The following is a 57,671-nucleotide window of genomic DNA, read 5'->3' as shown; positions in this document are numbered from 1 at the left end:
TCCAGAATGCTGTCAGACACCAGGTTTGTGGCCGGCACTTCGGCGGTCGGGATCAGGTAAAGTGGATTTTCCCCTTCTGTCTTGAAAAGGTCTTCCTCGAATTTCGGCAGCTGGCCGGTTCCATACAGCGTATCGGCATTCACCAGATAGGGAACGTAGGTCTCCAGATAACCGTGCTCACGGGTGTGCAGATCCAGCATGAACTGGGCCAGAGCACGATGAAGACGGGCCACAGGGCCACGCATCACTGCAAACCGGGAATGGGCAAGGCGGGTTGCGGTCTCGAAGTCGAGGCCGTTCAGGCTGTCACCCAGGGCGACGTGGTCTTTGGGCTCGAAATCGAAGTGCTTCGGAGTGCCCCAGGTACGGACCTCAAGGTTATCCTCTTCGCTCTCGCCGGCGGGAACGTCTTCATCCGGAAGATTGGGAATGCCGGCCAGGAAAGCGTTCAGCTCTTCCTGAAGTGCGCGCAGCTCATCTTCCGCCCCGGATTTCTTCGTCTTCAGATTTTCCACTTCGTCCAGCAACGGCTGGATGTCCTCACCGGCGGCCTTGGCCTTGCCGATCGATCTGGACCGTTTGTTCTGCTCGCTCTGCAGAGTTTCCGTGCGCACCTGCAGGGCACGACGGCGCTCCTCAAGCTGCTCGAAGGTGGCGGTATCGAATTCGAAATTCTTGATGGCCAGCCGACGGGCGATCTCTTCTGTCTGGGTACGGACACGTTTGGGATCGAGCATGATTATCCTGAGTCTTCCGGTTAGCGATGTAATGATTGACTGGCCATTATACCCGCACTGGTGCTGGTGGCTACCGCAGTGAAAGGCTCAGCGGTAGCGTTTACGGGGACTTTCAGTGTTGCGGGAATCAAGCCGCTGGCGTTTCTCGGCCAGCTTGATTTCCAGACCACGATTGACGGGCTCATAATACCGGCGCTGGTGGATGGCTTCGGGAAGGTAGGACTCCCCGGCTGCAAACCCCTCGGGTTCGTCGTGGGCATACCGGTAGGTGTCCCCGTGGCCCATGCTTTTCATCAGTTTGGTTGGCGCATTTCGAAGGTGCACCGGTACTTCGTAGTCCGGGTCCTGGCGGATATCCGCCATGCACCGGTTAAAGGCCTTGTAGACGGCATTACTCTTGGGCGCCAGCGCCAGATAGGTAACGGCCTGGGCAAGAGCCAGTTCACCCTCCGGTGAGCCGAGCCTCTCCTGGGCATCCCAGGCTTCCATGCTCAATTGCAAGGCGCGGGGGTCGGCATTGCCGATGTCTTCACTGGCAATACGAACCAGTCGCCGGGCCACATACAGCGGATCACAGCCACCATCCAGCATCCGGCACAGCCAGTAAAGCGAACCATCCGGGTCGGAACCGCGAACCGACTTATGCAGGGCGGAAATCTGATCGTAGAACACATCACCGCCTTTATCGAAACGGCGCAGGCTGGTCTGCATGACCTGCTCAAGCTGATCCGCCGTTATCCGGTCGTTTCCTGCCGCGTCCGGCTCGGCAAGATCGGCAGCCACTTCCAGAATATTCAGCGCACGACGTGCATCTCCGCCGGAGGCCGAAGCCATCAGGGTTAACACGTCGTCTTCGACCATCAGGCGGCCGCCAAACCCCTCCCCGACTACCAGCGCACGTCGCAACAGCCGGAGAATGTCCTCTTCCCCGAGATTCCTGAGTACGTAGACACGTGTGCGCGACAGCAGTGCGCTGTTCAGCTCAAAGGAAGGGTTTTCGGTGGTGGCACCGACAAAAATGAAAGTGCCGTCTTCGATGTGCGGCAGGAAGGCATCCTGCTGGCTTTTGTTGAACCGGTGGACCTCGTCCACGAACAACAGAGTGTCCCGCCCCTGGGACTGCTTTCGGTTGCGGGCCCGCTCGACGACAGCGCGAATCTCTTTCACGCCGCTCAGAACGGCTGAAACCGTCTCGAAACTCAGGTCACCGACGTTGGCCAGCAATTGGGCAAAGGTGGTTTTACCAACACCGGGAGGCCCCCAGAGGATCATCGAGTGGAGTTGCCCCTGCTCCACCGCACGCCTGAGGGGCTTGCCCGGGCCGACCAGGTGGGCCTGCCCGACATAGTCGTCGAGGGTTGCCGGCCGCATTCTCGCAGCAAGAGGCCGGAAGCCTCCGGCTTCCGTGAACAGGCTGTCCTGCATCAGGCCCCGTCCTGGATAATATCGACGCCCTCCGGGTATTCGAGGGTAAAGGCGCTGGCTTCAACCGGCTCGTTCAGCCTGATCCGGTCAAAGCTCAGAATGCTGATCTGGGACAGGGAGTCCTGCATTCGCATTTCCTGCAACTCCCCCTTGAAAAAGGTCAGCCTCAGGGATATGAACAGGGAATCCGGGCTTCGTGGCTCCAGGGTAAACTCACGGGTATGGTCACCAATCTGGCGGCCGGACACCCGGTAGGTTTCTTCCAGGTTATCCACTTCACCGCTGAGCAGCAGTGCCGGTGTGGATTGCACCCGGTCGTCCAGATTATGAATCGTCACCTGCTCCAGGTCCGGATCGTAGACCTCAACGGTGTCACCGTTGCTCACGATAAACTGGGAAAGTGGCGCACTGGTTTCCCAGTAGAACAGGCCCGGACGCTTGGCTTTCAGGGAACCGCGGGTTTCCTGCACCTTGTTGCCGTTTCCGTTGACCACGATCTGGATAAAATCCGCCTGGTAGGATTCGTAGCTTTCCAGCAGGGAGGCCAGTTCACCGGCCCCGGCGCTGGAATTGGTTTCGCCAGCCACGGCAACACTGGTGAAGAAGCCAATAAACGCCAGCGTTAGCAGGCGGTTCAGGAATGACTGTCGCATTACAACTTACTCCTAATCTCTTGGTGGAGGCGGAGCCAGAACTTCGCGGGCGCCATTGTGGCCCGCGGCGCTCACCACGCCCGATGCTTCCATGGCATCAACCAGGTTTGCAGCCCGGTTGTACCCGATCTTGAACTTCCGTTGCACGGACGAAATCGAGACACGGCGACCTTCGGTGACGAAGGCAACTGCCTCGTCAAACAGGGCGTCTCCCTCGCTGTCGCCGCCTTCGGACAGGTTCGGCACGCCCGGCAGGCTCTCACCCTCGGCACCGCTCAGCACATCGTCCACGTACACTGGTTCGCCCCGGGCCTTCCAGGCACTGACCACACGATGAACCTCGTCATCATCCACAAACGCCCCGTGCACCCTGACCGGCAACCCAGAGCCCGGAGGCAGGTAAAGCATGTCACCGTGGCCCAGCAGCTGTTCAGCGCCGCCCTGATCCAGCACGGTCCGGGAATCGATCTTGGACGAGACCTGGAAGGACATCCGGGTTGGAATATTGGCCTTGATCAGACCTGTGATCACGTCAACGGACGGGCGCTGTGTCGCCAGAATAAGGTGAATACCGGCCGCCCTTGCCTTTTGCGCAATCCGGGCAATCAGCTCCTCAACCTTTTTGCCAACGATCATCATCATGTCGGCAAATTCGTCGATCACCACCACAATGAACGGCAGCGTTTCGAGTTCTGGCCGTTCCTGCTCGTCATTGGCAAGGTATTCGTCCGGCTTCCAGAACGGATCCAGCAGCGGCTCACCCGCCGCCACCGCATCCTTTACCTTGCGGTTGTAACCGGCGAGGTTACGAACCCCGAGGCTGGCCATCAGCCTGTACCGCCGCTCCATTTCGGCAACGCACCAGCGCAGGGCATTGGCCGCTTCCTTCATGTCGGTGACCACCGGCGCCAGCAAGTGGGGAATGCCATCGTAGATGCTCAGCTCGAGCATCTTCGGGTCAACCATGATAAAGCGGACATCTTCGGGGCCGGCCTTGAGCAGCATACTCAGCAGCATGGCGTTAACGCCAACGGATTTACCGGAACCGGTGGTGCCGGCTACCAGCAGGTGCGGCATCTTTGCCAGGTTGGCCACCATGGGATTGCCGCCGATGTCGTTACCCAGCGCCAGGGTCAGCGGTGAGCTGGACTCCTGGAATACCCGCGCGCCCAACACTTCACTGAGACGGACCATTTCCCGCTCTTCATTGGGAATCTCGATACCAACCACGGATTTGCCGGGAATAACCTCAACAACCCGAACGCTCAGTACCGCCAGTGACCGGGCCAGATCCTTGGCAAGATTAGAGATTTTGCTGACCTTTACCCCGGCCGCAGGCTTGATTTCAAATCGGGTGATAACGGGGCCGGGATTAACCTCGACCACTTCCACGGAAACCCCGAAGTCCGCCAGCTTCTCTTCCAGCAATCGGGACATATGCTCGAGGGATGCTTCCGAATAGCCCTTCTCCTGATGCTCCTCGGGGGGATCAAGCAGGGAAATGGGCGGGATCGGGCTTTCAATATCTTCCAGCAACGATGGCTGTTTGTTGCTCTTGTCGTTTGACCGGGACGGCTGTTCGTCCTTCTTGAACGGTGAAATTTTCAGAGAACGGCCTGCCGGCTGAGGGGCCGCTGCGTTTTGCGATTTTTCAGGCTTGATGGCACTGGCAGGCGCCTCGTCCCGCGAGCTGAAGCTCTCGAGCCGCGCCGGCTCCGGATCAACAGTCGCAAACAATCCGTCCAGACCCGGTTCGACACGATCCCCGGAGGGCTTCGTAGCTGCCTTGGGCTTTTTCGGTTTTTTCGGACCGAAGCCAGGGATGTGCTGCCACCATCGCCGGCCCGTCGCCTTGTCTCTAGTTCCGGGTTTTTCGGTCGGGGGTATTCGGTCCTTGATAACCGGCGGTTCCGCCTTCGGTGCAGACCCTGGTGCAGGCCCTTCCCGGGAATCCGGCCTGGCCGTGGCCGGTTTGCGGCCACCGCTGAACAAACCCTTGATCGCCAACCCGGTTTTCAGGGTCATGCTACCCACCTGATCCATCAGCCAGAACCAGGACAATCCCGTAGTGACGGTCAGGGCAAACAGAAAAATAGCAATCAGAAGCAGAGTGGTTGCCGGCAGGTTGAAGAAGCGCACCATGGCATCCGCCACCGTCGTTCCAAGCACTCCACCGGACGATACGCCAAGGCCGAACACCGAGTACAGCGACAAAAGGCTGGTTGCCGAGAGCAGAATCAGCAAAAATCCGCCAAAGCGCATCAGAAAGAGCGGCCAGTGCAGATCCAGGGAATCATTGCGGCGACGGATGAGCATCAGGGCGTAGCCTGCAATCATCAGGGGGAACAGGTAAGCCACATGGCCAAAGAAATCCATGAACAGACTGGCCAGCCAGGCGCCGGTGCGACCGGCGTAGTTCTGGACGCTGGTGTCGTGGCCGATACTGGCCCAGCCCGGGTCTGAAGGGCTGAAGGTCACCAGTGCCATGGACAGGTAGATGCAGAGAGAAATTAACGCAATCACAGCGCCTTCACGGGCGCCCTGTGCAACCAGTCGGCGAAAGCGCAACTGCTTCTCTGTCAGTTCCTGTGGTGCTCTTTTCGCTTTTGCGGATTCGGCCATGAATGCTCAGACGTTGTCGGTGCTTGCGTTCCGAAGCGCCTGAAAGCCCCTTGCAAGGTCGGTTTTCAGGTCTTCAACTGCTTCAATCCCAACGGAAATACGAATCAGGTTTTCCGTGATCCCGGCACGTTCCTTGTCCTCCGGCGACAATCGCCCGTGAGTCGTGGTAGCCGGGTGGGTAATGGTGGTTTTGACATCACCCAGGTTCGCGGTGATGGAAATCATCCGGGTAGCGTCAATGAATCCCCACGCCTCTTCACGGGCGCCTTTGAGCCGGAACGACAACACCCCCCCGAAACCCTTCTGCTGTTTTTTCGCCAGGTCGTGTTGGGGGTGACTCTCAAGCCCGGCATAGAACACACATTCCACCGCCGGTTGCTGTTCCAGCCACAGGGCCAACTCTAACGCATTGTCACAATGGGCGCGCATACGAATTGGTAAGGTTTCCAGGCCCTTCTGGAAAACCCAGGCATTGAAAGGGCTCATGGTCGGGCCCGCGGACCGCAGGAAGCCGTAGACCTCTTCCATCATCTTTTCAGAGCCCACCACCACGCCGCCGACGCACCGGCCCTGGCCGTCCAGATATTTGGTGGCGGAATGGATCACGATATCCGCCCCCTGCTCCAGTGGCCTCTGGAGGACCGGAGTGCAGAAACAGTTATCCACCACGAACAGCGCATCGCTGTCACGGGCCAGCTGAGCCAGCCCGGCCATATCCGCTACTTCGCACAACGGATTGGACGGAGTCTCAATGAACAGCATGCGGGTTTCCGGGCGCACCGATGCGCTCCATTCTTCCATGTCCGTCAGGCTGACAAACGAGGTTTCCACCCCAAACCTTGCCATGTACTTCTGGAACAGCACATTGGTGGTGCCGAATACGCCCCGCGAGCAGACAACATGATCGCCACTTTGCAGCAGCGCCATGCAGGTGCTCAGGATGGCGGCCATGCCGGAGGCGGTTGCCACCGCCCGCTCGCCACCTTCCATGGCCGCAATCCGGGCTTCGAAGGCCTGAACCGTCGGATTGGTGAAGCGGGAGTAGATGTTGCCCGGCTCATCTCCGCCAAAACGGGCAGCCGCCTGGGCGGCACTGCCGTAGACAAAGCTGGACGTGGGAAATATGGCGTCGCTGTGCTCAAGCTGGCCGGTGCGGATCTGCCCCGCCCTCACCGCCAGGGTATCAACGGACATACCCTCAAGATCCGATTCCGGAATCCAGACAGTTTCTTCGCGGCGTAAGGTCATCAACGTCTCCTGCCTGATACGGCTGCTTCAGTCTTCGTCGTTGTACAAATCAATAATACCGTTATCACTGGATGTGGCTCCGGTACTCTCGAAACGTTTGTCGTCGTTGCGCAGTTCTTCGAGCCGGTTAAGGTAGGCCGCATCGACATCTCCGGTCACATACTTACCGGTGAAGACCGAGCACTCCCAGCCCTCAATATCGTCATTCACGTCACTGACGCAGGTTACCAGATCATCCAGGTCCTGATAGAGCAGCCAGTCCGCGCCAATCAGCTCCCGGATCTCTTCAACGGTGCAGTCGTGAGCAATCAGCTCGCTGGCAGAGGGCATGTCGATCCCGTACACGTTCGGGTAGCGAACGGGGGGCGCTGCCGACGCAAAATAGACTTTGCGGGCACCCGCATCCCGCGCCATCTGGACAATCTCCTTACAGGTGGTGCCGCGCACAATCGAGTCGTCCACCAGCATCACATTCTTGCCCCGGAACTCCAAATCGATCGGGTTCAGCTTCTGGCGAACGGACTTCTTCCGCATTTTCTGGCCAGGCATGATGAACGTCCGGCCGATGTAGCGGTTCTTGATAAAGCCTTCCCGGAATTTGACCCCAAGGCGATGGGCCATCTGCATGGCGGAGGTCCGGCTGGTGTCCGGAATCGGTATCACCACATCGATATCATGGTCCGGGCACTCTCGCAGAACTTTCTCGGCCAGGGTCTCCCCCATCCGCAGGCGCGCCTTGTAGACCGACACCTTGTCAAGGATGGAGTCCGGACGGGCGAAATACACATGCTCGAAAATACACGGGAAAAGATGCGGATCTTCGGCGCACTGACGGGTGTAGAGGGTGCCGTCGGTTTCGATGTAGACGGCCTCGCCCGGCGCAATATCACGAACCAGGGTATAACCCGCGGCACTCAGAGCCACGCTTTCCGAGGCGATCATGTATTCCTTCCGGCCATCCTCAGCGGTTCGCTCGCCGTAGCAGGCCGGCCGGATTCCGTTCGGGTCCCGGAAGCCGACAATGCCGTAACCGGTAATCATCGCAATCACGGCATAGGCACCCCGGCAGCGTTTGTGCACGGCGCTTACCGCTGAAAAAATTTCGTCCTTGGTGGGATCGAGCTTACCCAGCTTCTGCAGTTCATGGGCGAACACGTTCAACAGCACTTCCGAATCCGAATTGGTGTTGATGTGGCGAAGATCGGTCCGGAACAGGTCCTTGCTGAGATCATCGGCATTGGTCAGGTTGCCGTTATGGGCCAGGGTAATGCCGTAGGGGCTGTTTACATAGAACGGCTGGGCTTCGGCGGAACTGGAACTGCCGGCTGTCGGGTAACGCACATGCCCGATACCCACGTTACCGACCAGACGGCGCATATGCCGGGTGTGAAACACGTCCCGCACCAGCCCGTTATCCTTGCGAAGGTAAAAACGATCATCCTGAAAAGTAACAATGCCCGCCGCATCCTGGCCCCGGTGCTGAAGTACAGTCAGCGCATCATAGAGCGACTGATTGACGTTGGAAGTACTGACGATGCCGACAATGCCACACATGGATAAGGTGTTCTCCGAGTGTTAAAACTGAATGTTAGCGGGACGCAGACGCGGGTTCCACGCCTTCCTGCAGTGTACCGGGTACCGGTTCTCGCGCACCCTCGGGCGCAGGCCCCAGAAAACGCGCAAATTCATCGCCCAGGGTCCGCCGGGACCAGTCTTCAACCACCGCAAGACGATCGATGATAATGGACGTTCGCCACCAGGTATCCTGTGCCAGTGGGGTATATCGGGTGAAGGCGATGGCGACAATCACGACCACAACACCTCGCAAGAGCCCGAACCCCATGCCAAGTACCCGATCCGTGGCTGAAAGCCCTGTGACCCTGATCAGGTGACCAATCATATTGTTAATGATGGCTCCGACAATGAGCGTTCCAAAGAAGAGTATGGCGAAGGCGGCAATGAGCCTGACCAGGGGCGTTTCTACCGTGCTTTCCAGCAGGCTTTGCATTTGTGGATGGAAGGTTCTGGCAAGGATGAACGCGCCAACCCAGGTCACCAGAGACAGGGCTTCTTTTACGAAACCCCGCTTCAGACTGATGAGCGTGGAAACTGTAATCAGGGCGATAATGACCCAGTCAATCCAGATCAGCGCTTCCATGGAAAACCCGGTGGAGAAAAGGAAGCGCGAATTCTATCAGGAAACCCCGGTTCGCCAAACCGCCTTACCCACATAAAACCGCTTGAGCGTGGCTATTTTTGGCCGGACGTGACCAGGCTGTTCACGCCAAACGCATCATCCACGGCTCGTTTTGCTGCTTCGGCTTCCGACCTGGTGGCAAACGGACCGCTGAAAACCCGGGTAAGCGTGGTATCTCCACGGACTACGGCCTGGAGGTGAGAGCCATAGCCCTTTTCCCGAACCTTGTCCCGCAACCGGCGGGCATTGTCTTCGTTGCCAAAACTTCCCAGCTGGACCACCCAGGCGCCCTCAAGGGAGCGCTCGTACTCGGCCGTTTCCGGCTCAGCGGGCTCCCTGACCTCGGGAACGGGCGCGGAGGCAACGGGCGCGGAATCGGAGCCTTCTTCCAGAATCCGGTACGCGGGCGAGTCCTTGCTCTCCCCTGCCCCAGGTTCAGGCACATCAGGTGCGTTCTCGCTGAGCTCATAGGAAGGCGCCGGTGCGACTTCGGTTTCAGGCGCCTCAACTTCAGGGAAAGGGGGTTCTTCCGGAATTTTGATGGTTGTGGAACTACGTTCCGAGTGCGGCTCGTCAAAAAGCATGGGAACAAAGATAACCGCTAGGGAAACGAGTACCAACGCCCCGATTATTCTCTGTTTCAATCCATCCACGTTACCAGGCTCCCATCTGTTGTGACTGCGCTGTTGTGACTGCGCCGCGAGAGACGCCTACCCGCAGATACTAACCGTCCGGCAGCCGGAACTCAAAGGCAGACCCGCTGCCATGGACAAAGTTTAAGGCAGTCAGATCAGCCCCGGGGCTCGCTTTTGTGACGCAGAGTGAAGCAGAATTTCCCGAGCCTGGGCGACGGTATGGAACGAACCGAAAACAACCACCAGATCATCCGCTGATGCATTCGACAATGCGGTATTCAGTGCCTGCAGGACGGTTTCGGAGGCGCTCACAGCCGTCAGCCCGGCGGCCCACAGCCTGTCTTTCAGGACTGCCCCGGAAAGCCCCCTGGGAGCATCAAGCCCCGCCAGGTACCAGTGATCCACTACTCCGGCCATGGCTCTGCCAATGCCTTCAACATCCTTGTCGGCCAGCGCCGCATAAACGGCGTGAACCTCTTTCCCCGGCGTTTTCAGGCTCTCCAACTGGCCAGACAACCAGCCCGCAGCATGAGGGTTGTGGCCCACATCAACCAAGATATCCGGACGCTTTCCAAGCAATTCGAATCGACCGGGGACACTCAGGATGGAAAGGGTCTGTTCGATCGCAGCACTATCCAGCTCCGGCTCAAGATTACGGATGGCCACGACTGCCGCAGCGACACTTTTCAGCGGCAACGGCCCGGCCGGCAAGCGAATCAACTGGCCCCCATATTCCAGAGCCGGACCGGAATTCGAATCTCTGCCGCCTTCACGCGGTGACAGGTGATAATCACGCTCCAGCAGTGCCAGATCAACCTTCTGCGCCGCAACCTGCTGAAGCACGGAACGGGGCGGATCATTGTCGGCATAGACCGCGGGGATACCCGGCCTCAGCACGCCGGCCTTTTCAAAGCCGATAACCTCCCGGTTATCGCCAAGAAAGGCAACGTGATCGATGTCCACCGATGTCAGTATGGCGAAATCGGCATCCAGAACATTCACTGCATCCAGCCGCCCGCCCAGACCAACCTCCAGAATCCAGTGATTGACGCCCGCATTGGCGAAGGCCACGAACGCCGCCAGTGTACCAAATTCGAAATAGGTCAAAGAGACCTTTCCCCGGGCTGCCTCAACCACCTCAAACGCCTTTACCAGTTCTGCATCCGAGATATCGGTACCGTCCAGGCGAACACGCTCGTTGTAGCTCTGGAGATGAGGTGAAGTGTAGGCTCCGGTGCGGCGCCCCGCAGCCCGCAACAGAGCCTCAACCGCTGCAACCGCACTACCCTTGCCGTTGGTACCGGCGACAGTGATGATGCGTGCTTCCGGTTTGCGACGGAAGAGCCGACGAAACACTATCAGGACCCGGTCAAGCCCCAGGTCAATCTCGGTTGGGTGTATCGCTTCAAGGTAGGCAAGCCACTGGTCAACTGTGGCACCAGCCCCCGGAGAAACCGGGGGCCGGACAGAGCGGCTACTCGGTGGGGGCATCGATTTCGGGCTTTTCTGACACATCAAACTCGATAGGCTCTTCCGTGCCCGGACGTTCCTGACCAGTGAACTTGGCCAGAACGTGGGCAATCCGCTCCCGCATCTGGTGGCGGTGAAGGATCATATCAATCGCCCCGTGCTCCAGCAGGAACTCACTGCGCTGGAACCCTTCAGGAAGCTTTTCACGAACCGTCTGCTCGATGACCCGAGGCCCGGCAAAACCGATCAGCGCATTTGGCTCGGCGATATTCAGGTCGCCCAGCATTGCCAGACTGGCCGAAACGCCGCCAAAGACCGGGTCCGTCATGACCGAAATATAGGGAATTCCTTCCTGTTTCATGCGCTCCAGAACAGCAGCGGTTTTGGACATCTGCATCAATGACAGAATCGCTTCCTGCATTCGCGCACCGCCACTGGCCGAGAAACAGACGAGGGGAATGCGGTGCTCCAGAGCGACGTTGGCGGCCTGAACGAATTTCTCGCCGACCACCTGGCCCATGGAACCGCCGAGGAAGTTGAACTCGAAGGAGCAGGCAACGAGTGGAACACCCAGAGTCGTCCCCCTCATTGCAATCAGGGCGTCCTTCTCTCCTGTCGCCTTCTGGGCTTGGGACAGACGGTCTTTGTAGCGCTTGGTATCCTTGAACTTCAGGCGATCCCATGGCTCAAGCTCAGCCGAAATCTCTTCCCGGCCGTCCTCGTCAAGGAATACATCCAGGCGCCGACGGGCATTAACCCTGAGATGGTGGTTGCATTTCGGGCAAACATCGAGATTTTTCTCAAGCTCCGGCTTGTAGAGAAAGGCGCCGCATTTGGGGCATTTCTTCCACAGCCCCTCCGGCACACCGGTTCTCTGCTTGGATTCCGAGCGAATCTTGCTCGGCATGATCTTGTCCAGCCAGTTACTCATGGTTTCATCCTGTCCTTTGATGCCTGTTTGCCCTCACCCCTGATCAATCAGGAGGCCAGGCTGTCCAGCGCTTCACGCATCGGGTGGAGCAGATCCGTCAATGCTCGTTTGAGCTGGCCGGTATCTGCCTGATTTCTGGCTATTGTATCGACCAGGACACTGCCAACAATTACACCATCGGATACCCGGCCGACTGCAGCAGCCGTTTCCGCATCCCGGATACCGAAGCCGACGCCCACGGGAAGCGCTGTCAGTTCGTGAATGTGGTTCACTTTGGCGGCAACCTCTTCCACGTTGATGGTGGCAGAGCCTGTCACACCCTTGATTGAAACATAGTACACATAACCGGAAGAGTGCTCACTGATTGCACGGATCCGGTCATCAGTCGTGGTCGGTGCCAGCAAAAAGATGGCATCCAGATTGCGCTCGGTAAACAGAGGAGCCACCTCGTCGGCCTCTTCCGGCGGCAGATCGACCGTCAGGATGCCATCCACACCCGCGTCTTTGGCCGCATCCGCGAATTTTTCATAGCCCATCGCCTCCATGGGGTTCAGATACCCCATCAGAACCACCGGCGTGCTGTCGTTGGTCTTGCGGAACTCCTTGACCATGCCGATAACCTGCCGGAGGGAGGTTCCATGGACCAGCGCCCGCTCGCAGGCCAGCTGAATGACGGGACCGTCCGCCATCGGATCCGAGAATGGCACCCCCAGTTCAATGATGTCAGCGCCGGCCGCCACCAGGGTATGCATCAGGTCTACCGTCACATCGGGATGCGGGTCTCCGGCGGTAATGTAGGGGATAAGTGCCTTGCGACCTTGTCCTTTAAGGGTATTGAGAACCCCTTCGATTCGGCTCATGCCTGCTCCTGTTGATTCTTCAGATCTCGATGCCTTCAAGCTTGGCAACGGTGTTTATGTCCTTGTCGCCGCGGCCGGAGACATTGATGACCACGGCCTGGTCTTTGTCCATGGTTGCCGCCAGTTTGATGGCGTAAGCCACCGCGTGCGCAGTTTCCAGGGCGGGCATGATGCCTTCAACGCGGGTCAATTTGCGGAAACCTTCCATAGCTTCATCGTCGGTGACCGATACATAGTGGGCCCGGCCAATGTCCTTTAGCCAGCTGTGCTCCGGCCCGACACCCGGGTAGTCCAGGCCGGCACTGACAGAATGAGTGTCGGCAATCTGGCCATTCTCATCTTCCATCAGGTAGGTCCGGTTACCGTGCAGCACGCCCGGCCGACCGGCGCAGAGAGGTGCCGCGTGTTTTCCGGTTTCAATGCCCAGGCCACCGGCTTCAACCCCATACAGCTCCACGGATTCGTCCGCGAGGAACGGATAGAACATACCTATCGCATTTGAACCGCCGCCGACACAGGCCACCAGTGCATCTGGCAATTTACCGGTCTTCTCAAGGCACTGACGACGGGTTTCACGACCGATTACCGACTGGAAATCCCGAACCAGCATCGGATACGGGTGTGGCCCCGCCACAGTGCCAATGATGTAAAAGGTGTTATCAACGTGCGCCACCCAGTCCCGCATGGCATCGTTCATGGCATCCTTCAGCGTTTTAGAGCCACTTTGCACGGCATGGACCTGAGCGCCCAGCAGCTTCATCCGGAAGACGTTCAGAGATTGGCGCTGAACGTCCTCGGCACCCATAAACACATGACACTCAAGCCCCAGACGGGCGCAGACCGTTGCCGTCGCAACACCGTGCTGGCCGGCACCGGTCTCTGCAATAATCCGTTTCTTCCCCAGGAAACTGGCGAGCAATGCCTGGCCAATCGTGTTGTTCACCTTGTGGGCGCCGGTGTGGCAAAGATCTTCACGCTTGAGCCAGATCTGCGCACCGCCGGTCTCCCGGGTCAGGCGCTCGGCAAAGTAAAGAGGCGTGGGCCGGCCCACGTAATCCGCCAGTTCCTTGTCGAACCGCGCCTGAAATTCCGGGTCTTTCCTGAGGCGGTTATATTCTTTCTCGAGTGTCATCAGGGAATCCATCAGAGTCTCGGAAACAAACCGCCCACCGAAGGCCCCGAAGTGACCCCGCGCGTCCGGCAGTGCGCTCAGCATTTCTTCAGTCAGTTTTACAGACACGGTGAACCTCTTTGATAAAATGAGAAATTTTCTGGATATCCTTGATGCCTTTGCCTTGTTCAACACCGCCGCTGACATCCACCGCCCACGGTTTCACCTGGTTTACCGCGGCAAATACGTTAGCAGATGACAACCCGCCGGCCAATATGAGCGGCAGTGGCCGGTCCTCCGGTATCAGCTCCCAGTTGAAGCCCTTCCCGGTACCGCCGTATTTTTCCGGATCCCAGGCATCTACCAGCAAACCGGCAGAGTCCCGGAACTCTTCAAACGCACGCTCGATCTGACCGGATTCCCGAACCCGGACGGCCTTGATCCAGCGGCGCCCGAAGCCTGAGCAGAAAGCGGCAGTTTCGTCGCCATGAAACTGCAGAAGATCCAGCGGGACCTTGTCGAGCACTGTCTCGAGTTCCTGCCGAGAGGGATTCACAAACAGGCCGACAACGGACACAAACGCAGGGATGCGGCGAACCAGAGCCGCGGCCTGATCCGCATTGACTGACCGCGGGCTTGGCCCATAGAAGACGAACCCCAGAGCGTCCGCGCCGCATTCAACCGCCGCATCAACGTCCTCAGGGCGAGTCAGGCCGCATATTTTTACGCGTGCGCTCATTGGCTCAGAACCCGTTGCTTGAGATGGATATGTGTGGGCGTCAGGGGGCGGTTTTCCGCCCGACTGTACCACGGCCTCACAAAGCCGGGGCCACACTCGGCAGCAGGCAAACCGAACTCACCGGGATAACCCACATCAACCAGATACAGACCATGGGGAGGCGCGGTAACACCGGCCACTGTCCGGTCTCTGGCAGCCAGTATCTCATGAATCCACTCTACTGGCTGCTTCCCTGAACCCACCGCCATCAACGCCCCGGCAATATTCCGCACCATGTGATGCAAAAATGCGTTGGCCTGCACATCAATTACGACAAAGTTACGTTTCCGGGTTACCGAGATCCTTTCCAGGAAACGGATCGGCGTTCGGGACTGGCAGCCGGCTGCGCGGAAGGACGAGAAATCGTGCTCACCTGTCAGCGCCTGTGCTGCCTCATGCATTCGCTCGGCATCGAGAGGGCGGAATGTCCAGCTCACCTGCCCCCGCTGGATACCGGGCCGCACCGGGTGGTTGCAGATGATGTAGCGGTAGCGGCGGTACGTGGCTGAAAAACGGGCATGGAAATCGCCCTCGCCATTCCCGGCCCAGTGCACGGAAATATCATCAGGCAATGCGGTATTGATGCCCATCACCCAGGATCGGAGGTTCCGCACCGAAGGGGTATCGAAATGGGCAACCTGGTAACTCGCGTGAACACCGGCGTCTGTGCGCCCTGCACAAACCAGATCCACGGGGTGATCGGCGACCTTTGCGACCGCTTTGGTAAGTTCGGCTTCGACCGACCGGACGCCGGATTTCTGGAGCTGCCAACCGTGGAAACTGCGGCCATCGTACTCAAACGCAAGCGCGACGCGCCCTGCACCGATGGCGTTATCCGTGGTGAGTTGCTGGGTTTCAAGAAACAAGTGCGAATCCGGAAAGTATGTTTCTGTAAAAACAAAGCGCCGGCTTGATGCCGGGAGTCAACCCGGCAGCCGGCGCTTGCTGCCTGTCAGACCCGATTATAACGGATCAGGACAGATTTTTAAGGAGATCTTGTGCCTCCGCTTTCTGATCTTCGCTGCCTTCCAGGGCGACTTCTTCGAGGATGTCCCTGGCGCCATCAGCGTCACCCATCTCGATGTAGGCCCGCGCAAGATCAAGCTTGGTGGCAGCCTCATCGGTACCGGCGAGGAAATCGAAGTCGTCGTCATCCCCAAGATCGTTCTCGTCAATATCAGCAACAGACGAACGGGAAAACTCCCCGGCCACCTCATCGGATGCAACGGGCAAGTCCAGATCTTCATCTGAAGCCTCATCGACGTCAGCCGGGAGGTCCTGGTCATCAAGGCCATCTGCAGCGCCCTGCTGCTCAAGCTCCTCGGCCCCCTCAACGGTCTCTTCAGGACCGGCTTCCTCGGCATCGCCCAGAACATCGCCTTCTGCGAGGGTGTCTTCAAGGCCCAGTTCCTCATCCAGTGAAGCGGGCTCTTCCTCATCGTGATTCGCCGAATCCGCGGAATCGGAGAACTCTTCCATCAGCGCCAGGTCTTCATCTGACACATCCAGCTCAAGATCATCCAGAGAGGATTCTTCCATCTCGCTACCGCCCAGCTCGTCCTCTTCTTCACCGGCTACCTTGTCGAGCTCGGCATCAAGTTCATCAAGAAAGGACTCGTCCAGAGAATCGATATCAGCTTCAGAGTCTTCTTCAGACAGACTGACCTCATCGGCAGCCTCACCCGACTCACCCGCTGGCGTCTCTTCCCCCAGATCACTCTCGTCGAGCTCCAGACCCAGATCTTCTTCGACCTCATCGGGCTTTGTTTCAGGGTCGGCAGATTCATCAAGATCCATCCCGAACTCTGAGGACATATCCCACTCACCGGACTCCCCAGGCTCAGGAGTTTTTTCTTCTCCGGACTCGAGTTCAATGCCCGAGAGGTCGTATTCGATCAGGTCATCCTTGCTTTCTTCTTTCTGGTCTTCCGATCCAGAAGCTTCCGGTTCTTCAAACTCATTCAGATCAAAGTCTGAAAGATCGGAATCGAAGTCACCAAATTCGTTCTCGGCCGGCTCTTCCTGCTCCGAATCGAACCGATCCGCCAAGAGCTCTTCAGATGCAGGTTTGTCTTCACCAGGAACCGAGTCTTCACCAGGAACCGAGTCGTCACCCGCCCCCTTTTCGGAATCGTAAGAGGCCGCGAAGGAGTCTGAGCGAAGCTGTGATTCAAGGTCATCGATGCTAGGCATGGACTCCGCTTCTTCCAGTCTCGCCCGCAACTCGTTCGCTGTCGTCAGGGCTTCCTCGTCATCCAGTGCCTGGATTTCACCAAACTGCCTTTCAAAGGATTCACGATCCTGGATATCGGCATATACACCCAACAGCTTCAGACGCAGATCAGTGCGGCTTGGTTCGCGGGAGATTGCTGTTTCCAGCGTTTGTGCTGCCTGATCGTGACGACCATAGGCTATGTACGTGTCTGCTTCTTCGAGGGCGTCACTGGCGACTGATTCCTGATCGCCCTCATCCAGATTCAGATCAAAGGAATCTGTACCTTCCTCCGTTTCGCTGTTCAGCTGTTCGTAAAACGCCTTTTCCCGGTTCGCATTGCGACGGGCAAGGAGCAGGAGCAGCAACAGAAGAATGATCAGGCCACCCCCAAGGGCAATCTGGTACATCGGGTTGTTGGTGATCGCATCAATAACATTAGCCGGAAAGCCCTTCTCTGCAGCAGGAGCCTGAGGTGCCGGCTTTGGTTCGGGCTCTGCAGCCTGCGAAGGCTGAGAGGCCGCAGGGGCTGGCCCGGTAACGTCTTCGCTCATGTCTTCAGAAGTCGCGTCGGTACCGGCACCAGCCTCCGCCATGACCTGTTCATCAGATGGCGAGGCAGCATCGGCGGCCGCGCCTTCCGGTGCATCTTCAGCCCCCGCCAGTTCAGCGGTTTCCGATCCGGGTTCGGCCTGCTCACCGGACACGGCGGGCTCAACCTCTCCGGTGGCCTTCTCATCCGCAACGGCGGTTTCTTCCTGAGGTGTCACGTCCTCAGCCGCCGCAGTACCGGCAGCCTCGCTCTCACCAGGGGCAGCCTGCTCTGGAGAGTCAGCCCCGGTTGCCTGTTGAATCTCGGCAAGCTGGGTATTTTTCAGTTCAAGCAGACGCTGGAGTGTCTGAACCTGATCCTGAAGATCTTCTACCCGACTGTTCAGCTCTGTATTTTCACGTCGTGCGCTTTCCAGCTCTTCCATCGCAACAGCAGTGCCGGCGTCAACGCCACCAGGCAGCTGGCCATCCCCGCCGGCCGAGCCGCCTTCGGACGTATCGCGACCGGATTCCCCGGAGACAACCAGCTTCAGCTCATCACCACCCGCCGCCGGCTCCTGGACCACAGGCTGCTGCCGCTGGCTCGCAGTTGCATCAACGGTACGCCGGGGCGACTGAAATTCCTGATTCTGCTGGCTGACGATGCGGATTGCCTGAGCACGCGTCCGGCTCTGTATCTGGTCAATGGAGGGTACACGGAGCACTTCGCCGCGCTTCAGGCGATTGATGTTATTGTTGATGAATGCATCCGGATTCAGGTCCTGTATTGCAAGCATGACCTGCTGCATGGAAACGTTGTCATTGGGGCGTACGCGGGAAGCAATAGTCCACAAGGTATCGGATGGCCCGGTTGGCCCGAAGGTATCCGCCTGATATCCCGCACCCAGTGACCGCTCGGCCTGCGACTGACGGCGCAAAGACTCCTGGCTGCGGGTTGCTGCTGGCTGGCGGGCCGTTTCCGTGGAAGCCGCCGCAGGTACATTAACCTGCTCCTGTATCCCCGAGTCCTCTGCGTATACAGGCGGATCAACGAGAACGGCGTATTCACGCATCAATCGACCGCTCGGCCAGGTCATTTCCAGCAGGAAATTGAGGTACGGTTCCCTCAGGGGCTCGCGCGAGGAAACGTTAACAGCGAGACTGCCATCGTTACGGGTAACCACCTGGAACCTGAGCTTGCTGAGAAACTGGTTGCGATCCAGCCCCACCCGTTCGTATGCCTGTTCCGAAGCAATGTTGACGAATACATCCCCTGGATCAACGCCACGGCTCTGGGGCAGAACAATCTCCGCATCCAGTGGCTCATTCAGATAGGACTGAAGTTCAATTTCACCCAGCCCAAGGGCCTGTGCGACGCCGGACCCAAGCCCTCCCGCCAGAGCCAGGGCAACCGCAAGCTTGCGTACCTTCATGCTTTTTCCTTTCCAGTCTCCGTTATTCGTTACTGCTTTTTTCAAACAGAATCGGACGAGGTTGGATGACTTCCGTCTGGATAATTCTCGTTATTATGTGTTCTTTTTAATATTCAGCCCGGCAAGTATTGTTGATAAAACCTCTTTTATCAATCAATCAGCCGCAATCCTTGCACCATTTTTTTATCAATCGCGCGGAACTGCCTAGCGCTCCTGAAAATAACAGGGGCGGAGGCTGAAATCAGCCTCCGCCCCCTTACCGGTTTACTGAAACCGGACACAGTTGGCATTTATTGCCTCTGCGTAACAATTCTTAACGCTCCTGAAGGATCCGGAGCATACGACGCAGCGGTTCGGCAGCACCCCAGAGCAACTGATCACCCACGGTGAACGCGGAAATATACTCCGGCCCCATGGCCAGCTTGCGGATGCGGCCAATCGGCACGCTCAGGGTACCGGTAACCTTCGCCGGAGTCAGTTCCTCAATAGTTGCATCGCGGTCATTGGGGATAACCTTTACCCAGTCATTGGCCTTCGCCAGGATCGACTCAATTTCTGAAACCGGCAGGTCCTTCTTCAGCTTGATGGTCAGTGCCTGACTGTGGGAGCGCATGGCGCCAATCCGCACGCAGATACCATCAATTGGAATCGGGTTGTCCGAACGACCAAGAATCTTGTTAGTCTCTACACCGGCTTTCCACTCTTCCTTGCTCATACCGTTATCGAGCTGCCTGTCGATAAACGGAATCAGGCTACCGGCCAGCGGTACCTGGAAGTGCTCGGTGGGAAACCCATCGGAGCGCATGGTTTCGGTCACCTTCCGGTCAATCTCGAGAATCGCGGAAGACGGGTTATCCAGCTCGGCTTTCACACTGCTGTTGAGCACACCCATCTGGTTCAGCAATTCACGCATGTTCTGCGCACCGGAGCCAGAGGCCGCCTGATAGGTCATGGGCGTTACCCACTCGATCAGGTCCCGCTCAAGCAGACCGCCAAGGGCCAGCATCATCAGGCTGACGGTGCAGTTACCCCCAATGTAATCCCTGACCCCCTTGGCCAGCGCGGCATCAATAACATCGCGGTTGACCGGATCCAGGACAATAACCGAGTGGTCAGCCATCCGGAGCGTGGATGCGGCATCAATCCAGTAGCCTTCCCAGCCCGCGTCGCGGAGCTTCTGGTAAACCGCACCGGTGTAATCGCCACCCTGGCAGGTCACGATCACATCCAGGGTTTTCAGAATCTCAACGTCGAACGCATCCTGGAGTGCAGGAACGCCCCCCTTGCCTACATCCGGTGCGGGCTTGCCCGCCTGGGATGTGGTGAAAAACACCGGTTCGATATCGGCGAAATCGTTTTCTTCACGCATGCGCTGCATGAGGACCGAGCCCACCATGCCACGCCAACCTACAAGTCCAACTCGCTTCATGTGCGATCTTCAGACCTCGTTTTATGCCCGCCCGAAGCCTTTATCGCTGGCAGGGACAGGATGGATGATCCCGCGGCAACTGCATCCCGCTACCGTCGGGTCTCAAAAAACTGGACAGAAACCGCTCTTTAAAGCGCAGCCAGAACAGCCTCACCCATTTCCCGGGTGGAGACCCTGGCCGCGCCTTCAGACATGATGTCTGCCGTTCGCAGCCCCTGATCCAGAACCTTGCTGACCGCCGCCTCAATGGCTTCAGCCGCTTTTTCCTCATTAAGACTGTACCGCAACATCATGGCAGCACTAAGGATAGTGGCCAGCGGATTGGCAATACCCTTGCCGGCAATATCCGGCGCAGAGCCATGACAGGGTTCGTACATACCCTGCTTTTCCGAATTCAGCGACGCCGATGGCAACATGCCAATGGAGCCGGTAAGCATAGCCGCTTCGTCCGAAAGAATATCACCAAACATGTTGCCAGTCACAATCACATCGAACTGCTTGGGTGCGCGCACCAGCTGCATGGCGGCGTTATCCACGTACATGTGGGACAACTCCACGTCCGGGTATTCCCGGCGCAGATCGTTCATGATTTCCCGCCACAAAACAGTCACTTCCAGCACATTCGCCTTGTCAACGGAACACAGCTTCCTGCCACGCTGCTGAGCCGCCTCAAAAGCAACCCGGCCTATACGACGAATTTCCGATTCTGTATAGGCGTAGGTGTTGTAGCCCTGACGCTCTCCGCTTTCCAGTTCGCGAACGCCGCGCGGCTGGCCAAAATAGATGCCTCCAGTCAGCTCCCGGACGATCAGGATGTCCAGGCCGGATACCACTTCCGGCTTCAGCGACGACGCCGAGGCCAGTTGCGGATACAGGATGGCCGGGCGCAGGTTGGCAAACAGCTCAAGATTTGATCGCAACCCCAGCAATCCCTTCTCGGGGCGCCTGGCCATCGGGAGGCTGTCCCACTGGGGACCGCCAACGGCACCCAGCAGGATGGCATCGGCTTTGGTCGCTTTTTCCAGCGTTTCATCCGGAAGCGGGCTATCCGTTGCATCGATTGCCGCGCCGCCGACCAGGCCGGACTCGAAGCCCAGGCCAAGATCGAACTGGTCATTGACTTTATGAAGCACCTTTTCGGCCTCAGACACGATTTCCGGCCCGATACCGTCGCCGGGAAGCATCAACACTGTTCTGGACATGGTTTTTCCTTGCAAGAGTCTTCTATTGGATTCCGCCACCGGCGCCAAACAGCCAGGGCGCGGTTTTACGACGACTGTCTTCATACGATTTGATGGCATCCGCATCTTCCAGCGTGACACCGATATCGTCCAGGCCGTTAAGCAGACAATGACGGCGGAAGTCATCCACCTCGAAACCGAACGTCTCACCCGAAGGCGTGCTCACTGTCCTGGCCTCAAGATCCACAGACAGTTGATAGCCTTCGCCCTGCTCCACTTCCTGAAAGAGGCGATCAACTATTTCCTCAGGAAGGACAATCGGTAACAGACCATTCTTAAAGCAGTTATTATAGAAAATATCGGCAAAACTCGGGGCAATAATTACCCGGAAACCGAAATCTTCCAGCGCCCAGGGCGCGTGTTCGCGGCTGGAACCGCAGCCAAAATTGCGGCGCGCCAAGAGGACACTCGCGTTCTTGTACCTGTCCTGGTTCAGAACAAAATCCGGATTGATCGGGCGTTTGGCACAATCCTGATCCGGCTTGCCTTCATCCAGGTACCGCAGCTCATCAAACAGATTCGGCCCGAAGCCGGTGCGCTTGATGGACTTCAGAAACTGCTTGGGAATAATCATGTCCGTATCCACATTGGAACGGTCCATGGGGGCGACAACGCCCTGGTGTTGGGTAAATGCGCGCATGGTTCTCTCCTGCGGATCAGTTCATCAACTCACGGACATCAACAAAATGGCCAGTCACCGCAGCGGCTGCCGCCATGGCCGGGCTCACCAGGTGAGTTCGTCCGCCAAAGCCCTGACGACCTTCAAAGTTCCGGTTTGAGGTGGAGGCACAGTGCTCGCCCTGGCCCAGCTTGTCAGCGTTCATTGCCAGGCACATGGAGCAACCCGGGTCACGCCATTCCAGCCCGGCTTCAATGAAAATCCTGTCCAGACCTTCCTGCTCCGCCTGGACTTTCACCAGCCCGGAACCCGGTACCACCATCGCCTGCTTCAACGTCGGCGACACTTTCCGCCCTTTCACCACAGCCGCTGCCTCACGCAGATCCTCGATCCGGCTGTTGGTGCAGGAGCCAATAAACACACGGTCCAGCTGGATATCCGTGATCGGCATATTCGGCTTCAAACCCATGTATTTAAGGGCCCGCACGATGCCTTCGCGCTTGATCGGGTCTTCTTCTTTTTCGGGATCCGGCACTCTGCCTTCAACGCCGACAACCATCTCCGGAGAGGTACCCCAGCTCACCTGGGGCTGGATTTCCGAGCCTTCCAGCTCAACGACCTTATCGAACACCGCGTCATCATCGCTGTGCAGGGTGCGCCAGTAGTCAACCGCCGTGTCCCATTGCTCGTCCTTCGGCGCAAACGGACGGCCACGCACGTAATCAATGGTGGTGTCGTCAACAGCCACCATGCCAACCCGGGCACCCGCCTCAATCGACATGTTGCAAATGGTCATCCGGCCTTCCATGCTCAAACCACGGATAACCTCGCCACCAAACTCGATGGCATGGCCGGTACCACCAGCGGTGCCGATCTTGCCGATGATGGCCAGAACAACATCCTTGCCGGTCACGCCCGGCCCAAGCTTGCCATTTACCTTCACCAGCATATTCTTCATTTTCTGCTGAACCAGGCACTGGGTAGCCAGCACATGTTCAACTTCACTGGTGCCGATACCATGGGCCAGACAGCCAAAGGCACCATGGGTGGAGGTGTGGGAATCGCCACAGACAATACTCATGCCCGGTAAAGTCGCACCCTGCTCTGGTCCAATCACGTGGACAATGCCCTGGCGCTGGTCCTTGATCTTGAACTCAAGGATTCCGAACTCATCGCAGTTCTTGTCAAGGGTTTCCACCTGTATCCGGGATACGGGATCCACAATGCCTTCCACGCCCCGGGCACGGTCGGTGGTGGGCACGTTGTGGTCCGGAGTCGCAATATTGGCATCAATCCGCCACGGCTTCCGCCCGGCCAGACGCAGCCCTTCAAAGGCTTGAGGCGAGGTAACTTCGTGCAGTAACTGACGATCAATATAAATCAGCGCGGAGCCGTCGTCCCGCTGCTTGACGAGATGATCGTCCCACAATTTGTCGTATAAGGTCTTGCCCGCCATGGTTCTCTCTCACTCTCTGGGGGTTTCTGGTTATCACGTTCGATTGCTCTATGTTACCGTTTACTCATAGATAACCTCAATTCATGTTTTTCATCCATCGCATTCCCATTGGTTATTCTATAGAATTTGGGTGAAGGTCCCGGGTTGGGCCAGCACTTTCAAAACACGCCTACAAGCACATCCCTGTGGGCTCGTTTCGGGCCATCCCTGGCCCTCTATGGTTTTGAAAGTGCTGGCCCAACCCGCTCCCCAAACCTTTGAGCGGGCACCCGATATGTATGGGGCATATGGAGGGGAGAGTCTCCCAAAACCGTGGAGCGCCAGGGATGGCGCGACCGAGCCCTACAGGGACGTATTCACGGGCGTGTTTTGGGAGACTCTCCCCTCCATATGCCCTCCACCAATAGCCGAAAATCTGGATAAGAGGCATGGACTCAAACGCACTGAAGGCTTTCCTGACAATCGTAGATCAGGGCTCATTCTCAGAGGCAGCCGAAACCCTGCACCTGACACAGCCGGCGATCTCCAAACGCCTCGCGGCCCTGGAAAACCAGCTCGGCACCACTCTCATTGACCGCAGCCACCGCCAGATCCGCCTGACCGATGCCGGCAGCCGTCTACTCCCCCATGCCCGCCGGATCCTGGACGAAATCCACAACGCCCGGATTGCCCTTTCCCCGGATTCGGGACAGGTGGAAGGCGAGCTTCAGATCATTGCCAGCCACCACATCGGTCTTCACCACCTGCCTAACTGGCTGCGGCGGTTCAAACGGGAATACCCTCAGGTATCCATTAACCTGCAATTCATGGAATCCGATGCGGCTTATGAACAGATGAGCAAACGAAATGCGGAACTGGCATTTGTCACCCTGAGCGACAGCATGGCGCCCAGCTTTACGGTATTCGCGCAGTGGCCGGACCCGATGGTATTTGTGACAGGAGCTGAGCATCCGCTCGCTTCACTGAGTCAACCGGCGCTTTCAGACCTCGCAGATCACCCTGCGCTGCTGCCGGACACAACAACGGCGACTTATCGGGTGGTCAGCCGCTTGTTCCTCGAAGCCAACCTCCACCTGAACCCGCAGATGCCAACCAATTACCTGGAAACGCTGAAAATGATGACCAGTGTCGGCCTTGGCTGGAGTGTTCTGCCCTCGCGGATGGTCGATGACAGTCTCCGCGTGCTGGAGGTAGGCCGCCCGGTCTCCCGGGTCCTGGGTGGAATCGGCCTCACCGGCCGGCAGTTGGGCAATGCTTCGAAGGCCCTTCTGGCGATTATTCAGAAAGAGGAAGATGCCTGACTTTCAGACTTCGCCTTGAACCGGCGGCGGCCGAAGGCCACGCCAGCTAATCACGACTGCAATGGCCATGGCCGCCGCACCGCCCCAGAACGCCGCTGAGGTACTGAAACCATCCGCCAGGAATCCGGACAACCAGGCGCCCAGCGCGCCCCCGGCACCAAACGTCAGCCCACTGTATAGCGCCTGCCCCTGGCCGTGATGGTGCTGCCCGAAGAAACCCTGGATGTACTGAACCGAAATGGCGTGAAGCGCCCCGTAAGACGCCGCATGCAGCAACTGCGCAAACAGAAGAATCGCCAGGACATCCGTCATCTCGGCTATCAGGATCCAGCGAATCATTGTCAGTGTGAGTGCGCCGATAGCAATCTGCCGAAAGGCAAAGTTCCGGGTCAGCCGGTGCATAACCAGAAACAGAGCAATTTCCGCAAAAACGCCCAGGGACCACAGCAGCCCGATCGAGAGCTTGCCGTAACCATATTGCGCCAGGTGAATGCTGAAGAAGGTGTAATAGGCACCATGGGACACCTGGAGCAGAAAATTCATCAGGAAAAACGTCACCACCGCCGGGTGGCTGACAATCGCTTTCAGACTGCCCTTCGGTGCCGGCGGTTTCCGCTCCCCCCGCTCGGACGGCACCAGAAAAGCAGACACCGCAATCCCGGCGAACACCGGCAACAACAACCAGGGCAGGCCTCGGATTGGCACCAGCTCCAGCAAACCACCCACCAGCGCCACCGCCCCGATAAAGCCCACCGAGCCCCAGAGCCTAACCCGGCCATATTTCTCCTTCTGCTCACCCAGGGTGCGAAGCGTGATCACTTCGTAAAGCGGCAGGATCGCATTCCAGAAAAAGGTGAACGCCAGCATCACCAGCAGCAGACCGTAGAACCCGGGTTCCATGAAAACACCGGCGAAGAACAGCGAACCGGTAATGGCCCCGAACCGGACCAACCGGACCCTCTGGCCGGTCTTATCCCCCAGCCAACCCCAGACACTGGGGGCAATGATTTTGGTGAGCTGAATGGTCGCCATGAGTGTGGCGATCTGAAGATAGGAAAATCCCTGGCCTTCGAGGTAGAGGGACCAGTACGGCAGGAGCCCTCCGAGGAGAGCGAAAAACCAGAAATAGAGGTTGGAAAGTCGAAAGTAAATAGCGAAACCTCTGTACGACTATCGAAATGGCTTGGCGGCTTTGGCGGGGGCGGCCTCCCAAAAATGTGGAGCGCCAGGGATGGCGCGACCAAGCCCTACAGGGAAGTATTCACGGGCGTTTTTTGGGAGGCCGCCCCCGCCAGAGCCGTTCCACCAAGGCTGAAAGCAAGTATCAGAGCTGACCAATCACCGGCGTAGAAACAGACACATCCGCATTCTGCCCCCGATGCCGCAGGTAATGATCCATAAGCACAATGGCCATCATGGCCTCGGCAATCGGCGTCGCCCGAATCCCGACACAGGGATCGTGCCGGCCGGTCGTAATCACCTCAACCGGATTGCCGTGCACATCAATGCTCCGGCCCGGCAAGCGCAGACTCGATGTGGGCTTCAGGGCAATACTCGCCACAATCGGCTGACCGGAAGAAATACCACCCAGCACACCACCGGCGTTGTTGGAAAGGAACCCCTCAGGGGTTATCTCATCCCGATGCGAGGTGCCCTTCTGCGCGATGCAGTCAAAGCCGGCACCAATCTCCACACCCTTCACCGCATTGATGCTCATCAGGGCATGGGCCAGATCCGCATCCAGGCGATCAAAGACCGGCTCACCCAGGCCGGGAGGCACGCCCTCGGCGACCACGTTAATCCGGGCGCCGATGGAATCGCCTTCCTTGCGGAGGGCGTCCATGTAGGCCTCCATCTCGGCGACCTTGTCCGGATCCGGGCAGAAAAACGGGTTCTGGTGCACCTGATCCCAGTCCAGTTTCTCGGCCCTGATCGGCCCCAGCTGAGACAGGTAACCGCGAATACGGATACCCAGTCGCTGCTCGAGATACTTGCGCGCCACCGCACCGGCGGCCACCCGCATCGCGGTTTCCCGGGCTGAGGAGCGGCCACCGCCCCGGTAGTCCCGCACACCGTACTTGTGCATATAGGTGTAATCGGCATGGGCGGGACGGAACTGCCCGGATATCTTCGAGTAATCCTTCGAACGTTGATCGGTATTTTCAATTAACAGCCCGATTGGCGTGCCGGTGGTTTTGCCCTCGAAAACCCCGGAGAGAATTTTTACCTCGTCCGCTTCCCGGCGCTGGGTCGTGTGGCGGGATGTGCCCGGCTTGCGGCGATCCAGATCGCGCTGCATGTCGGCTTCGGAGAGCTCAAGCCCCGGAGGACAGCCGTCAATAATGCAACCCAGAGCGACACCATGGCTCTCGCCGAATGACGTGACGGTAAACAGTTTTCCGAAAGTATTTCCTGACATAAATCAATATCTTATTAAGGCTTCATAAGAAGCAGGGTTAACGTTAAGCCTGCCATTGGCGCAGGTCCTGCTCGTTAATTACAAACACCCCATCACCGCCGTTCTCGAAATCCAGCCAGGTAAACGGCAGATCCGGGCAGGCATCGTCCAGGGCCACCCAACTGTTGCCAACCTCGACAACCAGAAGGCCGCCCGGCGTAAGATGATCCGCGGCGCCGGCGATAATCCGGTGGGCAATATCCAGCCCGTCCTGCCCGGCGGCCAGACCCAGCTCCGGCTCATGGCGGTATTCCTCCGGCATGCTGGCGAGGTCTCCGGCGTCCACATAGGGCGGATTGCTCACAATGACATCATAACGCCCGCCGATGTTTGCAAAGACATCCGATTGTACGGTGCGAACCCTGTCCCGGACTCCGTGAAGCTCGATGTTCGATTCAGCCACCTTCAGGGCATCGGCACAAATATCGGAAAGATCCACCTCCGCCTCGGTGAAAACGGACGCCGCAGCAATACCAATACAACCGCTGCCGGTGCAAAGATCAAGAATGCGCTCAACCGGCTTGCCACCCAGCCAGGGCTGAAAGCCGCTCTCAATCAGCTCAGCAATCGGTGAACGGGGCACCAGCACCCGCTCATCGACGTGAAACGGCATGCCCATGAACCAGGCTTCGCCCAAAAGGTAAGCCAGGGGGACGCGCTCATCCACACGCCGCCGAATCCGCTCCAGAATCAACTCCCGCTCTTGCCGGGTAAGCCGGGCATCCAGGAACAGGGTGTTGTTTTCCAGCGGCAGATGCAGGCTGCGCATAACCAGATGAACCGCCTCATCCCAGACATTGTCGGTGCCATGGCCGAAATACAGGGGCGAGGCAGCAAACTGTGAGGAGGCGTAGCGAAGGTAATCGCGAACGCTGTGGAGATCATCGATAGGGCTGGTCACAAACGTAAATCCTGTGCGAGAGCGTGTCAGCGCCGGATTATACGCTGTTTATCCACCTGACTGCAGCCTTGCGAATACAGCCCCGGAGAATCCCCTCAGATGGCCAGCAGGCCGGAACTGCTGCGACTGCTCTCAAACCGATCCAGAGCCGCTGCCATACGCTCCCTGCCAAGCTGAATCAGTTCCGGAGCCTTGTGGTAATCGTAGCTCCGGCAGGCATTTTTCGGGACGTTTACCAGCAGGTCCGGCGGATAGCCGGCAATCTTGTACTGCACCAACGCACTCTGCATGGTCTCTATGGTGAGGTTCATCACGTCGAACTTGCCAATTCCCAGCTTGTCCCAGTCAATGGTTTCATGGTCTTCATGGGTTTTCCTGTCAGCCGCCTTTTTTTCGACCTGTTTCTGGTGCTCTTTTTTCTGCACGTCCCTGGAAATCCTGTCTTCCGGGCTATCCCCGTTGTCCGGTTTGCGCGCAGCCAGGGATTTCAGGGCATCCCAGTCGAACCAGCGGGAGGCTTTCTCGCGAATGGTGTCCATCCACTCGTCCGTGTCGGTACTCTCGCCCGCCGCTGCGAAAGCGGCATCGGGGATACGCCGCCTGCGGTCATCTTCGCCGCTCAGGTTGACCGCGACAATCATATCGGCCTGGGAGGAAATTGTCGGGATAATCGGCAACGGATTGAGCAGGGCTCCGTCCACCAGAACCCTGCCGTTAAGCACAAGCGGGGTCACCACGCTGGGAATGGCGACCGACGCGCGAATCGCCTGATCCAACGGGCCCTCCTGGAACCAGATTTCCTTATGGGCGAGCAAATCCGTTGCCACGGCGGTATAGGCGACGGGCAGATTCTCGATTCGGGTTTCCCCCAACATTTCCCGCACAACCGAAAAGATTTTTTCGCCCCGGATGGCTCCGACAGAATTAAAGGTCACATCAAGCAGTTTAAGTACATCGAACTGACCGAGCCCGGTTACCCAGTCCTTGTAGTCCTGCATCTTTCCCGCTGCATACATACCGCCAATCAATGCCCCCATGGAGCAACCGGAGATGGCAACAATCTCGTAACCACGCTCTGCCAGTATTTCGATGGCGCCGATGTGAGCGTAGCCTCTCGCCCCGCCGCTACCCAGAGTGAGGGCAACCGTTGTCCGGGGCTTGTGCCTGCGCCCCACCGCCTCCGGATTTGCCCGCACATCGGTAGCCGGCACATCTGAACTGTGTAAAACCCTGGAGACATTGTCCCGGGGCACGTCCTCCGAGGGCGGGCCTTTCCGGCGCCGATCATCGTCCTTTGAGTTGCCCATTGTGCTTACCTCGAGATCATTACCACTTCTACCCGGTTACCCTGTCGGTCCGGCTCGCTGAATACCACGGCAGGACCCGCCACGATGATTTCCTGTTGGTCACGGGGAACACCGGTCTTTGAGAGAACCTCCGAAAGCGATTCCGCAGCCTTGCGTGCGCGCTCCATCGCATCATTGAAAGATTCATCGGCCTCCAATGCAGAATAGCCCACCAGCGCAATGATCGTACCCTCAACCCGGGCCAGATCGGTTACACGCTGCCGATCTCCTGCCTGCCAGTTAAAACGGTAGGTTACTCCCCCTTGCCACGGGACGATAACCGGCCCTTCAACCCGCCTGGCCAGATTCCCGAACCCGGGAATGGAAGCGCCGGGCGCCACGCGCAGATGCTCAACCCAGGCGTATTCCCGCAAATTGCCCCGGGTAACGGTGTAAACCAGTGTCAGCCACCGGGTTCCATCCTCAGAGACAGTGCCCGCTACCAGGTAGTCCTGGGTAGCATCCCCTCCGTACAGAACCGCCTGATTGAATATCTGGTTTGCCCAGACATTGCTCCTGCCGCAACGTACGCCGGAGCACTCAAACAGAATCTGGGCATTTCTCTTGCCCAGTAGCCGCAAATAATGGGCCCTGGCCTGTTCCCGGTTTGAGTCGCGGGCAATCTGGTACAGACGCCCCTCCCCGCTTACGGGAAGCCTTGCCAGGCTGTCAGAGCGGATCTCATTATTCACTTCCCGCACCGCACTGAAAAGAACCAGGTGGCCGGAGGATTCGATGTTAACCGTGGTCTCCAGGGTTGACTGCGGGAAGGCTTCCGGACTATCTCCGGTCGCAGCCATAACAAGACCTGGCAGGGCCAGCGCACCAAAAGTGGCTGCAAGAAAACGGGTGAACAGTAGTTTCAGCAAGCGATTACTCATTTTCCAGAAATTGTCTGACGGCATCTGCCACGTAACCGGTTTCCCCATCAAGATGGCAGTGGTGTCCACCCGGCACGTTCGATACCTGAAGATTCGGAATGACGCTGGTGCGTTCATCCAGATCCTTTCTGTACGACAGCAGCCCCTGATCGGCTCTGACAAAGAGCACCCGGCTTTCCAGGGCACTCAGGGACGCCATCACCTGCTCTTCCGTCATCATCAGCGGTGACGGGTGCCGAAGACGCGGGTCGGTCCGCCACACGAGCCCGTTTTCCTCCGGCTTCATGTTCCTGGGAATGAGCGTCAATGCGGCTTCCGGACTCAGCGGGCTCAACCCACCCTCCCTCGCTTTCGCTGCGGTTTCGATATCCGGGTACACCACTTGCCGGCCAGATCCCGCAATACGCTTCTTGATGGCCTTTCTCATCCGGGGAACGGTTTCGCTGACCGGCCGACTGATCGCACCAAGGCTGTCAATCATCACCAGGTTGCGTACCCGTTCAGGAAAGGCTGCGGCGTAGAGGGCGCCGACAATGCCCCCCAGGGAATGGCCAACCAGATTGATTCGCCCGTCGGAGGTTTCCTGAAAATAACGCTCCACAAGTTCAGCGAGGTCCGCCACGTAATCCATCAAAAGGTAGTCCTGCCCCTCCGGCCGGTGACCGGAATGACCGTGGCCGGCCATATCCAGTGCGTAGACAGGACCAAGGCCTGTCAGTTCCGGAGCCAGCTTTACAAAGGTAAGACTGTTATCGAGCCAACCATGCAGCATCAGTACCGGGGTGTTTTCGTGAACACCCTCACCCGCTTGCCAGCTAAGCCCGGCAAGCGCTATATGCCGGAGTTTCCACTCGGATTCACGGAAGTCCCGCGCACCCTTTTTACCCAACTTGTCTTTGTCCAGTTTGTCCTGGCTTCCGGTCACGTCGTCTCCCGACAGTGTGTCGAGAGCCCCCGGAGGTATCACAATATCGTTCATGCAGGCTTCGCCTTCACAGGGTGTGTGTTGGCCGATCAGAACTCAGCGAGCCTGCCAGATAGGATTCGATCTTGGTGCGTGCGGTTTCATCATCACCGTTGAACTGAACCCCGATTCCCGCAGCGCGGTTGCCCTGGGCACCCTTCGGCGTAATCCAGACAACCTTGCCGGCCACGGGAATTTTCTCAGGCTCGTCCATCAGGTTCAGGAGCAGGAACACCTCATCCCCCAACTGGTACTGTTTCTGGGTCGGGATAAACAGACCGCCCTGGCGAATGTATGGCATGTAGGCCGCATACAATACAGCCTTGTCCTTTATCGTCAGGGTGAGAATACCACTGCGCGCACCGAATCCGGGCCCCATAACTGACACCTTTTCTGCAAGATCGTTTGTAACATTTGGCGGGATACAAAAACCCCTTTCATTCCGGAATCATAGCAGTTGTTGGGCCGGAAGGCGCAACCCTAGTGCTGCCGGGCCGGACGCCTGACCGGCATCAGCTTTTGCCAGGCTATCAGCAGCCGGCTGGCTTCGAGTTCCGGGCTGGCATTGTAAACACCGGCCGCTCTCGATTCCTTTACCATATCCAGCAATTCGTGGGCTCGCCAGGGCGGATTCGTTTTTGCCAGGAATCGGAGCATATCGGCCGCATCGGTGTCCTGTGGTGTGCCCCCGGCGATAAGCCGGGCCAGATCCGCCGCCCAGGTTTCGAACAACCAGAGCGTATTTTCCAGGCCCAGGGCCTTGAACGCCCTGGCGGCCTCCCCTACCGGAATTCGTGACTTCATGAATTCCCTGAACCGCTCCAGGGCCGCATCCCGCAGGCCAATGAAATCCCCGGTTGCATAGTCAAAAGCCAGTCTGGGCGCGTTGCCAGACAGCATAAGGGCCCTGGCCAGCACATCGGCAGATGGTCTCGCGTCTTCGGAAAGTTCCCGGACCCGGTTGGTCAGCCAATGGTTCGCATCCTCGTTACCGGGCACCGGGAGGGTCAGTGTCTGGCAGCGGGAGCGAATGGTGGGAATGACCGGACGGCCGCTCTCCTGCAAAAGGATCAGGGTGACATCGGGTAACGGCTCTTCCAGCGTTTTGAGTAACGCATTCGCCGCGTTGATGTTCAGTTGATCCGCGCGATCAATGATGGCCACCTTGTGATGCCCCACCTGGGGCGACGCGACTGCAAAGGACGAGAGCGCCCTGATCTGATCCACCTTGACCATACGGGATTTCTCCGGCCCATAGACACGGACATCCGGGTGACTGGAAGCCGCGAAAAGCTCGCACTGCTTGCAGTGACCACAGGCAATCGGCTGGCCAGAATCCCTGTTCAGCGGCGTGTCACAAAGCAGCAACCCGGCCACGGCCTCCGCCCAGGCGCGCTTGCCGACACCCCGCTCCCCGGCGAGAATCAGGGCGTGGGGGAGCCTGTCCCCGGCCACCTGGCTCTGTACCGTTCGCCAGGCACGCTTGAGCCAGGGCATGTCCTGGGCAATATCAGTCACGGCGCCTTCCTGTCCGGGAGTTGGATCTGCGTAATTGTCGCTTCATGGTGGCGAGTAGCCGGCGCATTCGTGCCAACTGCCCGCCCCAATCATCCTCTGTGCCTGCGCTATAGTAATGGCTGTTGACCATCCGGGCAAAAAGCCTGGCGGAATCCGCCGCCGCAGGTTCCGCCTCTGCCAGTCTCTTGGCCAGCACAGACGGCGTCTCGCCATGGCGGACCGGCACGCCGGCGCCCGCGCACAACCGGTGCCAGGTATCCACAACCCGCCGGAAGGCGCTCCGCTTTTCCCCGCGGCGCATCTGCAACGCCGATATCAGCCCCGCGACCAGTAATCCGGCCCCGACAATGCCTGCCGTCAGGTACCCCAGCTCGCGCATACCAAAGCCGCCCGGCAACCGGGACATCAAGTCCATCTGGCTCTGGCCCTGATAACCAACAACCCAACGTTGCCACTGATAGTTGATGCGGTCCAGTTGCAGGCTCGCCCACTGAACCAAGGCAACGTTTGCATACCGCTGGGGCGAGGCCCAATCGTTTTCGAGGAACGACCCTTCTTGGGCAACCGCTTCTCTGAGGCCGGATTCGATCCGCTCAGGTGCAATTGCCGCGGTGGGGTCGACCCTTACCCAGCCCCGGCCACCCAGATAGGCTTCAACCCAGGCATGGGCATCGTATTGGCGTACGATCAGGTAATCCCCCCCGGCACCGGGCTCACCGCCCTGATAGCCAATCACCACGCGGGCCGGTATGCCCGCGGCCCGCAACACGAAGGTCGTCGCGCCCGCGTAATGGGCACAGAAGCCCCGCTTTTCATCGAACAGCAGGGTATCAATGCCGTTGTCCGGCATGGCAGGCGGCCTTAAAGTGTAAAAATAGGCCTGCTCGCGAAACCGTGCCATCAGTGAACGGATGATCTGCTCGTCGCTCATGTTTCGGCGGAGCTCCCCGGCCAGCTCACGGGCCCTTGGGTTGCCTTCCCCGGGCAGTTGGAGATACCGGCGAAGTTCAGGCCTTTCGATCTGCTCACCTGAGCCGGCTTTCTCTTCCAGGGCCAACCGGTAACGAACCGGGCTGTCAGCGGGCCGACGAAACCGGAACAGGTCGGCCGATTCCTCAACCACGTTGTCGGACACGGCCCGGGAATTTTCCAGGGCAAACGCCCAGCGCTGGTCGGTGGGTTCCAGCAATACGTCGTATTCTTCGGGTTTGAGCGGGCCAACGCCACCATCGACAGCGACCCGACCAAGCGCACGGAAGTCTCCGGCTTGCCCCTGCCTCCAGGTTTCGCCGTCCAGGTAATCCAGGGTAAGGCCACGCCAGTAGCGATCACGATACGGCGGAATCTCGCCACCGAAGGTCACCCGGAACGCCCGTTCGCTGCTCTGCGCCAGACTGGAAATATCGCCTGGTCGCATGGTGTCGCCGATACCGGTCCGGGCCTCACCCGAAACCAGGGGGACGCTCCACAGCGGCGACATGCGCGGGAAGAACACGAACAGCAGAACCACAACAGGCAGAGTCTTCAGGAACAAGGCCCCCAGCCTCCGCCATCCGGATTTCATCCCCCCTGGCAGTTCCGGTGCGTTAAGTACCTGCAACCCCACGAGAAGCAGCGCAATGCCGGTAAAATTCACCAGAGCCCAGAGAATCTCCTGATGAAACAGGAAGTTGACCGTAGCAAGGTAAACGAGAATAAAAAACAACACGTAGAAATCGCGCACTGACCGGGTTTCCAGCCATTTCAGGCCTACAGCAAGCACAAAGAAGGATGCAGCCGTGTCTACCGTAAAGCGCCCTTGTACCGTAGCCACATAGACGCCAGTCAGCACCAGCATTATCCCGGTTCTGAGCCAGCGGCCCGGCAATCTGACCCGGCCATACCGGGCCAGCCATCGCCAGCTGGCGAGTACAGCGCAGGCCGCGATGAGCCACAGGGGAAGCCGGTCCCACTGGGGTGTTAACAGCAGCGCAAAACTGCCTATCAGCCACAGCAGGGCTCTCGATGGCAGGCTGGTTGCCAGTGCACTGTGCGCTTCGCCCGCGCCGTTTCCCCTCAGACGATCCAGAAGGCTCAAACCCGCCCCTCCGTGATAACCCGCGACAATGTCCGTGAAGAGCGTTTCCGGGTGCCATGAGGTTCGGATATTGCGTCCCTGGGCCGTTCTTGACCCCAGGTTGCCAGCGCCCTGAGGCACCGGGCCGCATGCACAGGCCCGGAATCCGGTTCAATAATCTGCCCCGGAAGGTTCAGACCAAACCGGGCCCCGCTTTTGCCACGCTCATTGACCAGAAAGGCCAGATAGCTTAGCCGCAATTCATAATCCGCCCCCGGATAGGCATTGAAATCCAGCCAGTGCGGACTTCCCTGCTCGCCCTCCCAGTCTGCGACAACCATCTGCCCGGTTCTTGCAAACCGCTTCCACAAAACCCGCTGGCTCAGATCCCCCTCCCGCCAGGGCCGGATATCGGCATGGTCGTTACCAGCAACGGATTGCGCCAGGGCCGACGCCTCGCCGTCCTCAACGGTGCTGAACGCCTCCGGCGCGGGCACCGGCCTGGGGAAGACAACACCGGCGGACACCGGCCGGATCCAGGACCAGGCCTTCAGCAAGCCAAACGGAAACCGGGTTTCTATACGGATCCTGTCCGGGCGCAGGTATCCCCGGTGAGCGGAATGAACTGGCAGGCTGACATCCTGCGCCTGCCCGCAATGGACATGCACCAGGGCATGGCCCGATTCCCCACAGGAAAGCAGGATGGCAATGGCATCATCCCGGCCCGCCCTGAGCCGGAACCGGAAGGGAATATCATCGCCGGCAAAGCCTTCCCCTGGCTGAACCAGGGTCAGTTCAAGGCCAGAGAGATTTCGATGGGTCTGGTGCATGGCGCCGACAAAAACGGCACCCAGGAGGAACGTGCTCAGATAAATCAGGCTGTTCTGATAATTGATGCCGGTTAACAGCATGATGAATAGCAACAAACCGAAAACCACGCCGGCGCCGGTTGGCAGAATGAAGATATTTTTCTGGCTGAAGGACTGAAGATCAGACCGCGGAATCCGTCGGTTGATCCAGCGCTGCCAGCGGTTTCTGAACAGATTTTTCATAGTGTCGCTGAGGCCATGTAATGCCGAAAAAGTAATGCCGAAAAAGTAATGCCAAAAAAGTTCACGGTATTCCACCATGATTTTGCCGCTATTGATAACAGTACCGAAAAATCAAAGATTCTGATCACAATCCCGGATCTTCCAGCTTGAATTCCTGTCCTACAAACCGAATACTCGTTTCAGCGTGCGTATTTTTTAAACAAAAGAGGCCGGATTATGAAACGCCAACACCTGCTCACCACCGCCATCAGCGGCCTGGTTGTTGCCTTACCCGCCTTTGGTGGCGTTCAGACCATGACCTCCGACGAAATGGTGGAAACCTATGTCAAGGATTCCGCGGTCATTGTTGTCCCCAAACACCGCCAGAAAACCGAAGCCGACCGGCAACGCATCCTGCGCTCCCTGACCATCTCCCCCGGCCAACCGGTTCTGACCGAAGCTGAAGAGGAAGCCTACCGGGACGCCATGCAGCGCTATATTGATGAGGGCAAGACCGACGCGCTGGAATATGCAGAGGAAGAGTTCCTGCGGCGCGCCCTGTTCCTGCCTCAGGATGAGCTGGCCCGGGCGCAGCCCCCGGCGGAGTTCACCCCGACGATCCCGCCGCTGATCTTCGGGCAACAGGCCCAGATTCCGGAAGAGCCCTTTACCCAGACCTTTCTTAACGATCAACTGGGGATCGGCTTTGACGGCCAGAATCTGAATTTCAGCATCGGCAATCCGCCGGGTATCGACCAGATCCGGCTCCCCCAGGCGATTAACGAAGGGCCGATTACGCTGACGCCAAGGCCGGGTGGCGGGTTTGATCTTTCCATTGCGGTACCGGATCAGTAACGCCCGGTTCCGCTGATCCTGAAACAAAACGGCAGCCATTAACCGGCTGCCGTTTTTATTGGTCTGACGTTTTCAGAAAACTAATAAAAACGCCCCGCAGAGCGGGGCGTCACTTCACCAACGTTGGTCTCAGGTCAGATTAGTGACCGTAGATAGCCAGCTTGGTGTTCTGAATATGCAGGTTGTCCATAGTGAAAGAACCGACGCTGGTTCCACCGACAAGAACACCCGCGACGTTCACATCCATGATTACGTCGTTGACATCAACCCGCAGGACGTCGGTCGCAGCCGATGCACCCAGGCCGTTTCCTTTGTATACGTCCATGTTGACGTTTGCAAAACCAAGAGCAATCTTACCCTCTGTGGAGGTTGGATCGGTCACGGTCAGGTCCGCGGACATAACCTCACCATCCGTCTCGTTACGATCAGCAAATGTGTTGCCATCACCATCATAGTCGAAGTTGGCACCAGCGCCAGTGATGGACATGCCACGGACACCCACCGCCAGGAACGGAACGTCAAATTCCATGTTGTTCACGGTGAAGGCGGTGTCAATGTTCAGAGAACCGTCACCGGTTCCGCCGAGAGTCGTTGAGGCATCTTCAGTATCGACCCGGATATCCAACCTGGCCAGCATACCCCAGGCCTTCATTCCGGAGATCAGGGTAGTGCTCTCACCGGCAGTACCTTCCAGGTTCATCGAGGAAGCAGTGAAGCCCCAGTCGATCGGCAGACCACTGATAGTGTGAACGGAAATAACAGCATCGCCGTCGGAAGCCAGATCGATGTCGATAGACAAATCGTCCAGAAGCTGGCTCGCTGCGGTGTCAGGAACTCCATCACCAATGGTATCAAAGATAGGGGCCGCACCGGTGATCAGACCAGCACCGCCGAGCTCAATGTCGTTGACGGTGAAGGAACCGCCACCAATCTCGCCGGTAGCACCTGAATCAGTATCTGTGTACCTGAACTGACCGATGCTTACCTGGGTTTCCAGCTCGATGGTCACACCAGCCTGACCGGTGACGTTACCCATCATGGAGTCATTCAATGCCGTCAGTTCTGCCTGTGCGGCGAACGGAGCGGCGGCTACGGCTGTAGCAAGTGCAATTTTCTTCAGGCCTTTCATCTTTATCTCCTTATAAACTCATCATTATTCTTGTGTGAGTCTGTATTTTTTGAAGCAGGATCCGCGATCCCACGAATCCATTTAAGATTGTTTTACAGTCCGAATCCGTGATTGCACTCACAATTCTCAACGACACTGAAACAAACCGTTACAAAGCGGATTTGCGTCACGTTTTTCCTTGCGCCTACTCCTACCCTTCACTCTCAGCTTCCCGGCCGTCATAGAAAAGCTCGTATGGCTTTTTCTGGGTGCTGGGCCTACCAAAACTAAGTTCGCCGGCATCAAAACGATATGGCACGATCTGCAGTCCCGAGAGCCCCAGACGATGCTCATGCTCGATAGCAAGAACCCGGGTATTCTCACCTTCTTCCACGGTGCCTGCATAGACTATTGCGGTTGCGAGAATCTTTCCGTGCCGGGCCAGTGACTTTAAAGCTGCCCTGAACATCAGCACCTTCATGGTTGCGGCAGCTTTCTCCCCACTCTCGCCCAGCCGAACCCGTTTAACCTCGCCATCGTTCATCATCATCCAGGCGGCGGGAATGACCACACCACTCTGCTCAAGCTCACTCCCTACCTCCTCACGGGCAACGGCAGTCAACTCCTGGATATGCTTCGCAGCGAGCGCGGCGTATTTCTTGATCTCATCCGAGGTTAACTTGCCGTCAGCTAGAGCATTGCGATCTGGTATATCTTCATCGGCGCCAGTTGGCGCTGCAACAGCCGGCGAAACGGCTGCCAGGATCAGCAGAGTGGATAGAAAAAACGGTTTCACGTGCCCCATAATCGTTGTTGTCCTTATATTCCGTTGTCTGGTAAGGAAGCGCGGACGTTAGTGCTGTAAAATAGCAACAAGCCTGCCGGCTACCCTTTAATTCCATTTTCATTAGATCAGTGGCCCGACGATTTCGACAACGCCCGTTTTGTGCCCTGTTTATCATTTTTTCAAAATTCTTCGGAGGTACCTTGAGCCCGGCCACGACCCGCCAGCTTTCTCGGGATGAATTCAGGCGCCTGCTTCGGGAGGCTTCGGGGAAGGATGATTTTGTCCATGTCGGCACCGTGGGTGAAGGCCCGGGGCGTGGTACCTGGAGTGGGTTTTCGTGCAGTGCGGTCCAAAGCCGGGTTCTGTATCCGGGCGATACGGACAGTGACAAGATCGCACGGCTGGCCGAAGAAATGGAAACGGAAGCGGCCAGGTATGCGGGCTATTCGGTTGGCCTTGACTGCCTCGCCGGTGGGTGGATTGGCTTTCTGAGTTACGAACTGGGTTATATCCGGGAGCCGCGACTTGCTCCCATCTGCCCCACGCCCCCCGTGCCGTTGCTCGCCGCAGGGCTTTACCTGTGGCTGGCCAGCCATAACCGGAAAACCGGGGACTATTGCCTCTGGATACACCCGAACTGTCCCGGTAGCCTGGTCACTCAGATCAACGGATGGCTTTCGCTTTCGTTTCATACGGAAAGCCAACCGTGCTCCTGGAAGGTCACGGAACCTTTCAAACCCAGGCAAGCGCCCGAAGCCTTCAAGGCAAGCGTTCAGGCCATCCGGGATTACATCCGCGCCGGCGACTGCTATCAGGCCAACCTGTCGCAGGAATTTGTCGGAAAGTTCACTGGTGACCCCTGGTGCGCTTTTCAGGCATTGGCAAACGCCAACCCCACGCCCTATAGCGCGTTCGTCCGTGCCGGAGAGCACTCCGTGCTTTCGATCTCACCAGAACGATTCCTTGAAATTAAGGGCCGTACGGTCAGGACAAGCCCCATCAAAGGCACTCGCCCCCGCGGGAAAACGACCAATGAGGATGCATCTCTCGCCGCCGAACTTCAGACCTCGGAAAAGGATAGGGCCGAAAACCTGATGATCGTCGATCTGCTGCGCAATGATCTCAGCCTGAACGCCAGAACCGGCAGCGTGAAAGTCGGCAAGCTGTTTGCCCTTGAGTCCTACCGGAACGTCCACCACCTGGTCAGCCACATCCGGGCGGAGCTGGCGGACGGCATAACCCCCATGAAGGCCCTGTTCGATGCCTTCCCGGGCGGGTCCATCACCGGCGCGCCCAAAATCCGGGCCATGGAAATCATCCGGGAACTGGAACCCCACTGGCGCGGCCCCTACTGTGGCTCGGTGTTCTATCGCGGACTGGATGGCACCCTGGACAGCAACATCGCCATACGCACCATGCTGTGCGACGGCAAGGGCACCATTCGTTGCTGGGGCGGTGGCGGTATCGTGGCGGATTCCGATCCGGAGGCCGAGTATCAGGAAACCCTGGCAAAAGTCGGGCCTTTGATGCGGTTCCTAGAAGAGTTGGTGATCAAGTAGTGAACATGGGGTCAGATGAAAATGGGGTCAGATGAAAATTTCATCTGACCCCATTTTCATCTGACCCCGAATTCTGATCATGCGTTGTGAATAGTGCTGGCCTTGAGGAATTCCTGCTTCAGGTCGTCAAAGTTGTGCACCGCCGGGAACTGCGGAAACTCATCAATGACATTCCGGGGCGCGTGGAACAGAATGCCGGCCTCGGCCTGGCCCAGCATGGTGGTGTCGTTGTAGGAATCACCCGCGGCGATGACGCGGTAGTTCAGCAGCTGGAAGGCCCTTACAGACTGACGCTTGGGATCGCGCTGGCGCAGAAGGTAGTTGGCGATCCGGCCATTATCCGCCACTTCAAGTTTGTGGCACAGCAATGCCGGGTAGCCCAGCTTCTTCATCAGCGGCATGGCGAATTCGTAGAAGGTGTCCGACAGAATCACCACCTGAAAACGCTCCCGCAGCCAGTCCAGGAATTCCCGGGCACCGGGAAGTGGGTCCAGCTCACCGATCACTTCCTGAATCTGGGGCAAGCCGTAGCCATGCTGGTCCAGCAGTTTCAGGCGCTGCTTCATCAGGACATCGTAATCCGGAATGTCGCGGGTGGTGGCCTTGAGCTCATCAATGCCGGTTTTTTCGGCGAACGCGATCCAGATTTCCGGGATCAATACTCCTTCAAGGTCAAGGCATGCGAGTTCCACAACGGTCTCCTGATTGATTGGTACGGGCCAGCAGCGGTAAATCCACCGGCCGGGATACGGAGCGTATGATAAGAAAAACCGGGCGGGAATGCATCGTGGAAGTGTAAGTCCATCCTGATAAACGGCGGAATAACCATATAGATGGTCATTCCTTCAGGCTATGAGGCATTTGATGGTAGCCTTTTCACACATTTAGATTAGGTGATTCCGGCATGACCGATATTCAGACCTTGCGGGAGGAGCTCGAAGGCCAGAGCCCCCGTTCGATTCTCAAGGCCGCCCTGAAACAGTACGACAACATCGCGATCTCCTTCAGCGGTGCGGAAGATGTGGTACTGATTGAGATGGCGCACAAGCTCACCGACAACCTGCGGGTATTCACCCTGGATACCGGGCGTCTGCATCCGGAAACCTACGAGTTTGTGGAACGCGTTCGTAAACACTATGGCATAGAGATCGAGGTTCTGTTTCCGGACGCGGAGGAAGTTCAGGACATGGTCAACAAGAAGGGCCTGTTCAGCTTTTACGAAGATGGCCACGGGGAATGTTGCGGTATCCGCAAGGTCAATCCGCTGCGCCGCAAGCTGGCCACGGTTGATGCCTGGATAACCGGCCAGCGCAAGGACCAGAGCCCGGATACCCGCAACGACGTGCCGGTCGTTCAGGAAGATACTGCGTTCTCAACCGATGAGAAAACCCTGGTGAAGTTCAATCCGCTGGCGAACTGGACTTCAAAAGAAGTCTGGGACTACATCCGGATGTCCGAGGCGCCCTATAACGAGCTGCATGAAAAAGGGTTCGTCAGCATTGGCTGCCAGCCGTGCACCCGCCCTGTCCTGCCGGGACAACATGAGCGGGAAGGTCGCTGGTGGTGGGAAGAAGCCACCCAGAAAGAGTGTGGCCTTCATGCGGATAATCTGATCGCCCGGGACTGACCGGGCGGCGAGCTACCCGCGCTCACCGGTTAATAAGTGGGTAGCTCGATTTCCCTGAACAACTCCTCAATTTCTGATCGACTTCCCTGGTGAGCGACCGCTTCGTCCACCTTCTCTTTGGCAAGATGTGGTGCAAAGCGCTGGATGAAGTCGTACATATAGCCCCGTAGGAAAGTGCCTTTTCGGAACCCGATGCGCGTCACGCTGGGGCGGAAAAGTTTCCGGGCGTCCAAAGCAACCAGATCGGTATCGGTTTTCGGGTCGAATGCCATACTGGCGATGATCCCGACACCGAGGCCGAGCCGCACATACGTCTTGATAACGTCCGCATCCGCCGCCGTGAACACCACCTTGGGTGTCAGCCCCTGGGATTGGAACGCTTCGTCAAGTTTTGAACGACCGGTAAAGCCGAATACGTAGGTGACCAACGGGTATTCCGCCAGCTCGGCCAGCGTCAGTTCCGGCAACGTCGCAAGCGGGTGATCCCTGGGCACGATCACACTGCGATTCCACCGGTAGCAGGGCATCATGATCAGGTCGTTAAACAACTCCATGCCCTCTGTCGCAATCGCAAAGTCAACAGCGCCGTTAGCCGCCATTTCCGAGATCTGCATGGGCGTTCCCTGATGCATATGCAGGGAAACGTCCGGATACGCCTCAATGAAACCGCTGATCACCGGCGGCAGCGCGTAACGGGCCTGGGTGTGGGTGGTGGCAATACTCAGGTCCCCCTTGCGCTGGTTACTGAATTCCTGGGCAATCTTCTTGATGCCCTCCACCCGCCGGAGAATCTCTCCCGCCTCCCGGATGATAATCTCGCCGCCCGGGGTAATACGGGTCAGGTGCTTACCGCTGCGGGCGAATACCTCCAGGCCCAGTTCATCCTCCAGCAGACGGACCTGCTTGGAGATACCCGGCTGGGAGGTAAAGAGGCTTTGAGCGGTTGCGGACACATTCAGGTCGTGATGCGCAACTTCCCAGATGTAGCGCAACTGTTGTAGTTTCATTGAGTCTGTTGCTCCCTGGAGATCGAAGGACCCTGAAGAAGAATGCGCATAAAAATACAGGCTTTCATTCTTTTTTAATATAGGCAATTCTCTTCACACAGTTTAGACCAAAATTGCATTTCCGCAGCCCCTGATAAAACCCGGTCGTGAACAAGAGCGATTAAGACTGATTAAGAGTGATTAAGAGTGATCCAGTGCGTCCATGGCCCTTGACTTGGTCACGACAAAGGACACAATCCCTAGTCGATATGCTCCACCTTTCAGGGAAACCATGCTGCTGACCACCAAATTCCTCAGGCCCACCTCCGATTCCCGCGCGGTAAAACGCGAGCGGTTGAGTGCGCTCCTTGAGCCCGAGGGCCCGAGACGCCTGAATCTGGTGATTGCACCGGCAGGGTTCGGAAAAACCACCCTGGTCGCCCAATGGTGCTCGCGGTCGTCATCGCCGGCCGCATGGCTTTCCCTGGACGAGCACGATGATGAGCCGGGGCGCTTCTGGCAGTATGTTACCGGCGCCTTCGAACACGCCGGCCTGACCGGTGCCGGTGAGCTGCGCAAACAACTGGCCCACGGCACCGACGAGGCCTTCACCGAAGCGATTACAGGGCTAATCAACACCCTGGCACGGGATGGCAGCCCCTGGACCCTGGTACTGGACGATTTTCATTTCATTCACGAACCTGCCATACACCGGCAATTCGCCTATTTTGTTGATTACCTGCCTCCGGGCGTCGCCGTAACCCTTGCTTCCCGGACCGAACCGCCGCTGCCTCTGGCACGGTGGCGGGTGCGCCGCTGGACCCAGGACCTACATCCCGGACTCCTGGCGTTTTCAGAAGAAGAATGCCGGCAATTTTTTCAGGGCACCATGGGCCTGGACATTTCCGAGGAAGACGTCCGGGCAATTTGCCGGAAAACAGAAGGCTGGGTTGCCGCCATGCAGCTGTCGGCACTGTCCGGCAAAGGAAACCCGGCGGGAACGAAGCAGATTGATCTGGACGAGCGCCATATCAGTGACTATGTATTGAGCGAGGTATTAGACCAACAGCCGGCGGAACTGGCGGATTTTCTGCTGGAAACCGCCTGCTGTCCGCGCCTGTGCGCCTCATTATGTGATTCGATCCGCAGCTCCGGCGACAGCCAGGAAATCCTGGAGAAGTTGCTCAGCCAGAACCTGTTCCTGATCCCCCTCGACACCCGGAATGAGTGGTTTCGTTATCACGATCTGTTCCGGGATGCCCTGCTCCTTCGTATTCGTCACAGCCAACCCGAGAAGGCAGCGCAATTGTGGCAGAGAACCGTAGACTGGTTGCTGGCCCACGGCCATGTGCAGGAAGGCATTGCCCAGATCGTCCGTCACGCAGACTGGCACTGGCTGGCCCGGGTACTGGCCGAGCATGGCAATAACCTGATTCATGGCGGATATCATTTACCGGTTCTGAACTGGCTAGACGCCCTCCCCCAGGATCTGGTCACCGACAACCCACAACTTCAGATGCTGCGAATCTGGGGGCTGTTCTTCGCCAACCGTGTGGACACCCTGGCGCCCTTGCTGAGCTCTCTGGAAGATCTTCTCGACCGGCACGTGGCGGATTCCCATCCTGATGCCGAAGGCGCGCTCGGGCTCCAGAGCGAGATCTCACTGATGCGCTCATACCTGGCCCGGACTCGCAGCGATGACAAAAGCGCCACCGATCTCACACGGCAGGTTCTGAAAGAAATCGACCATACCCGCATCCCCCTGAAATCGGTGACCTATTACGGTCTGGGCCTGGACTACTATGGCAAGGGCGAGCTCACCGAAGCCGAAGACGCCCTGCAGTCCGCCGTCCGCTACGGTCAGGTGGAACAAAAGCCGAGCACCGTTCTCTCCAGCGGCGGATTGCTGGCATGGATTCAGTACAACCGTGGCGATATTGACCTGGCCCTGGATACCTGCACCGATATCCGTCAGTGGGTGGACCGGCACTATGCGGACCCCAGCCAGCCCAGGTTGATTTCCTGCTGGCAGAACAGCACCTTGTGCGAAATTCACCGGGAGCGGAACCATCCCCAGCTTGCGGCCACCCACCTTCAACCATTGCTTGAACACGTGGAACGGGGCACGGAAGCCGGGCAGCACGTGGTCATCCAGTACGTCCGCGGCCACCTTGCCTTCAGCGAGGGCAAACTCCAGGAGGCCATCGAGGCGCTGGAGGACGCCGCCCAAACCGCCCGGAAACGCCGGGAACAGATTCTTTTCGAGCCACCGGCCAGTACCGCCCTGCTGGCTCGGTGCTACCTGGCCGCCGGTTTCCCGGACAAAGCCCGGGGCTGTCTCGATTCAAGAGTGGATGCCGAGTTCACCAATCCCCTGAACCGGGAACAGAACCGGATCAGTGAGGCGCGGGTAATGGTGGCCCTGGATCAGCCTGAACGGGCCCAGGAAATTCTCAGCGCACTCCTTCAGCCGGCCGAGCGTAACGCCCACAACCGTCATCTGGTGGAGATCCTGCTGGTTTATGGCGAGGCCCTGGCACTTCAGGGCCGCACAGAAGAGTCCCGACAAATGCTCACCCGGGCAATCAGCCAGGCCGCCGACGCCGGATTTATGCGGTTGCTGGCAGAAGAAAGCCCGCACCTCCGTTCGCTCCTGCTGTCCTTACCCGCGCTGAACGCACCGGGTAGCTGGAACAGCGGCGTGCGGACCATGCTTCTGAAGCAGGAAGAGATGGCTGGAACGGCCGCGGCAACCCGGGCGACTGAAACCGTCAGGTCGCCGGAACGCTCAGCCAAAACACCGGAAACCCTTCCAGAGCCCCTCAGCCAGCGTGAGCTGGAAGTGCTTGCACTGATTCACCAGGGTCACGCCAACAAGGAGATCGCTTCCCGGATGAGTGTGGCTCCGGCCACCGTCAAGGCCCACATCCGTAACCTTTACGGCAAGCTGGGCGTGGGCCGAAGAACCGAAGCGCTGGCCCGGGCGCGGCAACTCGGGCTCCTTGATAACTGACAACAGCGCCCACGAAATGGGACCCCTGTCACATTTAACTGCAACTTTCTAAGCCTGCTACGCCCTTTGGACGATCCGTTTACGCCCCCTGCTCCTCTATCATTTGGTCAACGGTGAGGGAAACCTTGCCAGGAATTCTGAAACTTCAGGCCTTCAGATTTCTTGTTCCGCGTTGTTTCGACGCCCGGGTTCAAAAGGACCCCTTTGATGAGAGCCACCCATCTGGGCTGGCTCTTTTTTTTTGGGCGGGCTATGCACCTGAACGCATCGTACTCGAAACAATGGTGCCGGGAAGGATCAGCGTTCGATGATCCGCCGGAACGGCGGCAAGGCATCAAGCAACAGTTGGCCGTAGCGCCTGGCGATGATCCGGCGATCCAGAATGGTGACCCGGCCGGTATCCTGCTCGGTCCTGAGCAAGCGCCCGACCGCCTGAACCAGCTTGATCGAGGCATCGGGCACCGTGATCTCCATAAACGGATTACCACCACGCCGGGCCACCCATTCGGCAAGGCCTGCCTCTATCGGATCATCCGGTACAGAGAACGGCAGTCGGGTAATGACCACGTGGTGGAGGTATTTACCCGGCAGGTCGATACCCTCGGCGAAACTGGCCACCCCGAAGAGCACACTGGGCCGCCCCTCGTCTACGCGGCTGCAATGCTGGCGAAGCACCTCACCCTTGGCCATGTCATCCTGGGTGATAATCAGCTCCGGATAGTCCGGCGCCAGTGCGTCACGCACCTGGATCATCTGGCGCCGGGAAGTGAACAGAACCAGCGTTGCCTTTTCACCTGCCCACAGATCGGGCAGGCGCTTGACCAGCTCATCGGTAAACCCGTCATCGGTCGGCAGGGCAGACATCGCCGGCACTTCCACGGTGGCCATTTCGGCATAACGGAAGGAACTGGGAACCACCAGGAAACGGCTGTCCTGGGGCAATCCCGCCCGGGCGTTAAGCCGGTCAAACCGGCCGAGCGCGGTCAGCGTTGCACTGGTCAGCACGGCCCCGTAGGCCCGGGACCAGAGCCGGGAATACAGGAGGTTGTCTGCGAGCACCGGAGAGCTGTAGAGGGTAATGTCTTCGGCGTGATCCCATCGCTGCCGGACCGCCCAGCGCGCGGGAGGCGGGCTACCTCCTTGCTCACACCAGGCCGTCCAAAGTCTCAACTGATCTTCAGCACGGCTATGGAAAGAGCCGATCACCGGATACCATGCCTCGGCAGTCTCACGGTCTAATTCGTGCTCTTTGCGTTCATCAAAGGCGCCCTGCAACTCATCCGCCAGCACCCCAAGCTGACGCACCAGGTTCGCGGTGGCAATCCGGGTCTCAGCCGACAGATCTGCCATGGCTTCGGGGAGCTCACCCTCCGGGTAACGCCACTGGGCCGTTCGGCGCTCCTCGTTGAATTCCCAGCCGGTATTCTGCTCTGCTTCCTCATAGACCCTGGCCAGAACAAGATCGACATCCCGGGACGCAGAGCCAATACGGTCGAGACTCTTGGCAGCCTGGCTGCCTCCCGGCAGGTAAGGCTGCATTTTGACCAGCGCCTGGGAGAGCTGCTTCAGCCACTGGCGTGTGGCGTTCAGGGAAACCGAGGCGGCAAAATGATTCAGGGCCTTGTCCGGAAGGTGATGGGCCTCATCAAAAATGTACAAAGCCTTTTCAGGCTCGGGCAAAATGGCACCGCCACCGAGCGCCAGATCCGCCAGCACCAGATCATGGTTCGCCACTACGATATCGGCATCATCCAGATCTTTCCGGGCGTCGAAAAACGCGCAGCTGTCGAAGTAGCTGCAGTGGCGGTTGGTGCACTGCCGGTGGTCTGTTGTGACCTGGCGCCAGACATCATCCGGAATCTGCTCCGGCCAGTGGTCCCGGTCGCCATCCCAGTTTCTTGAACCATAACTGGCGAGCATCTCCTCGAAGAAAGCCCGTGTGCCCGACGCTTCGGACCTGGGGCCATCCAGCAGGAACAGCGGCATGGTGTCGCTGTCGCCATTGCCCTCGTCGTGCAGGCGCGCCTCCAGTCTGGACATGCAAAGATACCGGCCCCGCCCTTTGGCGAGGGTCCAGTTGAAATCCATCTTGCTGTGCTTTTTGAGGTCCGGGAGGTCCTTCAGAACAATCTGGTCCTGCAATGCAACGGTGGCCGTGGAAATAACCAGGGTTTTGCCCAGGGCTTTGGCCACGGGAATTGCCGCGATAAGATAAGCCAGGGTCTTGCCGGTACCGGTCCCCGCCTCTACAACGCACGCTGACGCCGGCGAGGTTCTCTGGCCATCGTTCCCGGTGATCTCACCCATGTATTTTGCAATTTCAGCGATCATCAACCGCTGGCCGTAGCGGGCACGGATATCCTTGCCTGCCAGCACGTCGCGGTAGCCCTGCTGAATCTCGTGCTTGGTGTCGTCAGTCAGAGCCATTATCGGGGGCTCACCCAGTCCCGGACCACACCAACCCGGAAGCGTTGACCGTTAAGGCTGAGTACAACGCCCTCCCCGGTGATGTCTTCCACCCGCAGACCGGAAAACGAATCACCGATTCGCAGATAGGCATTATTAATCATGACGCGGCGGGACGCCGGGGATGATGAGTAGATATGGCTGTTAAAGGTCAAATCCGGGACACTCTTCTGAAACGAAAGCGGCAACTCTACCAGATGGGGCACCCTGCCCGCTTGCTCAGGCACCGGCAAGGGTGGAAAAGTCTGTGATGAATCGGATGAGGGTACAATAATGGTCGCCCGCTCCCGGGGCACGGGCGCCGCGGCGGCCTCAGCCTTCGGCAGGCTCACAGGTGATTCCGGTTCCGGTTCCGGTTCCGGTGCCGGTGTCACCGGTGGCGCTTCAACCTGTTCGGCCGGCTGATCTGGTGGCTGGGAGCCTGGCCAGAAGACAAACGCCAGCACGCCGGCGTTGAGCATCAGGGCGACAGTGACCCAGGCCACCGGCGATACCCGCTTCTTCTTTGGCCGGTGTATCAACTGCACCTGCTGGCCAAGGTCGGGCACCCGCCCCTGGCGGCGCTCCGTTTCGGATTTTCTTAATGCGTCAAGAATATAAGACATAGTTACTCTCGATTTCCCGACCGATTTCCCGACCGATTTCCCGACCGGTTTCCCGACACTGAGGGCTGAAGCCGGGGAACAGACGCCTCAAGATCGTTATTCATCTGGATGATGGTCATGGCGCCGGCGATTCCGTCAACGGTAAGACCCCGGAGGGACTGATACCAGCGAACCTGCTCTTCGGCACTCATCCGCTTGATCTGATCGCTTTCCGGGCGGCCGGCACTGAGCGTCTCCGCCAGCTCCATCATCCGGGCGCCAATCCATAACTGCTGGCCGTTCCCGGTACTGTAAAAGCCGTCGCCGGTGAGGTATTCCGGAAGGCGCCACAATACCCGGTATTCCCCAAACCAGTAAGGCTCGATACTGGCGAACGATAGCTCCACGTTAGCGGACGGCAACGCAACTTCGGCCATGTCGCCATCTAGGTGACGAATCACAACGTAACCGTCGTTGCCGGCCTGATCCTGAAGCCGCAACATCGCCGGGCGATCCAGAAACTCAAGGCTCCGGCGACTGCCCTGCCGCTCCAGACACGCCAACCCGTTTTCTCTGGCAAAATCACAGGCCACTGGCGCATCGGCAGGCTGATAATTGCGCCCCCAGATCCCGAATAACATCCGGAAGGCATCGACTGAATCCAGCAGCTGACCGGGAACGTCCAGTTCCGCAAGAGCCTGACGCTCAGCAACTTCGTTGTTGTTCGCGGAATCCGCCCTTTCCGGCATTTCCGCCTCAGCCATTTTGCCCGGCTCATCCGCAACCCGCTCGATGGCACCCTGCAATGGCTCCCCCGGGGGCTGCTCAGCGAAAGCCGGCTCGCCCGGGGCCCAACGCTCAAACAGCCAGGCGGTTCCGATAATGGCAACAAGCATGGATGCCGCAACGATCAGGTACTGGGATCTGTCTGGTGAGCCACCTTGCCGCGATGGCCCGGGGCCAGCGGAATGGCCACGAACCTCTTTTGCTGCGTGCCGAATGTGATCAGCGGTAATTTCATGCTCACCTTCCGCGTAGGCCCCAAGCAGAGCCCGGTCGCTGATCAGATTGATCAGCCGGGGAATACCCTGGCTTTCCCGGTACAGTCGCTGAACGGACCGGGGCGAGAAAATGTCCCCGCGCATGCCGGCCACGCTGAGTCGATAGCGAAGGTAGGCCGGCAGCTCGTCCTTGCCAATCGCATCAAGGTGATAACGCGCGGTTACCCGCTGGTTCAGTTGCCGCAGTTCCGGAAGGGCAAGTATCTCCTGCAGTTCCGGCTGGCCAAGCAGGACAATTTGCAGCAGTTTTTTCTCGGCGGTTTCCAGATTGGTCAGGAGCCTGAGTTGTTCAAGCACCTCCGCAGACAGATTCTGGGCTTCGTCGATCATCAACACCTTGTGACGGCCCGCCGCGTGCGCCTTCAGCAGGTCCTGGTTGATGAGATCCACCAGTTCCTTGATGGTGGCGCCGATGTCGTGGGGAATCTCAAGCTCGTCGCAGATGGAGGACAGCAACTCCCGCGCAGAGAGCCGGGGGTTGAGAATCAGCGCTATATCGACATTGTCCGGAGCGTTTTCAATAAAGCAGCGGGATACCGTGGTCTTCCCGGTCCCTACTTCACCGGTAATCACAATGAAGCCGCCCTGGCCCTGAACACCGTACATCAGGTGCGCCAGAGCTTCCTTGTGGCGATCACTGAGATAGAGGTAACGGGGGTCTGGGGCGATAGAAAACGGCGGTTCGCGAAAGCCGAAAAAATCGTAATACATGTCAGGAGGTACCGGAATCCGCGTTATTAACCAACCTGAGCCCGGCAGTGCGCCGGTTCTGCTGTTTCAGTCGACGCACGCACCGCTCAAGGGTTTTGGAGATCCGGGCATGGGAGCGAATCATGGAAATCCTGGGCCAGGTGGCCCGTTCGCCGGCAAGAATCATTTCCCTTACGTAGGCGGGATCCGGATTAGCCAGCATGCGGCGATAGTCCCTGAATGAATAGGTTGGTGCGATGGTAACGTCCCCCGAATACCGCTGAGCCATAATCGTGTACAACTGACCGGACACCTGCCGCAGGAGTTCCGGCCTTACCCGTTTGCGCAGGTAATCGAATACCCCCTTGCCGTGGAACTGGATTTCCGATTTCAGCAGATGCATCGGGAGACTGCCCAGGGAGAGCTTTTCGTCTCTGCCTCGCTGGGTGAGGAACGGCACAACATGGGGGTTGGCCTGGCTCACAATTGTGTAGTTAACGTCGTAGAGATGCATCAGGCGGTCAATTGGGAGATCGCTGACCACCGAACCGTCCACAAACTTGAGGCGTGGCATATAAGGCAGGGTATTGCCGTGGATGTCTTTTTTCATCAGGGTGACCGGCGGAAAAATACCCGGAACCGCCGCACTGGCCAGAGCCGCACTCCACACCATCAGGTAGGGCGATGTATAGCCGCACAACAATCGCGCCTTTTGATGCGCCTGTACCGGTGACACACTTACGTTAATAGAGCGACCAGTACGCTGGTAGGCCTCTTCGAAGGTGTATTCACCAATATTCGCCCGCAGGCAGCCGCACAACTGCTCCTGATCCATGAGGCCGTCGCCGCGAACGGCACTGAGCAGGCCCCGCCACTTCCAGGCCTTGAGGTTGTGGTTTTCCGGTACCAGCATTTCCGGTATTTCCGCATCGGTATGCACACCGAGAATACCGGCAATGATGGCGCCGATACTGGAACCGGCGATCACCTGGGGCAGAAGGCCTTTCTCCCAGAGCGCCTTGATCACCCCGAAATGAAACATGCCGAGGGTGGCACCGCCACTGAGCAGCAATGTCGGCCGGCCGTAGCTTGTCAGGGTATCCCGGAAAAACTGGAGCTTGTCCGCCACGGGAAAACCGGGCACCGAATGGTCGCAGAGGAAATCCAGCGCTTCGCACACCTGGGCAATGTATTCCTCGATCAGATGCTTGGTGCCAACCCGGGACCGGGTGTAGAGCGCAGGATTGCCCATGTTACCAAGATCGTGGTGCAACCCCTCCCGAAGCGCCCGTTTCAGGCGCTCAACGTCATTCTGCTGGCGGTACTGCTTAAGGTTGCTCAGGCGATCATAAATGAGCTCGTAGTGGTAGAGGTCAGAGGCAAAGTCCTCTTTCCACTCGGCATTGCCCTCCAGAAAATCCAGCTCCAGCGCCGCCGCCTTCCAGACTTCATAGTTCGGCGCCTCGGCCAGCATCTTCCGGAACTTGGCTATTCTTGGATCCTCTAGCACCGCTGACCTCCTTTCAACCCGCCCGAAACTCAGAAATCATCCAGCATCAGATTTTCATCATTGCCACTGGCAAACGGATCATTGACCACTTTCCCATCGTTTATCAGGAACTCACGACGTTGTAAAAACGCGTTTCGGAGGAAAACATACCTGTCGCCGGAAATGAAGCTCTCCGCCGGAATCAGATCAGCCCGCTTATCGACAATCTGGAGAGCCCGGGCAGAATAAGCCTCATGGCTTTCCACGGCGTCCCAGGCCGAAGGCAGAGCAAACCCGTCAGTTACAAAGCCGGTGAAGTGCCGGGGTGTCGAGGGACCAAGAAGCGGTAGCATCAGATAAGGTCCCGGTCCCGCACCCCAGTAGCCCAGGGTCTGTCCGAAATCCTCCGGCCGCTCCGGGAGTTCGAAAGCCGTGGCCACGTCAATCAGGCCCAGAAGGCCGAACGTTGTATTAAAAGTAAAACGCCCGACGGCCACCACCGCGGACTCCCCTTTTAACTGGAGCACGCTGTTGGTGAAGTTCCGGAGTTCGGTGAGGTTGTTGAAGAAATTGGTAATACCCCGGTCGATCAGCCGCGGGGTAAAGTTCCGGTAGGCCTGTGCCACCGGCTTAAGAAACCACCGGTCAATGGTTTCGTTGAAGTTATACACCTTGCGGTTCCAGTTCTCCCAGGGGTCCTTCGGGTCAACCGGCACTGAGCCTTCCGGCGCGGGCTCCTTCATGGTCTGGGCTGTTGCCTGACTGGCGGGAAAAAGCACCGCCATAGCAAGGCTCGTCACGATGGCGATCAACCAGCGTCGGATAAAAAGATATTTCATTTTCGGCTCATGGGTTGTTTAATTCGTCTCGACTCGCCGAAAATACCGGCGCTTTACTTATCATTATTAAACCGTTGTTACGGAGGAACCCGATGTCAGTCCCGGGAAATCTTGTAAGCACGATTACCATGCCGCTCCGCTGGGGAGACATGGATGCATACGGCCACGCCAACAATACAGTTTACTTCCGTTTCTTCGAGGAAGCGCGGATTGTGTGGCTGGCGTCACTGGAACTCGGCGGTCCCGGCGAGCCAACCGGCCCGATTATTATAAAGACCAGTGCCACCTTTCTAAAGGAATTGAACCATCCGGCAACGGTAGAGGTGAAAACATACGCTGACAAAGCAGGCAACACCAGCCTCGACACCTATCATTTGCTGACAGATGTCGATACCGGCGCCATTTATGGGGAAGGTTATGCCAAAATTGTCTGGTTCGACCGGGCAACACGGTCATCGGCTCCGCTGCCAGAGACCTTGCGGGCGCTGGCAACGGGTTAACCCGGTAAGAGACTATCGGCGGCGCACCACGACGCTGCCGATCGAATAACCTGCCCCAAACGAACAGATCACGCCCAGATCACCACTGGCCAGGTCTCCCTTGTGCTTGTGGAAGGCGATGATGGAGCCTGCGGAGCTGGTATTGGCGTACTCGTCCAGAATAACCGGCGCCTCATCTTCGGTGGCATCACGGCCCAGCACCTTGCGGGCAATCAGCTGGTTCATATTGAGGTTGGCCTGGTGCAGCCACATTCGCCGCAGATCGTCCGGAGCAATCGCGAGGCTCCGAAGCTGGTTCAGGATGGTTGCAGCCACCAGTGGTGAAACCTCCTTGAATACCTTGCGACCCTGCTGCACAAACAGCTTGTCGGGTTTGCCAATACCGGATTCATCTGCCCGGTTCAGGAAGCCGAAATTGTTCCGGATGTTATTGGAGAATTTCGTCTTCAGGCTGGTGCCGAGAATCTCGAACCCCTGTCCGGCGCGGGCATCCTCCTCCCGCTCCACAAAAATCGCCGTGCAGGCATCACCAAAAATGAAGTGGCTGTCCCGGTCCCGGAAGTTCAGGTGGCCGGAGCAGATCTCCGGGCTCACCACGAGCACCGAACGGGCGCTGCCATTTTCCACGGAATTCACGGCAGCCTGCAGGCCAAAGGTCGCCGAGCTGCAGGCAACGTTCATGTCATAGGCAAAACCGTTGATCCCCAATGCTTCCTGAACTTCGATGGAAACCGCCGGGTAGGCGCGCTGCATATTCGAACAGGCGACAATAACGGCATCCACGTCCTGTACGGATTTGCCCGCCTGTTCCAGCGCTTCGCGGCAGGCGGCGACGGCCATTTCGCATTGAACGGAGGGCGCTTCGTTACTGCGCTCCGGGATGTAAGGCGCCATGCGCTTAGGATCAAGGATGCCGTCCTTGTCGATAACATGGCGGCGCTTGATACCGGAGGCTTTTTCTATGAAGGCAGAAGAGGATGGCTGCAATGGGACAACCTCGCCCTGGGCAATGGCGTCTGCATTCTCTGCATTAAACAGTTCGACGTACTGGTTAAAGGCTTCCACCAGTTCGTCGTTATCAATGGTTGCTGGCGGTGTGTAGAGACCGGTCCCGCTAATAACGGCTTTAATCACGCTAACCCCACGTCATGATTGTGAAAACAGGATGTCAGAAAAATCCACTGTCAGAAATACTAACACAGTCTCCGGGTTTTGCCCGCCGGGAATCAGTCAGGGGCGCCGGATTGGTGCGGGCCTGTAGACGCCTTAAACCCGGGTTTTCTCCCACTGCCGGTCCATCCGTTTTACCGATACCGTCATGACCGTGCCCAGTTGCTGGGCAAAAAACGATACCCGGAACTCCTCAAGCATCCACCGGTAAAGCACCAGCTCCGGATCCCGCACACCCTGGCGCTGCTGTTCATCACGCTTTACCGCATAGCGGGACCAGAGTGGCTCGATGGTATGCAGGAATTCGCGCTCCCGACCCATTTCCCGGGGCATTTTTTCAAGCCGGATCAGGGCGGCCTCGAAGTAACGACCGAACTCCGCCAGCCACTCCGGCGGCGTATCAACCAGGAACCCCGGATAGACAAGATTCCGCAGCTGGAACTTCAGATCGGCCATGCTGTTTGCCAGGGCCAGGTTGATCTTGCCTTTGAGCCGCTTCGCCACTTTCTGGTAGCCGGACATGGCCTGAAACAGCCGTTCGTCGGCCTGCTCAAGCGCGGGAATGAAATCTCCCCGGTGCCTGCCAAACAGGCGATCAAAGTCATCGGCACTTCTCGGGATACCTTCGATGAGAAAATGCTGTATGGCCGTCGCCAGCAGCAGGTCGTCCAGCAGAACTTTCGCCTGGCCCACCGGGGCAAACATCAGGGCGGATTGCCGGAAATGCGGAAGCTTGCGCTCGAGATCATCCAGGGTCTTGCCGAACCGGTTGAGAATCAGACGGGCAACCGCCTTGCGAGTGATGTCCTCTGCCGTCAAACGGTCCAGACATCGAATCTGCCGGACCTGTTTGCCGAGGTCTTCCAGTGCCGGGTACACCGTTACCTGCATCCCGCCTTTTTCGGTCTGTACCTGTTCGGGCAATTGTCCGAACTGCCAGTCGGTATAGTCTCCCGCCGGTTCCTTTGAGGCATTGTCACTGGTCGCCGAAGCCAGCGCCTCCTCCGCCCGGCCCTCAAGCTGACCCTGAAGCTCGATGGTATCCCGGCTTTCGGCAATCGCCTTTCCACCATCGCCCATAACCCGGAGGTTCATCCGCAAATGCCTGGGCAATTCCGCCTCAGACCAGGCGTCCGGGTCGATTCTCACGCCAGTCATCCGGCGCAGTTGTTCGCCCAGTTGCAAAGCCAGCGGCTCATTGGATGGCTGGAGATTGGCCAGGGCCGCATCAACAAAATCCGGTACCGGGACGAAATTGCGGCGCAATGCCTTGGGGAGGGACTTCACCAGGGCTACGCATTTCTCCCGTAACAGCCCCGGCACCAGCCATTCAAGTCGGCGGGACGGAATCTGCTTCAGGGCCATCAGGGGAACCTGAAGGGTAACGCCGTCCTGTTCGCTGGCAGGCTCGAATTCGTAACTCAGCGGGTAGCGGACGCCTTCCCACTCCAGGTAATCGGGGTACAACTCCGCCGCCTGGGCGTCGACCGGGCGCTGGAGAATGTCGTCTTCGGTGAGTTCCAGATCTTTCAGCTGCTCCGCCGAAAGGCCTTTCCACCAACTCTCGAAATGGCGCCCGCTGACGATATCCGCCGGCAGGCGCTCCTCGTAGAACCCCACCAGAACGTCATCATCGACCAGAAGATCCCGCCTCCGGGTTTTCTTCTCCAGGTTCTCCACGGTATCGAGTATTTCCCGGTTACGGGCAATGAATGGTGCCCTGGACCGGTAATCGCCCTCAACCAGCGCCCTGCGGATGAACAGAGTACGACACTCGGCCGGATCCACTTTGGCGTAGGGAATCCGACGTTTGGCCACGATATCCAGACCGTAAAGCGTCACCTTCTCGTAGCCCATCACCTGAGCCCGTTTCTGTTCCCAGTGGGGCTCAAAATAATGGTGTTTAACAATGTGGCCAGCCAGGGGCTCAATCCATTCCGGCTGAATGGACGCCACCACCCGGGCGAACACCCGGCTGGTTTCAACAATCTCGGTGGCGACAATCCACTTGGGACCGGTTTTGGAAACCCTGGAGCCCGGGAAAAGCATCACCTTCCGGTTGCGGGTGGCGAGATATTCCTTTTTCTCAACCTTGACGGCCACCTGCCCCAGCAGGCCGGCCAGAATAGCCTTGTGGAGCGATTCGTAGCTGGCGGCCTCCTTGTTCACCGCCAGTTTCTGTTCGCGGCAAATCAGGGTGAGCTGGCGATGGATGTCCCGCCATTCCCGCATTCGCATCCAGCTCAGGAAGCTCTTCTGGCAGACCTTCTTCAACTGATTCTGGGACAACTCCTGGCGCTGCTCCTCGTAATAGTTCCAGACGTTCAGCAGGGTAACGAAATCCGATTCCCTGTCAGTGAACGGGGCGTGCGCCTGATCGGCCGCCTGCTGTTTGTCCTGGGGGCGTTCACGGGGGTCCTGAATGCTCAGGCCGGCAATGATGACCAGGGTTTCCGACAAGCTGCCAAGGTCGGCGGCCGTTACCAGCATTCTGGCCAGCCGCGGATCCAGAGGCAGTCGCGCCATGGTTCGCCCGAGCTTGGTAACGCGACGCTTGTCATCAACTGCCCCCAGTTCTTCCAGCAGCTTGTAGCCGTCGTTGACCTGCCGTTTGTCCGGCGGTTCAAGAAACGGGAACTGCCGGATCTCGCCGAGCCCGGAAGTGGCCATCTGAAGGATGACGGAAGCAAGGTTGGTGCGCAGGATTTCCGGATCGGTGTATTCCGGGCGGTTGATAAAGTCGGTGTCGTCGTACAGCCGGAAACAGATGCCTGGTGCCACACGACCACAGCGGCCCGCTCTCTGATTGGCACTGGCCTGGGACACGGGTTCTATCGGCAGCCGCTGGATCTTGGAGCGAACGCTGTAGCGGCTGATCCGGGCAACGCCGGTG

46 protein-coding genes (2 of these 46 cut by a window edge) are annotated in these 57,671 nt (G+C 58.3%); 6 read left to right on the top strand and 40 right to left on the bottom strand.

Annotated features, from left to right (window positions below; genetic code table 11):
• The 19 genes from serS to leuC all read right to left on the bottom strand — a co-directional run.
• On the bottom strand, nucleotides 1-737 hold the 5' portion of the coding sequence (gene serS, locus AC13C0_RS05895) for a serine--tRNA ligase (RefSeq protein ID WP_482954109.1). It extends 538 nt beyond the left edge of the window; 737 of the gene's 1,275 nt are visible here — the first part of the coding sequence; it begins with the start codon at nucleotides 735-737; its stop codon lies beyond the left edge, outside the window.
• Between the two features lie 87 nt (nucleotides 738-824).
• The gene (locus AC13C0_RS05890; protein WP_482954108.1) at nucleotides 825-2,162 is read right to left on the bottom strand and encodes a replication-associated recombination protein A; all 1,338 of its coding nucleotides are present in this window, start codon (nucleotides 2,160-2,162) and stop codon (nucleotides 825-827) included.
• Nucleotides 2,162-2,815, bottom strand: a complete 654-nt coding sequence (gene lolA / locus AC13C0_RS05885) for an outer membrane lipoprotein periplasmic chaperone LolA (RefSeq protein ID WP_482954107.1) — start codon at nucleotides 2,813-2,815, stop codon at nucleotides 2,162-2,164. Before lolA ends, AC13C0_RS05890 begins: the two co-directional genes overlap by 1 nt.
• A gap of 12 nt (nucleotides 2,816-2,827) precedes the next feature.
• Nucleotides 2,828-5,437 (bottom strand): DNA translocase FtsK, encoded by a 2,610-nt coding sequence (locus AC13C0_RS05880; protein WP_482954106.1) that lies wholly within the window; start codon nucleotides 5,435-5,437, stop codon nucleotides 2,828-2,830.
• Nucleotides 5,438-5,443: 6 nt separating this feature from the next.
• On the bottom strand, nucleotides 5,444-6,685 hold the full coding sequence (locus AC13C0_RS05875; RefSeq protein WP_341582014.1) for an O-succinylhomoserine sulfhydrylase: 1,242 nt from the start codon (nucleotides 6,683-6,685) through the stop codon (nucleotides 5,444-5,446).
• Between the two features lie 27 nt (nucleotides 6,686-6,712).
• Nucleotides 6,713-8,239 carry an amidophosphoribosyltransferase gene (purF, locus tag AC13C0_RS05870; protein ID WP_117617223.1) on the bottom strand — a complete coding sequence of 509 codons (1,527 nt, stop codon included), beginning with the start codon at nucleotides 8,237-8,239 and terminating at the stop codon, nucleotides 6,713-6,715.
• Between the two features lie 34 nt (nucleotides 8,240-8,273).
• Nucleotides 8,274-8,843: a CvpA family protein gene (locus AC13C0_RS05865; protein WP_341582015.1), complete on the bottom strand. Its 570-nt coding sequence runs from the start codon at nucleotides 8,841-8,843 to the stop codon at nucleotides 8,274-8,276.
• Between the two features lie 92 nt (nucleotides 8,844-8,935).
• Nucleotides 8,936-9,535, bottom strand: a complete 600-nt coding sequence (locus AC13C0_RS05860; protein ID WP_341582016.1) for an SPOR domain-containing protein — start codon at nucleotides 9,533-9,535, stop codon at nucleotides 8,936-8,938.
• A gap of 132 nt (nucleotides 9,536-9,667) precedes the next feature.
• Nucleotides 9,668-11,008, bottom strand: a complete 1,341-nt coding sequence (gene folC, locus AC13C0_RS05855; RefSeq protein WP_482954105.1) for a bifunctional tetrahydrofolate synthase/dihydrofolate synthase — start codon at nucleotides 11,006-11,008, stop codon at nucleotides 9,668-9,670.
• On the bottom strand, nucleotides 10,992-11,918 hold the full coding sequence (accD, locus tag AC13C0_RS05850) for an acetyl-CoA carboxylase, carboxyltransferase subunit beta (RefSeq protein WP_117617227.1): 927 nt from the start codon (nucleotides 11,916-11,918) through the stop codon (nucleotides 10,992-10,994). Before accD ends, folC begins: the two co-directional genes overlap by 17 nt.
• 47 nt (nucleotides 11,919-11,965) lie before the next feature.
• The gene (trpA, locus tag AC13C0_RS05845) at nucleotides 11,966-12,778 is read right to left on the bottom strand and encodes a tryptophan synthase subunit alpha (protein ID WP_341582018.1); all 813 of its coding nucleotides are present in this window, start codon (nucleotides 12,776-12,778) and stop codon (nucleotides 11,966-11,968) included.
• Nucleotides 12,779-12,797: 19 nt separating this feature from the next.
• A complete protein-coding gene (trpB, locus tag AC13C0_RS05840) occupies nucleotides 12,798-14,006 on the bottom strand; it encodes a tryptophan synthase subunit beta (protein ID WP_376788076.1) in 1,209 nt (402 codons plus the stop codon).
• Nucleotides 13,999-14,628, bottom strand: coding sequence for a phosphoribosylanthranilate isomerase (locus AC13C0_RS05835; RefSeq protein ID WP_117617230.1), 630 nt, complete (start codon nucleotides 14,626-14,628; stop codon nucleotides 13,999-14,001). The genes trpB and AC13C0_RS05835 overlap by 8 nt, the downstream gene beginning before the upstream one ends.
• A complete protein-coding gene (gene truA, locus AC13C0_RS05830; protein ID WP_117617231.1) occupies nucleotides 14,625-15,533 on the bottom strand; it encodes a tRNA pseudouridine(38-40) synthase TruA in 909 nt (302 codons plus the stop codon). Before truA ends, AC13C0_RS05835 begins: the two co-directional genes overlap by 4 nt.
• A gap of 106 nt (nucleotides 15,534-15,639) precedes the next feature.
• Nucleotides 15,640-18,843, bottom strand: coding sequence for a FimV/HubP family polar landmark protein (locus AC13C0_RS05825; RefSeq protein ID WP_482954104.1), 3,204 nt, complete (start codon nucleotides 18,841-18,843; stop codon nucleotides 15,640-15,642).
• 313 nt (nucleotides 18,844-19,156) lie between these two features.
• Entirely contained in the window at nucleotides 19,157-20,272 is a 1,116-nt protein-coding gene (asd, locus tag AC13C0_RS05820; protein WP_303286246.1) for an aspartate-semialdehyde dehydrogenase, read from the bottom strand.
• Between the two features lie 128 nt (nucleotides 20,273-20,400).
• Nucleotides 20,401-21,474 (bottom strand): 3-isopropylmalate dehydrogenase, encoded by a 1,074-nt coding sequence (gene leuB / locus AC13C0_RS05815; protein WP_482954103.1) that lies wholly within the window; start codon nucleotides 21,472-21,474, stop codon nucleotides 20,401-20,403.
• A gap of 22 nt (nucleotides 21,475-21,496) precedes the next feature.
• On the bottom strand, nucleotides 21,497-22,153 hold the full coding sequence (leuD, locus tag AC13C0_RS05810) for a 3-isopropylmalate dehydratase small subunit (protein ID WP_303286249.1): 657 nt from the start codon (nucleotides 22,151-22,153) through the stop codon (nucleotides 21,497-21,499).
• Nucleotides 22,154-22,169: 16 nt separating this feature from the next.
• On the bottom strand, nucleotides 22,170-23,588 hold the full coding sequence (leuC, locus tag AC13C0_RS05805; RefSeq protein ID WP_482954102.1) for a 3-isopropylmalate dehydratase large subunit: 1,419 nt from the start codon (nucleotides 23,586-23,588) through the stop codon (nucleotides 22,170-22,172).
• A 428-nt stretch (nucleotides 23,589-24,016) separates the two neighbouring features.
• On the opposite strand from leuC, the gene AC13C0_RS05800 reads away from it, so the two are divergent.
• Nucleotides 24,017-24,889, top strand: a complete 873-nt coding sequence (locus tag AC13C0_RS05800; RefSeq protein ID WP_303286253.1) for a LysR family transcriptional regulator — start codon at nucleotides 24,017-24,019, stop codon at nucleotides 24,887-24,889.
• Between the two features lie 3 nt (nucleotides 24,890-24,892).
• Here the strand turns inward: AC13C0_RS05800 and AC13C0_RS05795 are convergent, their stop codons facing one another.
• The 10 genes from AC13C0_RS05795 to AC13C0_RS05750 all read right to left on the bottom strand — a co-directional run bounded on the left by AC13C0_RS05795 (nucleotide 24,893) and on the right by AC13C0_RS05750 (nucleotide 36,065).
• Nucleotides 24,893-26,041 carry an MFS transporter gene (locus AC13C0_RS05795; RefSeq protein ID WP_482954121.1) on the bottom strand — a complete coding sequence of 383 codons (1,149 nt, stop codon included), beginning with the start codon at nucleotides 26,039-26,041 and terminating at the stop codon, nucleotides 24,893-24,895.
• A 172-nt stretch (nucleotides 26,042-26,213) separates the two neighbouring features.
• The gene (gene aroC, locus AC13C0_RS05790; RefSeq protein WP_482954101.1) at nucleotides 26,214-27,308 is read right to left on the bottom strand and encodes a chorismate synthase; all 1,095 of its coding nucleotides are present in this window, start codon (nucleotides 27,306-27,308) and stop codon (nucleotides 26,214-26,216) included.
• A gap of 43 nt (nucleotides 27,309-27,351) precedes the next feature.
• Nucleotides 27,352-28,248: a 50S ribosomal protein L3 N(5)-glutamine methyltransferase gene (prmB, locus tag AC13C0_RS05785; RefSeq protein ID WP_482954100.1), complete on the bottom strand. Its 897-nt coding sequence runs from the start codon at nucleotides 28,246-28,248 to the stop codon at nucleotides 27,352-27,354.
• A gap of 95 nt (nucleotides 28,249-28,343) precedes the next feature.
• A complete protein-coding gene (locus tag AC13C0_RS05780; RefSeq protein ID WP_482954099.1) occupies nucleotides 28,344-29,555 on the bottom strand; it encodes a patatin-like phospholipase family protein in 1,212 nt (403 codons plus the stop codon).
• A gap of 5 nt (nucleotides 29,556-29,560) precedes the next feature.
• Nucleotides 29,561-30,475 carry a DUF4892 domain-containing protein gene (locus AC13C0_RS05775; RefSeq protein WP_482954098.1) on the bottom strand — a complete coding sequence of 305 codons (915 nt, stop codon included), beginning with the start codon at nucleotides 30,473-30,475 and terminating at the stop codon, nucleotides 29,561-29,563.
• Nucleotides 30,468-31,454 (bottom strand): alpha/beta fold hydrolase, encoded by a 987-nt coding sequence (locus AC13C0_RS05770; RefSeq protein WP_482954097.1) that lies wholly within the window; start codon nucleotides 31,452-31,454, stop codon nucleotides 30,468-30,470. The genes AC13C0_RS05775 and AC13C0_RS05770 overlap by 8 nt, the downstream gene beginning before the upstream one ends.
• A gap of 13 nt (nucleotides 31,455-31,467) precedes the next feature.
• The gene (locus AC13C0_RS05765; RefSeq protein ID WP_303286263.1) at nucleotides 31,468-31,818 is read right to left on the bottom strand and encodes a PilZ domain-containing protein; all 351 of its coding nucleotides are present in this window, start codon (nucleotides 31,816-31,818) and stop codon (nucleotides 31,468-31,470) included.
• Between the two features lie 101 nt (nucleotides 31,819-31,919).
• Nucleotides 31,920-32,957 (bottom strand): DNA polymerase III subunit delta', encoded by a 1,038-nt coding sequence (locus AC13C0_RS05760; protein ID WP_482954096.1) that lies wholly within the window; start codon nucleotides 32,955-32,957, stop codon nucleotides 31,920-31,922.
• Entirely contained in the window at nucleotides 32,950-35,025 is a 2,076-nt protein-coding gene (locus AC13C0_RS05755; RefSeq protein WP_482954120.1) for a transglutaminase TgpA family protein, read from the bottom strand. Before AC13C0_RS05755 ends, AC13C0_RS05760 begins: the two co-directional genes overlap by 8 nt.
• A gap of 5 nt (nucleotides 35,026-35,030) precedes the next feature.
• Complete coding sequence (locus AC13C0_RS05750) at nucleotides 35,031-36,065, bottom strand: DUF58 domain-containing protein (protein ID WP_482954095.1); 1,035 nt, start codon at nucleotides 36,063-36,065, stop codon at nucleotides 35,031-35,033.
• A gap of 216 nt (nucleotides 36,066-36,281) precedes the next feature.
• On the opposite strand from AC13C0_RS05750, the gene AC13C0_RS05745 reads away from it, so the two are divergent.
• Nucleotides 36,282-36,899 carry a hypothetical protein gene (locus AC13C0_RS05745; protein ID WP_482954094.1) on the top strand — a complete coding sequence of 206 codons (618 nt, stop codon included), beginning with the start codon at nucleotides 36,282-36,284 and terminating at the stop codon, nucleotides 36,897-36,899.
• 139 nt (nucleotides 36,900-37,038) lie between these two features.
• On the opposite strand, the gene AC13C0_RS05740 is transcribed toward AC13C0_RS05745, so the two are convergent.
• Together AC13C0_RS05740 and AC13C0_RS05735 are read right to left on the bottom strand one after the other, a co-directional pair.
• Nucleotides 37,039-38,028, bottom strand: a complete 990-nt coding sequence (locus AC13C0_RS05740) for a DUF6160 family protein (protein ID WP_482954093.1) — start codon at nucleotides 38,026-38,028, stop codon at nucleotides 37,039-37,041.
• A gap of 190 nt (nucleotides 38,029-38,218) precedes the next feature.
• Nucleotides 38,219-38,812 carry a hypothetical protein gene (locus tag AC13C0_RS05735; RefSeq protein ID WP_341582024.1) on the bottom strand — a complete coding sequence of 198 codons (594 nt, stop codon included), beginning with the start codon at nucleotides 38,810-38,812 and terminating at the stop codon, nucleotides 38,219-38,221.
• A 182-nt stretch (nucleotides 38,813-38,994) separates the two neighbouring features.
• Here AC13C0_RS05735 and pabB point away from each other — a divergent pair, with 182 nt between their 5' ends.
• Complete coding sequence (gene pabB / locus AC13C0_RS05730) at nucleotides 38,995-40,353, top strand: aminodeoxychorismate synthase component I (protein ID WP_482954092.1); 1,359 nt, start codon at nucleotides 38,995-38,997, stop codon at nucleotides 40,351-40,353.
• 77 nt (nucleotides 40,354-40,430) lie between these two features.
• Here pabB and thrH read toward each other — a convergent pair whose 3' ends face one another.
• Complete coding sequence (gene thrH / locus AC13C0_RS05725; protein WP_482954091.1) at nucleotides 40,431-41,045, bottom strand: bifunctional phosphoserine phosphatase/homoserine phosphotransferase ThrH; 615 nt, start codon at nucleotides 41,043-41,045, stop codon at nucleotides 40,431-40,433.
• Between the two features lie 212 nt (nucleotides 41,046-41,257).
• Between thrH and AC13C0_RS05720 the strand changes: the two genes are divergently transcribed.
• Nucleotides 41,258-41,980 (top strand): phosphoadenylyl-sulfate reductase, encoded by a 723-nt coding sequence (locus tag AC13C0_RS05720; RefSeq protein WP_117617250.1) that lies wholly within the window; start codon nucleotides 41,258-41,260, stop codon nucleotides 41,978-41,980.
• Nucleotides 41,981-42,009: 29 nt separating this feature from the next.
• On the opposite strand, the gene cysB is transcribed toward AC13C0_RS05720, so the two are convergent.
• A complete protein-coding gene (gene cysB, locus AC13C0_RS05715; protein ID WP_117617251.1) occupies nucleotides 42,010-42,987 on the bottom strand; it encodes an HTH-type transcriptional regulator CysB in 978 nt (325 codons plus the stop codon).
• 271 nt (nucleotides 42,988-43,258) lie between these two features.
• Between cysB and AC13C0_RS05710 the strand changes: the two genes are divergently transcribed.
• The gene (locus AC13C0_RS05710) at nucleotides 43,259-45,979 is read left to right on the top strand and encodes a winged helix-turn-helix domain-containing protein (RefSeq protein ID WP_482954090.1); all 2,721 of its coding nucleotides are present in this window, start codon (nucleotides 43,259-43,261) and stop codon (nucleotides 45,977-45,979) included.
• 297 nt (nucleotides 45,980-46,276) lie between these two features.
• On the opposite strand, the gene dinG is transcribed toward AC13C0_RS05710, so the two are convergent.
• Genes dinG through AC13C0_RS05685 form a run of 5 tightly spaced genes read right to left on the bottom strand, consistent with a single transcriptional unit; the run spans nucleotide 46,277 to nucleotide 53,108 of the window.
• Entirely contained in the window at nucleotides 46,277-48,406 is a 2,130-nt protein-coding gene (gene dinG / locus AC13C0_RS05705) for an ATP-dependent DNA helicase DinG (RefSeq protein WP_482954089.1), read from the bottom strand.
• Nucleotides 48,406-49,050, bottom strand: coding sequence for a general secretion pathway protein GspB (locus AC13C0_RS05700; RefSeq protein WP_482954088.1), 645 nt, complete (start codon nucleotides 49,048-49,050; stop codon nucleotides 48,406-48,408). Before AC13C0_RS05700 ends, dinG begins: the two co-directional genes overlap by 1 nt.
• Before the next feature lie 2 nt (nucleotides 49,051-49,052).
• On the bottom strand, nucleotides 49,053-50,801 hold the full coding sequence (locus tag AC13C0_RS05695; protein ID WP_482954087.1) for an ExeA family protein: 1,749 nt from the start codon (nucleotides 50,799-50,801) through the stop codon (nucleotides 49,053-49,055).
• A 1-nt stretch (nucleotide 50,802) separates the two neighbouring features.
• Nucleotides 50,803-52,290: a DUF3336 domain-containing protein gene (locus AC13C0_RS05690; RefSeq protein WP_482954086.1), complete on the bottom strand. Its 1,488-nt coding sequence runs from the start codon at nucleotides 52,288-52,290 to the stop codon at nucleotides 50,803-50,805.
• Nucleotides 52,291-52,319: 29 nt separating this feature from the next.
• Nucleotides 52,320-53,108: an MlaA family lipoprotein gene (locus AC13C0_RS05685; RefSeq protein WP_482954085.1), complete on the bottom strand. Its 789-nt coding sequence runs from the start codon at nucleotides 53,106-53,108 to the stop codon at nucleotides 52,320-52,322.
• A gap of 92 nt (nucleotides 53,109-53,200) precedes the next feature.
• Between AC13C0_RS05685 and AC13C0_RS05680 the strand changes: the two genes are divergently transcribed.
• On the top strand, nucleotides 53,201-53,608 hold the full coding sequence (locus AC13C0_RS05680; RefSeq protein WP_341582031.1) for an acyl-CoA thioesterase: 408 nt from the start codon (nucleotides 53,201-53,203) through the stop codon (nucleotides 53,606-53,608).
• Between the two features lie 12 nt (nucleotides 53,609-53,620).
• Here AC13C0_RS05680 and AC13C0_RS05675 read toward each other — a convergent pair whose 3' ends face one another.
• Both AC13C0_RS05675 and hrpA read right to left on the bottom strand, forming a co-directional pair.
• Entirely contained in the window at nucleotides 53,621-54,742 is a 1,122-nt protein-coding gene (locus tag AC13C0_RS05675) for a beta-ketoacyl-ACP synthase III (protein ID WP_482954084.1), read from the bottom strand.
• Nucleotides 54,743-54,874: 132 nt separating this feature from the next.
• On the bottom strand, nucleotides 54,875-57,671 hold the 3' portion of the coding sequence (hrpA, locus tag AC13C0_RS05670) for an ATP-dependent RNA helicase HrpA (RefSeq protein ID WP_482954083.1). 1,139 nt of this gene lie beyond the right edge of the window; the window shows 2,797 of its 3,936 coding nt (coding positions 1,140-3,936); the start codon falls outside the window, past its right edge; the stop codon is at nucleotides 54,875-54,877.

Source organism: Marinobacter sp. B-21 (assembly GCF_056857895.1).
The sequence above is the reverse complement of the archived record's forward strand: the minus strand, read 5'-3'. Positions and strand labels throughout refer to the sequence as shown.

Excerpts from the sequence above, each read along its gene's own strand:
- AC13C0_RS05890 (WP_482954108.1), bottom strand. The coding sequence starts at position 2,162 with ATGCAGGACAGCCTGTTCACGGAAGCCGGAGGCTTCCGGCCTCTTGCT.
- lolA (WP_482954107.1), bottom strand. The coding sequence starts at position 2,815 with ATGCGACAGTCATTCCTGAACCGCCTGCTAACGCTGGCGTTTATTGGC.
- AC13C0_RS05880 (WP_482954106.1), bottom strand. The coding sequence starts at position 5,437 with ATGGCCGAATCCGCAAAAGCGAAAAGAGCACCACAGGAACTGACAGAG.
- AC13C0_RS05875 (WP_341582014.1), bottom strand. The coding sequence starts at position 6,685 with ATGACCTTACGCCGCGAAGAAACTGTCTGGATTCCGGAATCGGATCTT.
- purF (WP_117617223.1), bottom strand. The coding sequence starts at position 8,239 with ATGTGTGGCATTGTCGGCATCGTCAGTACTTCCAACGTCAATCAGTCG.
- AC13C0_RS05865 (WP_341582015.1), bottom strand. The coding sequence starts at position 8,843 with ATGGAAGCGCTGATCTGGATTGACTGGGTCATTATCGCCCTGATTACA.
- folC (WP_482954105.1), bottom strand. The coding sequence starts at position 11,008 with ATGCCCCCACCGAGTAGCCGCTCTGTCCGGCCCCCGGTTTCTCCGGGG.
- accD (WP_117617227.1), bottom strand. The coding sequence starts at position 11,918 with ATGAGTAACTGGCTGGACAAGATCATGCCGAGCAAGATTCGCTCGGAA.
- trpA (WP_341582018.1), bottom strand. The coding sequence starts at position 12,778 with ATGAGCCGAATCGAAGGGGTTCTCAATACCCTTAAAGGACAAGGTCGC.
- AC13C0_RS05835 (WP_117617230.1), bottom strand. The coding sequence starts at position 14,628 with ATGAGCGCACGCGTAAAAATATGCGGCCTGACTCGCCCTGAGGACGTT.
- AC13C0_RS05825 (WP_482954104.1), bottom strand. The coding sequence starts at position 18,843 with ATGAAGGTACGCAAGCTTGCGGTTGCCCTGGCTCTGGCGGGAGGGCTT.
- asd (WP_303286246.1), bottom strand. The coding sequence starts at position 20,272 with ATGAAGCGAGTTGGACTTGTAGGTTGGCGTGGCATGGTGGGCTCGGTC.
- leuB (WP_482954103.1), bottom strand. The coding sequence starts at position 21,474 with ATGTCCAGAACAGTGTTGATGCTTCCCGGCGACGGTATCGGGCCGGAA.
- leuD (WP_303286249.1), bottom strand. The coding sequence starts at position 22,153 with ATGCGCGCATTTACCCAACACCAGGGCGTTGTCGCCCCCATGGACCGT.
- leuC (WP_482954102.1), bottom strand. The coding sequence starts at position 23,588 with ATGGCGGGCAAGACCTTATACGACAAATTGTGGGACGATCATCTCGTC.
- AC13C0_RS05800 (WP_303286253.1), top strand. The coding sequence starts at position 24,017 with ATGGACTCAAACGCACTGAAGGCTTTCCTGACAATCGTAGATCAGGGC.
- aroC (WP_482954101.1), bottom strand. The coding sequence starts at position 27,308 with ATGTCAGGAAATACTTTCGGAAAACTGTTTACCGTCACGTCATTCGGC.
- AC13C0_RS05780 (WP_482954099.1), bottom strand. The coding sequence starts at position 29,555 with ATGGGCAACTCAAAGGACGATGATCGGCGCCGGAAAGGCCCGCCCTCG.
- AC13C0_RS05775 (WP_482954098.1), bottom strand. The coding sequence starts at position 30,475 with ATGAGTAATCGCTTGCTGAAACTACTGTTCACCCGTTTTCTTGCAGCC.
- AC13C0_RS05770 (WP_482954097.1), bottom strand. The coding sequence starts at position 31,454 with ATGAACGATATTGTGATACCTCCGGGGGCTCTCGACACACTGTCGGGA.
- AC13C0_RS05765 (WP_303286263.1), bottom strand. The coding sequence starts at position 31,818 with ATGGGGCCCGGATTCGGTGCGCGCAGTGGTATTCTCACCCTGACGATA.
- AC13C0_RS05750 (WP_482954095.1), bottom strand. The coding sequence starts at position 36,065 with ATGAAAAATCTGTTCAGAAACCGCTGGCAGCGCTGGATCAACCGACGG.
- AC13C0_RS05745 (WP_482954094.1), top strand. The coding sequence starts at position 36,282 with ATGAAACGCCAACACCTGCTCACCACCGCCATCAGCGGCCTGGTTGTT.
- AC13C0_RS05740 (WP_482954093.1), bottom strand. The coding sequence starts at position 38,028 with ATGAAAGGCCTGAAGAAAATTGCACTTGCTACAGCCGTAGCCGCCGCT.
- AC13C0_RS05735 (WP_341582024.1), bottom strand. The coding sequence starts at position 38,812 with ATGGGGCACGTGAAACCGTTTTTTCTATCCACTCTGCTGATCCTGGCA.
- AC13C0_RS05720 (WP_117617250.1), top strand. The coding sequence starts at position 41,258 with ATGACCGATATTCAGACCTTGCGGGAGGAGCTCGAAGGCCAGAGCCCC.
- cysB (WP_117617251.1), bottom strand. The coding sequence starts at position 42,987 with ATGAAACTACAACAGTTGCGCTACATCTGGGAAGTTGCGCATCACGAC.
- AC13C0_RS05710 (WP_482954090.1), top strand. The coding sequence starts at position 43,259 with ATGCTGCTGACCACCAAATTCCTCAGGCCCACCTCCGATTCCCGCGCG.
- dinG (WP_482954089.1), bottom strand. The coding sequence starts at position 48,406 with ATGGCTCTGACTGACGACACCAAGCACGAGATTCAGCAGGGCTACCGC.
- AC13C0_RS05700 (WP_482954088.1), bottom strand. The coding sequence starts at position 49,050 with ATGTCTTATATTCTTGACGCATTAAGAAAATCCGAAACGGAGCGCCGC.
- AC13C0_RS05695 (WP_482954087.1), bottom strand. The coding sequence starts at position 50,801 with ATGTATTACGATTTTTTCGGCTTTCGCGAACCGCCGTTTTCTATCGCC.
- AC13C0_RS05685 (WP_482954085.1), bottom strand. The coding sequence starts at position 53,108 with ATGAAATATCTTTTTATCCGACGCTGGTTGATCGCCATCGTGACGAGC.
- AC13C0_RS05680 (WP_341582031.1), top strand. The coding sequence starts at position 53,201 with ATGTCAGTCCCGGGAAATCTTGTAAGCACGATTACCATGCCGCTCCGC.